We start from the raw sequence: 55,311 nt of genomic DNA, 5'->3' as shown, positions 1-55,311 counted from the left end.
GGAGCGCGGCCACCTCCGCCTCGGGCAGGTCCTCGAAGTAGCGCAGCACGAGCACGGCGCGCTGGCGGGCGGTGAGCCGGGCGAGCGCCCCGCGCATCACGATCCGCAGCTCCGCGGCGGCCGCGCCGTCCCCGGCGGCGGGGTTCTCCGGCGGTTCGGCGACGGCCAGTTCGCGCCGCGGCCACTTCAGCCGCCAGCGGCTCACCTGCTGCCGGTACAGGATCCTTCGTACGTACGCCTCCGGCTCGTCGATCCGCTGCCAGCGTCCCGCCGCCTTGACGAGGGCGTTCTGCAGGAGGTCCTCCGCCGCGTGCCGGTCGCCCCCGCTGAGCAGGACGGCGGTCTTCAGCAGCGCCGACGATCTGGTCTCCACGAAATCCCGGAAACTCTCCTGCTCCTCGGCATTCATCGTCACCTTCGCTCCCCGGTGGGCCTGTTGCCCTCCCTCATGTGTGATGACGGGGCCGGACGCCCCCCGCTATGCCTGCGTCCCGGAAATCACCGGAGGCGGCCACCCGCACGGGGTGGCCGCCTCCTTCGGCGATGGGCGCGCGTCAGTGCCCGGCGGGGAAGCCCGTCCCCTTGGTCCAGCGCAGGGTGTCGCCGCCGCGGCTGAACGTGACCTTCTTGCCGCCGGGCGCGACGACGATCTTCTCCCAGCCGTCGAAGCCCTTCGTCAGGTGCGTGTCCCACTTCGTCAGCGGGCCCACGGCCACCGCGGCCACCGACTCGGTCGGCGGCTCGCCGTCGGCGCAGTACACGCCGAAGTCGCCGAAGGCCGCGACGGTGCCGTCCTTGGCCTTGAGCGTGATGCCCTGGCAGGCGTCGGTCTTCGTCCGGTACACGACGGCCGGCTTGGACCAGCCCCTGGCGCGGGGGCTGTAGTCCTGGACGTAGAGCCCCTTGTCCCGCAGGTAGTGCATGGCCACGCGGCGCCCGTCGGCGAGCTTGACCTGCGCGTTGAACGGGCTCGGGCTGCCGCTCCAGGGGATGTCGCTCTTTTGCAGCGGGTAGCCGTGGTCCCCCTTGAGGGCGGCCCGGCTCACCTCCGGCGCGGACCCCTTGCCGGTGTCGCGCGGCTGCCCGGCGCTCTGGCCGCACCCGGCCACGAGCCCGAGCACCACCGCCGCCCCCAGGGCCAGGCCCCGGATACCCGCTCTGCGCATGTCGCTCCCCCTGTGTTCGTACGTGTTCGTCCGCGCCACTCAGTTGTGGCTGTGCAGGACCTCGTTCAGGCCGCCCCACACCGCGTTGTTCGGGCGGGCCTCCACTGTGCCCGTGACCGAGTTGCGGCGGAAGAGGATGTTGGAGGCGCCGGAGAGCTCGCGGGCCTTCACGATCTGCCCGTCGGGCATCGTGACGCGGGTGCCGGCCGTGACGTAGAGCCCGGCCTCGACGACGCACTCGTCGCCGAGCGCGATGCCGACGCCCGCCTCGGCGCCGACCAGGCAGCGCTCGCCGATGACGATGCGGACGTTGCCGCCGCCGGACAGGGTGCCCATGGTGGAGGCGCCGCCGCCGATGTCCGAGCCGTCGCCGACGACGACGCCCGCGGAGATGCGGCCCTCGACCATGGAGGTGCCGAGCGTGCCGGCGTTGAAGTTCACGAAGCCCTCGTGCATGACCGTGGTGCCCTCGGCCAGGTGCGCGCCGAGGCGGACGCGGTCGGCGTCGGCGATGCGGACGCCCTTCGGCGCGACGTAGTCCGTCATGCGCGGGAACTTGTCGATGGAGGTGACCTGGAGGTGCAGGCCCTCGGCGCGGGCGTTCAGGCGGACCGTCTCGACGGCGTCGACGGCGACGGGGCCGAGCGAGGTCCAGGCGACGTTGGCGAGGAAGCCGAACTGGCCGTCCAGGTTCAGGCCGTGCGGCTTGACCAGGCGGTGGCTGAGCAGGTGCAGGCGCAGGTACACGTCGTGCGCGTCCAGCGGCTTGTCGTCGAGGGAGGCGATGACCGTACGCACGGCCACGACCTCGACACCGCGCCGGGCGTCGGTCCCGATCGCCTTCGCGGCGCCCTCGCCGAGCAGCTCGACGGCGCGCTCGGCGGACAGCCGCTCGGAGCCGGCCGGACCGGCCTCGGCGACGAGTTCGGGCGCGGGGAACCAGGTGTCGAGAACGGTGCCGTCGGCGGTGATGGTGGCAAGGCCCGCGGCGACGGCGCCGGTGGTGCGAGAAGCAGTGGTGTCGGTCATGGGTGAAACCTAACCGGACAGCCGCCGCGCGGGCGAACCGGTCTCAGGGTCCGGTCGACGCGCCGCGCCGCCCCCGCCGTCCCTCAACTCCCCGAAGCCAGGATCCGGCCCAGCATCTCGCGCGCGTACGCCTCGTCGTACTCGCCGCCGGTGAGCAGCACCTGGAGGCAGATGCCGTCCATCAGGGCGATCAGGGCGCGGGCAGTGTCCGGGTCGGTGCCGCGCAGCAGCAGGCCGGTGACGCCCTCGCACCACTCGACGGCCACGGGCCGCAGCGCGGGCCTGCGCACGGCGGCGAGATAGAGCTCGTACTCCAGCTCGGCCCCCGCGCGCCCCGCCGCGAACCACTCGCCGAGCAGCCGCGCGAGCTCCGCGGCGAGGTCGGCCCCGGGGTCCTCGAACGCGCCGCTCGCCGCCATGGCCTTCGCGAAGCCCTCGTTGGCCTGCCGCAGCGCGGCGACGAGGAGCTCGTCGAGGGTCTTGAAGTGGTACGTCGTCGAGCCGAGCGGCACATCCGCCTCGGCCGCGGCGGAACGGTGGCTGAGCCCGGCGATGCCCTTCGCGCCGACCACCCGGATCGCCGCGTCGATGATCCGCTGCCGGCGCTCGGGGTCGTGGCGCCGGGCCCTCAATGCGCCCCGCCCAGATTGAGCACGACGACGCCCGCGATCACCAGCGCGATGCCCGCGACCTTGACCAGGTTGGTCGACTCGCCCAGGAACAGCATGCCGATCGCGGCGACGGCGGCGGTGCCGATGCCCGCCCAGATCGCGTAGGCCGTGCCCACGGAGAGCGTCTTCAGGGTCTGCGCGAGCAGCGTGAAGGCGAGCAGATACCCCGCCACCGTGATCAGCGAGGGCCACAGCCTGCTGAACCCCTCGCTGTACTTCATGGCGGTGGTGCCGGCCACCTCCGCCGCGATGGCGCCCGCCAGCAGTGCGTATCCCATGCGTACGAGTGTACATATCGCCGCCCGCACCCATGCCGGAACCGGGGAAACCGGATGGGTAGGGTCGACGCGATCATCGGCGATCGCTGTGGGGGGCCACAGGGGACGCGGGAAACACCAGTTGGGGAGCGCAGGAGCGATGCCGGACACACCGGGGCGGGAACCACACGGGCCACAGGCCGACCCTCCGGAGCAGGGACCGCGGACGGACCCGCCGGGGCAGGGTGCGGGGCAGAGCACGCCGCCGGGCCAAGGCCCTCAACCTCAGCCTCCGCCACAGCCACAGCCACAGCCGGGCCCACCCGGCGGCATCGGACCGCAGCCATGGCACCCCCAGGGCCCCTACGGCCCCTACGCCCCTCACACTCCCTACGGCCCCGGCCCCCACGGTCCCTACGGCCCGTACGGCTGGTCCCCTTGGGGACCGCCGCCCCCTCCCCCTCCCAAGCCGGGCGTCATACCCCTCGCCCCGCTGGGCGTCGACCAGATCTTCGGCGGCGCCTTCGCCACGATCCGGCGCTACGCCAGGCCGCTGTTCGGCGCCGGACTCGCCGCGTACGCCGTGCTGACCGCCGTCATGGCGGCCACCGTCGGCATCGCGTACGCCGCGACGAGTGACCATCTGCGGGCCCTGAACGCGGACGGGGCGGCGTTCTCCTGGGAGCACGCCAGGCCGCTCCTGATCGCCTTCGGCACCGTCTGGCTGGTGGGCCTGCTCGGCACGCTCGCCGTCAACTCGTTCGTCCAGGCGTCCTGCGCGGCCACCCTGCACGAGGCGGTGCTCGGCAGGCCCGCCTCCTGGCGCGCGGTCTGGCGCCGGGCCTGGTCCCGCACCCCGTCGGTGGCCGGCGTGACCCTGTTGCTCGGCCTGATCCTGCTCCTGCCCGTGGCGGCGTTCGCCCTGTTCTTCGTCTCCCTCGTCCTGCTGCTCCTGTGGCAGTCGGTGGTCCCGATCGGCCTGGTCTTCCTGCTCGCCCTCGTCCTGCTCCCGCTGGCGGCCTGGCTGTACGTCCTGTTCGCCTTCGCCCCGGCGGCCGCGGTCCTGGAGTCGGCGGGCCCGCTGACGGCGCTGCGCCGCTCCGCGCGGCTGGTGCGCGGGGCCTGGTGGCGCACGTTCGGCATCTCGCTGCTGGCCGCGGTGATGGTGGGGATCGTGGCGATGGTGTTCCAGGTGCCGCTGCAGCTCAGCTCCCCTCGGCCGACCCCGGTCGAGCCGGGCACCACGGCCTCCACCGTCTTCCTGGACCAACTCCGCTCCCAGTCCGGCCTGTACGCCGTGATCGGCCTGGTCGGCACCCTGGTCACCCAGCTGATCACCGCGGTCTTCCTCCCCCTGGTGACGGCCCTGCTCTACGTCGACCGCCGCATCCGCACCGAGGGCCTGGCCCACACCCTCACCGAGGCGTCCGCCCCGGCGCCCGAGCCCTCGGTCCCGTAGCACCGGGCCCACGACACGGAAAAGGCCCTCCGCACCCTTCGGTGCGGAGGGCCTTTCCCTCGGTCGGACCGCTCGCTCAGACGTTGAACCCGAGCGCCCGCAGCTGCTCGCGTCCGTCGTCCGTGATCTTGTCCGGGCCCCACGGCGGCATCCAGACCCAGTTGATCCGGAGTTCGTTGACGATGCCGTCCGTGGCGGACTTCGCCTGGTCCTCGATGACGTCGGTCAGCGGGCAGGCCGCGGACGTCAGCGTCATGTCGATCGTGGCGATGTTGGCGTCGTCGATGTGGATGCCGTAGATGAGGCCGAGGTTGACGACGTCGATGCCCAGCTCGGGGTCGACGACGTCGTACAGCGCCTCGCGGACCTCTTCCTCCGAAGCGGGCTTCGTGGTCAGGGTCTCGTTCTCGCTCATGCCGTCTTCCTTTCAGCGGCCCCGTCGTTCTCGCCCAGCGCCTGAGCCGTCGCGTCCTTCCACGCCATCCAGCTCAGCAGGGCACACTTCACCCGCGCCGGGTACTTGGAGACACCGGCGAACGCCACGGCGTCCTCCAGGACCTCCTCCATCGCGTCGTCGGGCTCCAGCTTGCCCTTGGACTGCATCAGCTCCAGGAACGTGGCCTGGATCTGCTGCGCCTGCTCCAGTTCCTTGCCGACCAGGAGGTCGTTCAGGACGGACGCGCTGGCCTGGCTGATCGAGCAGCCCTGGCCCTCGTACGACACGTCGGCGATCGTCGTCCCGTCGTACTTCACGCGCAGCGTGATCTCGTCGCCGCACGTCGGGTTGACGTGGTGCACCTCGGCGTCGCCATCGCGCAGACCACGCCCGTGGGGGTGCTTGTAGTGGTCCAGGATGACTTCCTGGTACATCGAATCCAGCTTCACGTTCCCAGCCAGCCCCTCAGCCGAAGAAGTTCCGTACGTGCTCCAGGCCGTCGACGAGAGCGTCGATCTCGCCGGGCGTGGAGTACAGATAGAACGACGCTCGCGTGGTCGCGGGAATTCCGTAGCGCAGGCAGACGGGACGCGCGCAGTGGTGGCCCACGCGCACCGCGATGCCCTGCTCGTCGAGGACCTGGCCCACGTCGTGCGGGTGGATGTCGCCGAGCGTGAAGGAGATCGCCGCGCCGCGGTCCTCGGCCGTCGACGGACCGATGATCTTCAGGTCCGGGACTTCCAGGAGCCGCTTGACCGCGTACTCGGTGATCGCGTGCTCATGCGCGGCGATCTTGTCCATGCCGATCGCCGACAGGTAGTCCACGGCCGCGCCCAGGCCCACGGCCTGGGAGACCGGGGGCGTGCCCGCCTCGAACTTGTGCGGGGCGGGAGCGTACGTCGACGAGTGCATCGACACCGTCTCGATCATCTCGCCGCCGCCGAGGAAGGGCGGGAGGTCCTCCAGCAGCTCCTGCCGTCCCCACAGCACGCCGATGCCCGTCGGGCCGAGCATCTTGTGGCCGGTGAAGGCCACGAAGTCGGCCTGCAGCGCCTGCACGTCCAGCGGCATGTGCGGGGCGGCCTGCGAGGCGTCGACGAGGACGAGCGCGCCGACCTCCTGGGCGCGGCGCACGATCGCCTCGACCGGGTTGACCGTGCCCAGGATGTTGGAGACCAGCACGAAGGAGACGATCTTCGTCTTCTCCGTGATGACCTCGTCGATGTTCGAGAGGTCGAGCCGGCCGTCGTCGGTCAGGCCGAACCACTTCAGCTTCGCGCCGGTGCGCTGCGAGAGCAGCTGCCACGGGACGATGTTGGAGTGGTGCTCCATCTCCGTGATGACGATCTCGGTCTCGTGGTCCACGCGGTAGGGCTCGTCGGCCCAGCCGAGCATGTTGGCCACGAGGTTGAGCGACTCGGAGGCGTTCTTGGTGAAGATCACCTCGTCGCGGCTGGGCGCGTTGATGAACTCCGCGACCTTGTCACGGGCGCCCTCGTACAGCGCCGTGGCCTCCTCGGCGAGGACGTGCACGCCGCGGTGAACGTTGGCGTTGTGCTGCTCGTAGTACTCGTTCAGTACGTCGAGGACTTGGCGCGGCGTCTGGGAGGTCGCCGCGTTGTCCAGGTACACGAGCTTCTTGCCGTCGTGGATCCGGCGGTCCAGGATCGGGAAGTCCTTGCGGATCGCCTCGGTGTCGAGGAGGCCCGGCAGCTGTGTCACGCGGATGCGCCACCCTTCGTGTAGGCCTCGTAGCCCTCGGCCTCGAGCTTGTCGGCGAGCTCGGCGCCGCCCGACTCGGCGATGCGGCCGTTGGCGAAGACGTGCACGAAGTCCGGCTTGATGTACCGCAGGATGCGCGTGTAGTGCGTGATCAGCAGGGTGCCGACCTCACCGGTCTCGCGGACGCGGTTGACGCCGTCCGAGACCTGGCGCAGGGCGTCGACGTCCAGGCCGGAGTCCGTCTCGTCGAGGATCGCGATCTTCGGCTTGAGGAGCTCCATCTGGAGGATCTCGTGGCGCTTCTTCTCACCGCCGGAGAAGCCCTCGTTCACGTTGCGCTCGGCGAAGGCCGGGTCCATCTGGAGCTGCTCCATCGCGGACTTGACCTCCTTCACCCAGGTGCGCAGCTTGGGGGCCTCGCCGCGGATCGCCGTCGCCGACGTGCGCAGGAAGTTGGAGACCGAGACGCCGGGGACCTCGACCGGGTACTGCATGGCGAGGAACATGCCGGCGCGGGCACGCTCGTCGACGGACATCTCCAGGACGTCCTCGCCGTCGAGGGTGACGGTGCCCTTGGTGATCGTGTACTTGGGGTGACCCGCGATGGAGTAGGCGAGCGTCGACTTGCCGGAGCCGTTCGGGCCCATGATGGCGTGGGTCTCGCCCTGCTTCACGGTCAGGTCGACGCCCTTGAGGATCTCCTTGGTGGAGTTGTCGGCCTCGACGGTGACGTGCAGGTCCTTGATTTCAAGCGTTGCCATGGGTGCCTCAGGACTCCTGGGAAAGGGAGGCGTGTACGTCAACGAGTACATCGCCCCCTTCGATCTTTACGGGGTATACGGGGACGGGGCGCGTCGCGGGAAGGCCGGACGGCTTGCCGGTGCGGAGGTCGAACGCGGAGCCGTGCAGCCAGCACTCGATCTGGCAGTCCTCCACCTCGCCCTCGGAGAGGGAGACGTTCGCGTGCGAGCAGATGTCGTGGATCGCGTACACCTCGCCCTCGGTGTTGACGACCGAGACCGGCGTGCCGTCGAGTTCCACCCGCTTGGGGGTGTCCTCCTCCAGCTCGCCGAGTCCACAGGCGCGTACGAAGGTCATGCGACCGTCGCCTCCAGCTCCTGCTCGATCTTGGCGATCAGGCGCTCCTCGACGTCCGGCAGACCGATCTGCTGGACCAGCTCGGCGAAGAAGCCGCGGACGACCAGGCGGCGGGCCTCGTCCTCCGGGATGCCGCGCGACTGCAGGTAGAAGAGCTGCTCGTCGTCGAAGCGGCCGGTCGCCGAGGCGTGGCCGGCGCCGACGATCTCGCCGGTCTCGATCTCCAGGTTCGGCACCGAGTCGACCCGGGCGCCGTCGGTCAGCACGAGGTTGCGGTTCATCTCGTACGTGTCCGTGCCCTCGGCGGCGGCCTCGATGAGGACGTCGCCGATCCACACCGCGTGGGCGTCGTCGCCCTGGAGCGCGCCCTTGTAGACGACGTTCGACGTGCAGTGCGGGGTGTTGTGGTCGACCAGGAGGCGGTGCTCCTGGTGCTGGCCCGCGTCGGTGACGTACAGGCCGAAGAGCTCGGCCTCGCCGCCGGTGCCCGCGTAGTCGACGCGCGGGTGCAGGCGGACCAGGTCGCCGCCGAAGGTGACGACCACGGACTTGAAGGAGGCGTCGCGGCCGACCAGCGCGTTGTGCTGGGCGACGTGCACCGCCGTGTCGTCCCAGTCCTGGACGGAGACGACGGTGAGCTTGGCGCCGTCGCCGACGATGAAGTCGACGTTGGCGGCGAGCACGGCGTCACCGGTGTGGTCGATGACGACCAGGGCCTCGGCGAACGCGCCCAGCTCGATGACCTGGTGCGCGAAGGCGGTGCCGCCCTCGCCGTGCACGGCGATGCGGATCGGCTCGGTGAGGACCGTCTCCTTGGGGACGGTGATGACCGAGGCCTTCTCGAAGGACGAGTACGCCTGGGCGGCGACGCGGTCGACGGGCTTGCCCGCCTTGCCGACGCGCGCGTCGTCCCGGCCGACGGTCTCCTGGGCGACGCCCTCGGGGGCGTTCACCTCGACGCGGATGCCGCCGTCGGCGACCGCCGTGCCGTCGTGGAGCCCGCGCAGGCGCTCCAGCGGCGTGAACCGCCACTCCTCCTCGCGGCCGTGCGGGACCGGGAAGTCCGCCACGTCGAAGGACGGGGGCGCGCTCATGCGGGTGGCGACGGTGGACTCGGCGGCCACCGCGATCGATCCGGCGGTGGTCGAGCCCACCGGGATGTTCTGAGCCTCAGCCATGGCTGTCGTCGTGCTCTCTCTCTGCGTTAAAGAAGTCTGCTCGCTGCGGGGAGGCGGCCGGGACTAGCCGACCGCGCCCTCCATCTGCAGCTCGATCAGCCGGTTCAGCTCCAGGGCGTACTCCATGGGGAGCTCCTTGGCGATCGGCTCGACGAAGCCGCGCACGATCATGGCCATGGCCTCGAACTCGGTCAGACCGCGGCTCATCAGGTAGAAGAGCTGGTCGTCGGAGACCTTGGAGACGGTCGCCTCGTGGCCCATGGAGACGTCGTCCTCGCGGACGTCGACATAGGGGTAGGTGTCCGAGCGCGAGATCGTGTCGACGAGCAGCGCGTCGCAGAGCACGTTCGACTTGGATCCGGCGGCGCCCTCACCGATCTCGACGAGGCCGCGGTACGACGTACGGCCGCCGGCGCGGGCCACCGACTTGGAGACGATGTTGGAGGACGTGTTCGGCGCCATGTGGACCATCTTGGAGCCGGCGTCCTGGTGCTGGCCCTCGCCCGCGAAGGCGATGGACAGGGTCTCGCCCTTGGCGTGCTCGCCCATCAGGTAGACGGCCGGGTACTTCATGGTGACCTTGGAACCGATGTTGCCGTCGATCCACTCCATGGTCGCGCCCTCGTACGCCACGGCGCGCTTGGTGACCAGGTTGTAGACGTTGTTCGACCAGTTCTGGATCGTCGTGTAGCGGCAGCGGCCGCCCTTCTTCACGATGATCTCGACGACCGCGGAGTGCAGCGAGTCCGACTTGTAGATCGGCGCGGTGCAGCCCTCGACGTAGTGGACGTAGGCGTCCTCGTCGACGATGATCAGCGTCCGCTCGAACTGGCCCATGTTCTCCGTGTTGATGCGGAAGTAGGCCTGGAGCGGGATCTCGACGTGCACGCCCTTGGGGACGTAGATGAACGAGCCGCCGGACCACACGGCGGAGTTCAGCGACGCGAACTTGTTGTCGCCGACGGGGATGACGGTCCCGAAGTACTCCTTGAAGAGCTCCGGGTGCTCCTTCAGCGCCGTGTCGGTGTCCAGGAAGATGACGCCCTGCTCCTCCAGGTCCTCGCGGATCTGGTGGTAGACGACCTCGGACTCGTACTGGGCCGCGACACCGGCGACGAGGCGCTGCTTCTCCGCCTCGGGGATGCCGAGCTTGTCGTACGTGTTCTTGATGTCCTCGGGCAGGTCCTCCCAGGACTCCGCCTGCTTCTCCGTGGAGCGCACGAAGTACTTGATGTTGTCGAAGTCGATGCCGGAGAGGTCCGAGCCCCAGTTCGGCATGGGCTTCTTGTCGAAGAGGCGCAGGCCCTTGAGGCGGAGCTTGGTCATCCACTCCGGCTCGTTCTTCTTCGCAGAGATGTCGCGGACGACGTCCTCGCTCAGACCGCGCTTGGCGGCGGCACCGGCCGCGTCGGAGTCGGCCCAGCCGTACTCGTAGTTGCCCAGGCCCTCGAGCTCAGGGTGGGCAGTCTCCGTGGGGAGAGTCATGCGGGGTTCCTCCCGGCCGTGCTTGCTGATGCTGATGTGGTGGTCCGTGTGGTGGTGCTGCCGCCGCTGCCGCTGCCGCCGCTGCGCGGGATGAACGTCGTGCAGACGCCGTCCCCGTGGGCGATGGTGGCAAGGCGCTGCACATGCGTGCCGAGCAGCGTGGAGAAGATTTCCGTCTCCGCCTCGCACAGCTGCGGGAACTGCTCGGCGACATGGGCGACCGGGCAGTGGTGCTGGCAGAGCTGCTCGCCGACCGGTGCGCTGCGCGCCGTAGCAGCGTACCCGTCGACGGTCAACGCCTTCGCCAGAGCCTCGGTGCGCTGCTCGGGGGGTACGGCGTCCATCGTCCTGCGGTACGTCTCCGCCTGGGCGGTGATCCTCGCGCGGGCGAAGGCGACGACCGCCTCCTCGCCGTGGTGCTCGGCGATCCAGCGCAGCGCGTCCGTGGCCAGCTTGTCGTACGACTGGTCGAAGGCGTCGCGTCCGCAGTCGGTCAGGGCGAAGACCTTGGCGGGCCTGCCGCGGGTCCGGGCGCCGTAGACCCGCTGTTCACGGGGCTCCACGACGTTCTCGTGCGCCAGGGCGTCGAGGTGCCTGCGGACGGCGGCCTGGGTCAGGCCGAGGCGCCCCGCGAGGTCGGCGACGGTGGACGGGCCGTGGTCCAGGATGGAGCGCGCGACCCGGTTGCGCGTGGACCGCTCACCGGTCGCGAGTTCCTCCTGGGGGGGCTCGCCGACGTTTTTCACAACGCCATTGTTGCGTAATTCCTCAGAGCCTGACAACCCGCGCCAGGATCGCCCCCTGGTGCGCTGCATCACTTAGGCATACCTAAGCTGACCTGCGAAAACGATCACTGATCGATCAAATCGGTGGCGTCGGGAAGGCCCGTCCGGAAGACTCCCTGACCATGCCGACACCCCCTCCGACCGGCCCTTTGTGCACCCGCGCCTCCCTCGCGGACGAGCTCCTGGAGCTCGGCGTGCGCCCCGGCGAGACGCTCCTCGCGCACACCTCCCTCAGCTCGCTCGGCTGGGTCAGCGGTGGCGTGGTCGCCCTCGTCCAGGCACTCCTCGACGCGCTCGGCCCCGACGGCACCCTGGTGGTCCCGACCCACACCGGGGACAACTCCGAGCCCTCGGCGTGGCGGAACCCGCCCGTGCCCGAGAGCTGGTGGCCCGTACTGCGCGCGACGATGCCGGCGTACGACCCGCTGACCTCGCCCTCCTTCGGCGTCGGCGTCGTCCCCGAGGCCGTGCGCACCTGGCCGGGCGCCCTGCGCAGCGCCCACCCGCACGCGTCCTTCGCGGCGCTCGGCCCCGCCGCCGCCACGATCACCGCCGGGCACGCCCGCGCCTCCAGCTTCGGCGAGCGCAGCCCACTGGCCCACCTGGAGAAGGCGGGCGCCCGCGTGCTGCTGCTCGGCGCGGGCTACGACTCCTGCACCGCCTTCCACCTGGCCCAGTACCGGATCCCGGGCCCCGAGGCCGAGAACTCCTTCGCGGTCATGACGCCCCGGGGACGCCAATGGGTGACCGTGCGGGAACCGGCGTTCCCCAGCGACCGCTTCGGGGAGCTCGGCGCGGCCTTCGAGCGGGACACGGAGGTCGTACGCGGGTTCGTGGGCGCCGCCGAGTCGCGGCTGTTCCCGCTGGCCGATGCCGTCGCGTACGCCGAACAGTGGCTGGCCCCGCCCGCCTAGAGGTCCTCCTCGCGCTCCGGCCGCCCCATGAACCAGTACGACCCGGCCACGAGCAGCCCGCCGCCGACGACATTGCCCGGCACCGTGAACAGCAGGTTCCTGCCGAGGTCGGCGAAGCCCGCGCCGCCGTCGAGGATCGCCAGCGCGAACAGCGCCATGTTCGCCACGCAGTGCTCGAAGCCGACCGCGACGAAGACGAGGACCGGGATCCACAGCACGAAGATCTTCGCGCCGTCCCCCTTGGCCCGGTAGAACATCCAGATCGCGAGGCAGACCAGGAAGTTGCAGAGCACCGCCCGCCAGAACAGCTGACCGCCGTCCAGCGCCTCCTTGCCGTGCACCATCTCCGCGAGCATCGCCCGCGCGGACGGCGTCGACGTCACGCCCGACGCGTGCACCATCGCACCGAAGAGAAAGGCGCCGACGAGGTTGCCCGCCAGGGAGAGCGCCCAGCTGCCGACCAGGTCCCGCGCGCCGGTCCGGCCCGTCAGCGCGCCGATCAGCATGACCATCACGTTGCTGGTGAACAGCTGCGCGCCCGCGAACATCACGATCGTCAGCGCGATCGGGAAGACCGCTCCTTCGAGGAGCTTCACCGCCGAGGAGCCCGCCGCCACGAACGGCGACACCGCCACCAGGAGCAGCACCTCGCCGATCCCGATGTAGGCGCCCGCGAGCACCGCCGAGACGAAGTAGCGGGGGGTGCGCCGCAGGTCGTGCGCCTTGTGCGCCGCCTGCTCCGATGTCTCCTCGACGTTCTCCGCGATGCTGGTCACGTATCGACGCTAGGCCCCGCCCCGTCCCCGTATGACCGGAAAAAGTCACCAAGAAGAGGACCGGCGCCCCGCCCGCCCGGGACCTCGGGCCCGTCCCTAGACTGGCTCACCATGCGAAACGAGTCCGTCGTCCAGATCGAGAGTCTGGTCAAGCGGTACGGAACCAAGACCGCGGTCGACGGTCTCGACCTGAGCGCCGGGGCCGGGATCACCGCCGTCCTCGGCCCCAACGGCGCCGGCAAGACCACCACGATCGAGACCTGCGAGGGCTACCGGAAGCCGGACTCCGGCACCGTCCGCGTCCTCGGCCTCGACCCGGTCCGCCAGGCCGACGCGCTGCGGCCCCGGATCGGCGTGATGCTCCAGTCCGGCGGCGTCTACTCCGGCGCCCGCGCCGACGAGATGCTGCGCCACGTCGCCAGGCTTCATGCCCGGCCGCTGGACGTCACCGACCTCATCGAACGCCTCGGCCTCGGCAGCTGCGGGCGCACCACCTACCGGCGGCTGTCCGGCGGCCAGCAGCAGCGCCTCGCCCTCGCGATGGCCGTGGTCGGCAGGCCCGAGCTCGTCTTCCTCGACGAGCCGACCGCGGGCCTGGACCCACAGGCACGCCGCGCCACCTGGGACCTGGTGCGCGACCTGCGCCGCGACGGCGTCTCCGTCATCCTCACCACGCACCACATGGACGAGGCCGAGGAGCTCTCCGACGACGTCGCGATCATCGACGCCGGCCGGGTCATCGCCCAGGGCAGCCCCGACGCGCTGTGCCGCGGCGGCGCCGAGAACACCCTGCGCTTCACCGGCCGCCCCGGACTCGACGTGGGCTCGCTCCTCAAGGCGCTCCCGCCGGACTCCGCCGCGGCCGAACTGACCCCCGGCGCCTACCGCGTCAGCGGCACGGTCGACCCCCAGCTGCTCGCCACCGTCACGTCCTGGTGCGCCCAGCACGGCGTGATGCCGGACAGGATCTCGGTCGAACGCCACACCCTGGAAGACGTCTTCTTGGAGCTCACGGGTAAGGAGCTGCGCGGATGAGCGCCGCCGGTACGTACACGCCGAAGCCGGGCGCCGCCCCGCTCCCCCGCATGATCGCGGCGCAGGCGGCCCTGGAGACGAAGATGCTGCTGCGCAACGGCGAGCAGTTGCTCCTGACCGTCGTCATCCCGACCCTGCTGCTCCTCCTGTTCAGCACGGTCGACATCGTCGACACGGGCGACGGCGAGGCCGTGGACTTCCTGGCGCCCGGCATCCTCGCGCTCGCGGTGATGTCGACGGCGTTCACCGGGCAGGCCATCGCGACGGGCTTCGAGCGGCGCTACGGCGTGCTCAAGCGGCTCGGCGCCTCGCCGCTGCCCCGCTGGGGCCTGATGACGGCGAAGACGCTCTCGGTCCTGGTCACCGAGGTCCTTCAGATCGCGCTGCTCACGGTCATCGCGTTCGCCCTCGGCTGGTCGCCGCACGGCAACCCCTTCGCCGTGGTGCTGCTCCTGGTGCTCGGCACGGCCGCGTTCTCCGGGCTCGGCCTGCTGATGGCGGGCACGCTCAAGGCCGAGGCGACGCTCGCCGCCGCGAACCTCGTCTTCCTGCTCCTGCTCATGGGCGGCGGCGTGATCGTCCCGCTCGACAAGTTCCCCGACGCCGCGCAGTCGGTGCTCGGCCTGCTGCCCATCTCGGCGCTCTCGGACGGGCTGCGGGACGTGCTGCAGCACGGCGCGGGCATGCCGTGGGGGAATCTCGGGATCCTCGCCGTGTGGGCGGTCCTCGGGCTCGGCGCGGCGGCGAAGTTCTTCCGCTGGGAGTAGCGGATCCTCACCCCGGGGAGTAACCGTGGTCACAAAAGCACCGCATACGTCCCCCTCGTGAAGCCGTGCACAAGCGGCCCCCTACGATGGGGCCCGTGCCCAACGTGACCCGAGCCGACGTCGCTCAAGCCGTGCGGAACCCGCTCGCCTACATCGCCGAGCGCTGGACCCCCACCCAGCGGACCGTCCAGCGGGCGGCCCTCCTCTCCGTCGTGATGACCGTCGTCATCGTGGTGACGGGCGGCGCCGTCCGGCTGACCGGCTCGGGCCTCGGCTGCCCGACCTGGCCCAAGTGCACGGACGAGTCCCTGACCGCGACCAGCGAGATGGGCCTGCACGGCGCCATCGAGTTCGGCAACCGCATGCTGACGTACGTGCTGTGCGCGGTCGTCGGCTGGGCGATCATCGCGGCCCGCTCGCAGAAGCCGATGCGGCGCAGCCTCACCCGGCTCGGCTGGACCCAGTTCTGGCTGGTCATGGGCAACGCCGTGCTCGGCGGCATCGTGGTCCTCGTCGGCCTGAACCCGTGGACGGTCGCGGCGCACTTCCTGCTCTCCTCCGCCCTGATCGCGGTCGCCGTCACGATGTGGCAGCGCACCCGCGAGGGCGACGCGGAGCCCCGCCCGCTGGTCGGCAAGGCCGTCGTCCAGCTGGTGTGGTTCCTGGTCGCGGCCTCCGTGCTGCTGATCGCGGTCGGCACGGTCGTGACGGGCTCCGGTCCGCACGCGGGCGACTCCAGCGACGTGCCGCGGATGGGCTTCGACTGGGAGATGGTCAGCAAGCTGCACGCGGTGCTCGCGTGGATCGTGGTGACGCTGACGTTCGCGCTGTGGTTCGTGCTCAAGGCGGTCGACGCGCCGCGCGGCCCGCTGGCCCGCACCCGCGACCTCTTCCTGATCCTGCTCGCGCAGGGCGCCATCGGCTACGTCCAGTACTTCACGGACCTGCCGGAGGTCCTGGTCGGCCTGCACATGTTCGGCTCGTGCCTGGTGTGGATCGCCGTGATGCGGGTCCTGCTCGCGCTGCGGGAGCGCCCGGTCACCACGGCCGACCTGCCCGCCCAGGCGGACGACTCACGCCTCTCGGCCGTCTGAGAGGCCGTACACCCGGCGGGCGTTGCCCGCGGCGATCAGCCCCGCCACGCGCTGCGCGTCGGTGAGGGACCAGGCGCCCTCGGCCACCCAGGTGCCCAGCACCCGCCCGAGCGCCTCGCGGAACAGGTGCGCCCCCACGACGTGCAGCTCCGGCAGCCCGTGGGCGCCGCTGGAGAACAGCAGCTTGCCGAAGGGCGCGAGTTCGAGGATCTCCGCGAGGACGGCCGCCGCGCGGGCCCCGGTGCGGACGAGCGCGGGTCCGAGATCGGCGTACACGTGCGGGAAGACGGCCGCGAGGTGCGCGGCGCTGCGGTGGTAGGGATAGCCGTGCAGCAGCACCAGATCGGTGCCGAGCCCCGCGGTGGCGCGCGCGAAGTCCCCGAAGTACGTCTGCGGGTCCCCGGCGCCCGCGTGCAGCTGGAGCGGCCGGCCCGAGGCCACGGCGACCCACAGCAGGTGGCGCAGCAGCACCGGATCGGTGAGCACACCGCCCACCTGCCGTCCCGTGAGCCAGCGCCCCACCGCGCCCCGCACCTCGCCGGGCCCCGGCGCCCGCGCGTCCAGGGCGAGCGGGTGGCGCACCCCCGCGACCGAGGTGAAGGCCACGGCGTGCGCGGCCGCGGCGTGCACGGACTCGGCGAGGTTGGCGAGGAAGGAGTCGGCGGTACCGGAGGTGTCGGCGACCTGCTCGGCCAGTAACTCCAGGCGGACGATCTCGCGGGCCTCGGCGTCGCCGGTGGTGGCCATCTCGGACGGCCCGGTCAGGTCGCCGGGCAGGCCGGTGTCGACGAGGTAGGTGGTGATGCCGCTGCCCCGGAGCAGGCGGCGCCCCGACTCGAAGACGCCCAGTTCGCGGCGGCGGGCGAGATAGCGGGCCGGCGGGCAGTGCGGCTCCAGGCCCAGCAGCGGCGGACACCAGCGGCGCACGGCGAAGCCGGTCTGGGTGTCGAAGAAGGTGGTGCCGGGGGCGGGCGGTCCCTCGCCCCGGCCGAGGTGGGCCTCGAAGGTGCCGAGGCCCAGCTCCGTGCGCAGGACGCCATGGCAGTACTGGTCCACCAGGGACGGCGTTTCGATCATCCGGGCTCCCGCTGAGTGGACCTTGCTCCTACAGTCCTAACGGGTGAACCCGGTGACAGGTGTTGCTTTCGGCCCGTCTCGGGGAAGAGGCGGTCCGGTGTCAGCCGTTGCCGGGGCCGCCGATCTGGATGCCCGCCATCCGGGTCCACTCGTAGGGGCCGGTCGTCACCTTGGCGGCGAACTCGCCGTCGAAGTCCTCGTGGACGGTGATGCCGGCCTTCTCCACGGCGCTCTGCGCGACGGCGTAGGTCGGGGCCACCAGGTCGCCCCAGCCGCCGTCCTCGCCGACGAGGACGATGCGGGTGCCCTCGTGCCCGATGTACGCGATCTGCCCCTCGGCGCCGCCGTGCGCCCGGGCGAAGGTGCCGATCTCCTTGGCGAGCCTGGCCGCCTTCCGCTCCGCGCGGGCGGCCTGCTTGCTGTCCTCAACCTGCTGCGTCTCTGCCATGGGCAGGATGCTACCGACGGGTAGATCAACTGGCGACGGGCGGGTCGCGTGGTCTTCGACACCACGCGGCCCGCCCGTCGGCGAACTCCTCGGATCAGCGCAGGAAGGGGTCCACCGCCACCGCGACGAAGAGCAGGGAGACGTAGGTGATGGACCAGTGGAAGAGCCGCATCTCCTTGAGCTTGGCACCGGTGACCTCCGCCTTGGCGCGGTTCTGGAGCCCGTGCGCCTCCCACAGCCACCAGCCGCCGGTGACCAGCGCGACCGCCGTGTAGAACCAGCCGGTGTAGCCGAGCGGCTGGAGCAGCAGGGAGACCCCGACCATGACCCAGCTGTAGAGGACGATCTGCCGCGCGACCACCTTGTTGGAGGCGACGACCGGCAGCATCGGCACGCCCACGCGCGCGTAGTCGTCCTTGACCTTCATGGACAGCGGCCAGTAGTGCGGCGGCGTCCAGAAGAACATGACCAGGAAGAGGATGATCGGCGCCCACGACATGGAGTTGGTGACCGAGGACCAGCCGATGAGGACCGGCAGACAGCCCGCGATGCCGCCCCAGACGATGTTCTGCGAGGTGCGGCGCTTCAGGATCATCGTGTAGACGACCACGTAGAAGAGCAGCGCGCCGAGCGAGAGCCAGGCGGAGAGCCAGTTCACGGCGAAGCCGAACAGCAGCGTGGAGACGACCCCGAGCGTGATGCCGAAGACGAGGCACTCGCGGGGGCTCACCATGCCGGTGACCAGCGGCCGCTGCGACGTACGGTCCATGAGGGCGTCGATGTCGCGGTCGATGTACATGTTCAGCGCGTTCGCGCCGCCCGCGGAGAGGTAGCCGCCCAGGCAGGTCACGAAGACCAGCCACAGGTCGGGCACGCCCTGCTCGGCGAGGAACATCACCGGGACGGTGGTGATGAGCAGCAGCTCGATGATCCGCGGCTTGGTCAGGGCCACGAACGCCTTGACGCGGGCCCCGAACGGCCGATGGCTCGGGCTAATGTCCGTCCCGGAAACCCCCGCTGGACGGGATTCAACGGCCGTCACGCACACCCCTGACAGAGACATCCCAGCGAGCCGACCAGCACCTTCTGACATGAAGATCCGGTAAAGGCTCGCGCGTACCACGCCACTGTAGACGTTGCCCATACCTCGCCCTTCGCGGGGGTGGGGTCGTGTTGGGCGACGGGCCGAGGCGTGCCGGTGGTGCGTCGGACCGTCACATGAGCGGACCCATGGGTCCATTGAGCGGACACATGAGCGATCCGGAGGGCCCTTTGAGCAGACACATGAGCACCTCCTTATTCACTTGGTGAATCCCGCCCCTTTCCTTTCAGGAGGCGGATCCCGGCATGTCCCGGCAGTCTGGAATGACTCGAAAAAATGCACGTTCTAGCAGCGGTAGGCTCGACATCGGCCGGCTGGGATCTCCCTCACCGGCATTCGACATGTGGAGAGGAGCCCTGACTCAGGGTGAGCACCAAGCCGACCACCACAGACCTCGAGTGGACCGAACTGGACCAGCGGGCCGTTGACACCGCTCGTGTCCTGGCCATGGACGCCGTACAGAAGGTCGGCAACGGCCATCCCGGTACGGCCATGAGCCTCGCGCCCGCCGCGTACACGCTCTTCCAGAAGGTGATGCGCCACGACCCGGCCGACGCCGAATGGACGGGGCGCGACCGGTTCGTCCTCTCCGCGGGCCACTCGTCCCTGACCCTCTACGTCCAGCTGTACCTGGCCGGCTTCGGCCTGGAGCTGGACGACCTGAAGGCCTTCCGGACCTGGGGCTCGAAGACCCCGGGCCACCCGGAGTACGGCCACACGGTCGGCGTGGAGACCACCACGGGCCCGCTGGGCCAGGGTGTCGCCAACGCCGTGGGCATGGCGATGGCCGCCCGCTACGAGCGCGGTCTGTTCGACCCGGAGGCGGCCGAGGGTGCCTCTCCGTTCGACCACTTCATCTACGCGATCGCCGGTGACGGCTGCCTCCAGGAGGGCATCTCCGGAGAGGCGTCCTCGCTGGCCGGGCACCAGAAGCTCGGCAACCTCGTGCTGCTGTGGGACGACAACCACATCTCCATCGAGGGCGACACGGAGACCGCGGTCTCCGAGGACACGATGAAGCGGTACGAGGCCTACGGCTGGCACGTGCAGCGCGTGGAGCCCAAGGAGAACGGCGACCTGGACCCGCAGGCGCTCTTCGCCGCGATCCAGCAGGCCAAGGCGGTCACGGACAAGCCGTCCTTCATCGCCATGCGCTCGATCATCGCCTGGCCCGCCCCGAACGCCCAGAACACCGAGGCCGCGCACGGCTCGGCGCTCGGCGACGAAGAGGTGGCCGCCACCAAGCGCGTCCTCGGCTTCGACCCGGAGCAGACCTTCGAGGTCTCCGACGAGGTCATCGGGCACGCCCGCAAGGCCCTCGACCGCGGCCGCGAGGCCAAGGCCGAGTGGGAGAAGGGCTTCGCCGCCTGGCGCACGGCCAACGCCGAGCGCGCCGCCGAGTTCGACCGCATCGCCGCGGGCGAGCTGCCCGAGGGCTGGGAGGAGAAGCTCCCGGAGTTCGAGACCGGCAAGGGCGTCGCCACGCGCGCCGCGTCCGGCAAGGTCCTCCAGGCGCTCGGCGCGGTCGTGCCCGAGCTGTGGGGCGGCTCCGCCGACCTCGCGGGCTCGAACAACACGACGATCGACAAGACGAGCTCCTTCCTGCCGGCGGACAACCCGCTGCCGGAGGCGGACCCGTACGGCCGCACGATCCACTACGGCATCCGCGAGCACTCCATGGCCGCGGAGATGAACGGCATCGCGCTGCACGGCAACACCCGCATCTTCGGCGGCACCTTCCTGGTGTTCTCCGACTACATGCGCAACGCCGTCCGCCTGTCGGCCCTGATGCACCTGCCGGTGACGTACGTGTGGACGCACGACTCCATCGGTCTGGGCGAGGACGGCCCGACCCACCAGCCCGTCGAGCACCTCGCCTCGCTGCGCGCCATCCCGGGCCTGAACGTGGTCCGCCCGGCCGACGCGAACGAGACGGCGATCGCCTGGCGCGAGATCCTCAAGCGCTACACCAAGGAGTTCGGCAAGGGCGCTCCGCACGGCCTCGCGCTGACCCGCCAGGGCGTGCCGACGTACGAGCGCAACGAGGACGCGGCCAAGGGCGGCTACGTCCTGTTCGAGGCCGAGGGCGGCTCGCCCGAGGTCGTGCTCATCGGCACCGGCTCCGAGGTGCAGCTCGCCGTCGAGGCGCGCGAGCAGCTCCAGGCCGCGGGCGTCCCGACGCGGGTCGTCTCGATGCCGTCGGTCGAGTGGTTCGAGGAGCAGGACCAGGGGTACCGCGACAGCGTTCTGCCGCCGTCCGTCAAGGCGCGTGTGGCGGTCGAGGCGGGCATCGGCCTGACCTGGCACAAGTACGTGGGTGACGCGGGGCGCATCGTTTCGCTGGAGCACTTCGGTGCCTCCGCGGACGGCAAGGTGCTCTTCCGCGAGTTCGGCTTCACCGCCGACGCCGTGGCCGCCGCGGCCCGGGAATCGCTCGACGCCGCACGGCGCTGACGCCGACATACGACGAAATCTCAGAAATCGGGAGATGTATTTTCCATGACAGACGCACTGAAGCGCCTCTCCGACGAAGGCGTCGCGATCTGGCTGGACGACCTGTCGCGCAAGCGGATCACGTCCGGCAACCTCGCCGAGCTGATCGACCAGCAGCACGTCGTGGGCGTCACGACCAACCCGTCGATCTTCCAGAAGGCGATCTCCTCGGGTGACGGTTACGAGCAGCAGCTCGCCGACCTCGCCGCCCGCGAGGTCACCGTCGAAGAGGCCATCCGCATGATCACGACGGCGGACGTCCGTGACGCCGCCGACATCCTGCGCCCGGTCTTCGACGCGACCGGCGGCCAGGACGGCCGGGTCTCGATCGAGGTCGACCCGCGCCTGGCCCACAACACGGCGGCGACGATCGCCGAGGCCAAGCAGCTGGCCTGGCTGGTGGACCGCCCCAACACGCTCATCAAGATCCCGGCGACGAAGGCGGGCCTGCCCGCGATCACCGAGGTCATCGGCAAGGGCATCAGCGTCAACGTCACGCTGATCTTCTCGCTGGAGCGCTACCGCGAGGTCATGGAGGCCTACCTCGCCGGCCTGGAGAAGGCCAAGGAGCGCGGCCTGGACCTCTCCAAGATCCACTCGGTGGCGTCCTTCTTCGTGTCCCGCGTGGACACCGAGATCGACAAGCGCCTGGACGGCGTCGGCACGGACGAGGCCAAGGCCCTCAAGGGCAAGGCCGCGCTCGCCAACGCCCGTCTCGCCTTCGAGGCGTACGAGGAGGTCTTCTCCTCCGACCGCTGGGCGGCCCTGGACAAGGCGCAGGCCAACAAGCAGCGTCCGCTGTGGGCCTCGACCGGCGTCAAGGACCCGGCGTACAAGGACACCCTGTACGTCGACGACCTGGTCGCGCCCAACACGGTGAACACCATGCCGGAGGCGACCCTGGAGGCCACCGCCGACCACGGGCAGATCACCGGCAACACCATCGCGGGCACCTACGACGCCTCGCGCGCCGAGATCGCCGCCGTGGAGAAGCTCGGCATCTCCTACGACGACGTCGTGCAGCTCCTGGAGGACGAGGGCGTCGAGAAGTTCGAGGCGTCCTGGAACGACCTGCTCAAGTCCACCGAGGCCGAGCTCGACCGCCTCGCCCCTTCGAAGGGCTGACCACCTTGTCAAGCAGCAATCCGCTGCGTGACGCCGCAGACCGACGGCTCCCGCGTATCGCGGGGCCGTCGGGCCTGGTCATTTTTGGCGTCACGGGCGATTTGTCCCGTAAAAAGTTGATGCCGGCCGTGTACGACCTCGCCAACCGAGGTCTGTTGCCGCCGGGCTTTTCCCTCATTGGTTTCGCCCGCCGCGAATGGCAGGACGAGGACTTCGCGCAGGAGGTGCACGACGCCGTCAAGCAGCACGCGCGCACGCCCTTCCGCGAGGAGGTCTGGCAGCAGCTCATCCAGGGCATGCGCTTCGTCCAGGGCAACTTCGACGACGACGCCGCCTTCGAGCAGCTCAAGGCCACCATCCAGGACCTCGACAAGGCGCAGGGAACGGGCGGCAACTTCGCCTTCTACCTCTCGGTGCCCCCGAAGTTCTTCCCGCAGGTCGTCCAGCAGCTCAAGAAGCATGGCCTCGCGGACGCGCCCGAGGGCTCGTGGCGGCGCGCCGTCATCGAGAAGCCGTTCGGGCACGACCTGGCCTCCGCCCAGGACCTGAACGCGATCGTGCACGAGGTGTTCGACCCGGACCAGGTGTTCCGGATCGACCACTACCTCGGCAAGGAGACCGTCCAGAACATCCTGGCGCTCCGCTTCGCCAACCAGATGTTCGAGCCGATCTGGAACCGGTCGTACGTGGACCACGTGCAGATCACCATGGCCGAGGACATCGGCATCGGCGGCCGGGCCGGCTACTACGACGGCATCGGCGCCGCCCGTGACGTCATCCAGAACCACCTGCTCCAGCTGATGGCGCTCACCGCCATGGAGGAGCCCGCCTCCTTCGACGCGGACGCGCTGGTCGCCGAGAAGGCGAAGGTGCTCGGCGCGGTGAAGCTGCCGAAGGACCTCGGCAAGGACACCGTGCGCGGGCAGTACTCCGCGGGCTGGCAGGGCGGCGAGAAGGCCGTCGGCTACCTCCAGGAAGACGGCATCGACCCCAAGTCGAAGACCGACACCTACGCGGCGATCAAGCTGCAGGTGGACAACCGCCGTTGGGCGGGCGTGCCGTTCTACCTGCGCACCGGCAAGCGGCTCGGCCGCCGGGTCACGGAGATCGCGGTGGTCTTCCAGCGCGCTCCCCACTCCCCCTTCGACCACACCGCCACCGAGGAGCTCGGGCAGAACGCGATCGTCATCCGCGTCCAGCCCGACGAGGGCATCACGGTCCGGTTCGGCTCGAAGGTGCCCGGCACCTCCATGGAGATCCGGGACGTCTCGATGGACTTCGCGTACGGCGAGTCCTTCACCGAGTCCAGCCCCGAGGCGTACGAGCGCCTGATCCTGGACGTCCTGCTCGGCGACGCCAACCTCTTCCCGCGCACGGAGGAGGTCGAGCTGTCCTGGAACATCCTCGACCCGATCGAGCAGTACTGGGACAAGCACGGCAAGCCCGCCCAGTACCCGGCCGGCACCTGGGGCCCGACCGAGGCGGACGAGATGCTCGCACGAGACGGACGGAGCTGGCGTCGGCCATGAAGATCGACCTCACGGACACCACGTCCAGCAAGATCAACAAGGCGTTGGTGCAGGGGCGCCGGGCGATCGGCACCCCGGCCGTCGGCATGGTGCTGACCCTCGTCATCGTCACCGACGAGGAGAACGCGTACGACTCCCTGAAGGCGGCCAACGACGCGTCGCGCGAGCACCCCTCGCGCACGCTCGTCGTCATCAAGCGCGCCGCGCGCTCGCCGCGCGACCGCACCACCTCGCGCCTGGACGCCGAGGTGCGGGTGGGCGCGGACGCGGGCACCGGCGAGACGGTGGTCCTGCGTCTGTACGGCGAGGTCATCAACCACGCCCAGTCGGTCGTCCTGCCGCTGCTGCTGCCCGACGCCCCCGTGGTCGTCTGGTGGCCGGTGAACGCCCCGCTGGACCCCGCCAAGGACCCGCTGGGCGCCCTGGCCCAGCGCCGCGTCACGGACACGTACGCGGCCGAGCAGCCGATCCACGAGCTGACCACGCGCGCCGAGGCCTACCACCCCGGCGACACGGACCTGTCCTGGACCCGCATCACGCCGTGGCGCTCGATGCTCGCGGCGGCGCTCGACCAGGTCACCTGCAAGGTCACCTCGGTGCAGGTGGAGGGCGAGGAGTTCAACCCGAGCTGCGAGCTGCTCGCCATGTGGCTGGCGGACCGGCTCGACGTGCCGGTGAAGCGGTCGCTGTCGGCGGGCCCCGGCCTGACCGGCGTACGCATGGAGACCGACTGCGGTCCCATCGTGCTCGACCGCGCCGACGGCTCGCTCGCGACGCTCTCCATCCAGGGGCAGCCCGACCGCGCGGTCGCGCTCAAGCGCCGCGAGACGGCCGAGCTGATCGCCGAGGAGCTGCGGCGCCTGGACCCGGACGACACCTACGCGTCCGCGCTGAAGTACGGCGTGGACCGCCTGGGCGAGCCGGCGGAGTCTCCTTCCGAGGCCAAGCCGTCCGAGGCCGAGCCGTCCGAGGCTCCGAAGAAGGCGGCGCCCGCCAAGGCCGCTCCCGCCAAGGCGGCCACCGCGAAGAAGACGGCGGCGAAGAAGGCGGCGGCCAAGTGAGCACCGCACCGCAGCTGGTCGTCCACCGCGACAAGGAGCTGATGGCGCAGGCCGCCGCGGCCCGCCTCATCACGAAGATCGTCGACGCGCAGGCCGCGAAGGGCTTCGCGTCGGTGGTCCTCACCGGCGGCCGCAACGGCAACGGCCTGCTGGCCGCGCTGAACACGTCCCCCGCACGGGACGCGGTCGACTGGTCGCGCCTTGACCTGTGGTGGGGCGACGAGCGGTTCCTGCCGGAGGGCGACCCGGAGCGCAACCACACCCAGGCCCGCGAGGCGCTGCTCGACGCGGTGCCGCTGGACCCGGCCCGGGTGCACCCGATGCCCGCGTCGGACGGCCCCTTCGAGGTGGAGGCGGCCGCCGAGGCCTACGCCGCCGAACTCGCCGCGGCGGCGGGCCCGGAGCACTATCAATCAGCGGCTGCCGCCGCGGGCGTCCCGGTGCCGGCCTTCGACGTCCTGATGCTCGGCGTGGGTCCCGACACCCACGTGGCCTCGCTCTTCCCCGAGCTGCCGGCGGTGCGCGAGACGGAACGCACGGTGGTCGGCGTGCACGGCGCCCCGAAGCCCCCGCCCACCCGCGTCACCCTCACCCTCCCCGCCATCCGCTCCGCCCGCGAGGTGTGGCTGCTGGCGGCGGGCGAGGACAAGGCGAGGGCCGCGGCCATCGCCCTCTCGGGCGCGGGCGAGATCCAGGCCCCGGCAGCGGGCGCCCACGGCCGCAGCCGCACCCTGTGGCTCCTGGACACGGCAGCGGCCTCCCAACTCCCGCCGGAGCTGTATCCGCCGGCGGTGGCGTAACGGTTCTCCACTGGACGCGACTGAGGGCCCCGCACCGGTCGGTGCGGGGCCCTCACGTGTCTCCGGAGGTCAGAATCCGCTGCAGGTGGCCGTGGCGAAGGCTCCCCTGGCCGTCGCGGTCCGCGTCGTTCCGTCGGCGGTGACCTTGCAGTGGACCTCGCCACCGGAGGCGCCCGCGGTCACGGCCGGCGTCCCGCCCCGCACGAACCCCCGCGTCTTCTCCTTCTTGGACCACGGCACGTCCACATCTACCGGCTGATTCTCTGCCGGGCGACCGTCGCGGTTCCTGCGCTTCGTCCTCTGCGGCGGGGCGGGCGGCGCGGCCCAGCCCTTCGCGCGTGGGCCCATCGGGGCGAGGCGGAGCCCTCACGCCTGTACGAGGACCCTTCGGTAGTTGCTGCCGTCCTGTTCTCTCACCAGGAGGCCGTCCGTCACGCAGTAGCGGCGGAGGGCCGCCGTGTCGTCGTGGACCGTGCGGAACGCCTCGTTGACCTCGCGTTCGCTGTAGGTGCGGTCGGCGTCGAAGAGGGTGTCCGTGAGGTGGACGAGGAGTTCGTGGCGGACGACCGGGCGGACGGGGATGGCCGTGAGGCGGCCATGGGAGAAGAAGCCGGTGAGGCGGCGCGGCACGGTGGGGCGGTCGTCGACCGGGGCGGGCGCGCGGCGGAAGACGGCCGGGTCGGCCCGCAGCGACCCGTCGGGCAGCCGCTCCACGGCGCCGACGGCGAGCAGTCGGCCCAGATGTTTGCGGGCGACGGGCGAGTCCGCCTCGCGGGAGGGCAGGTCGTCGAGGACTATGCGCGCGAACAGCCGCAGTCTCTCGGGATCGGCGAGCGCGGCGAGCAGCTGGTCCATGACGGGGTCCCTCCCGGGGGTGACAGAGCCGAAGCAGTGTCACCCGCCGGGCGGGGCGCCCGCATCCGATTATCGGCCGGTGCGGATCGGCCGCGGCGGCCTCAACGGCCGCGCAGGGAGCGGTACTTGGCGACCAGAGCGGTCGTCGACCCGTCCAGGTCCGGCACCTCGGCGCCCTCCGTCAGCGCGGGCTCGACGCGCTTGGCGAGCACCTTGCCGAGCTCGACGCCCCACTGGTCGAAGGAGTCGATGTTCCACACCGCGCCCTGCACGAACACCTTGTGCTCGTAGAGGGCGATGAGCTGACCGAGGACCGAGGGGGTGAGGGACTTCGCGAGGACCGTCGTCGTGGGGTGGTTGCCCTGGAACGTCTTGTGCGGGACGAGCTCCTCCGCCACGCCCTCCGCACGGACCTCGTCCGGTGTCTTGCCGAACGCCAACGCCTGCGTCTGGGCGAAGAAGTTGGCCATCAGGAGATCGTGCTGGGCGACCAGACCCGGCCGCAGATCCGCGACCGGCTCGGCGAAGCCGATGAAGTCCGCCGGGATCAACTTCGTTCCCTGGTGGATGAGTTGGTAGTACGCGTGCTGGCCGTTGGTGCCCGGCGTGCCCCAGACGACGGGCCCGGTCTGCCACGCGACCTGCTCGCCGTCCCGGCCGACGCACTTGCCGTTGGACTCCATGTCCAGCTGCTGGAGGTACGCGGTGAACTTGGAGAGGTAGTGCGAGTACGGCAGCACCGCGTGCGACTGCGCGTCGTGGAAGTTGCCGTACCAGATCCCCAACAGGCCCATCAGCAAGGGCACGTTGGACTCGGCGGGCGCGGTACGGAAGTGCTCGTCGACGAGGTGGAAGCCGTCCAGCATCTCGCGGAACGCGGCCGGACCGATGGCGATCATCAGGGAGAGCCCGATGGCCGAGTCGTACGAGTAGCGGCCGCCGACCCAGTCCCAGAACTCGAACATGTTGGCCGTGTCGATGCCGAAGTCGGCGACCTTCTCGGCGTTCGTCGACAGCGCCACGAAGTGCTGGGCGACGGCTTCCTGACCGGCCTTCAGCTCGCCGAGCAGCCACTCCCGCGCCGACGTGGCGTTGGTGATCGTCTCGATGGTGGTGAACGTCTTCGACGCGATGACGAACAGCGTCTCGGCCGCGTCCAGGTCCCGCACGGCCTCGTGCAGGTCGGCACCGTCCACGTTCGACACGAAGCGCACGGTGAGGTCGCGGTCGGTGAAGGAGCGCAGCACCTCGTACGCCATGGCGGGCCCGAGGTCGGAACCGCCGATGCCGATGTTGACCACGTTCTTGATGCGCCTGCCGGTGTGACCGGTCCACTCCCCCGAGCGCACCTTGTCCGAAAAGACGCTCATCCTGTCGAGGACCGCGTGCACCGCCGGCACCACGTTCTCCCCGTCGACCTCGATCACGGCGTCGCGCGGGGCGCGCAGCGCGGTGTGCAGGACGGCGCGGTCCTCCGTCGTGTTGATCTTCTCGCCGCGGAACATGGCGTCCCGCAGCCCGAAGACGTCGGTCGCGGCGGCCAGCTCGCGCAGCAGCGTCAGCGTGTCGTCGGTGACCAGGTGCTTGGAGTAGTCGACGTACAGATCGCCGACCTGGAGGGTGTACGCCGTGCCGCGCGCCGGATCCGCGGCGAACAGCTCACGCAGCTGCACCTCGCCCAGCTGTTCACGGTGCTTGCCGAGCGCCGTCCACTCGGGCATCTGATTGAGCCTGGCGCGGCTTTCTGCATTCATCTACGACTTCAGCCTTCTCTCCGTACCCAGGTACGTCCTTTGCCCCGCTGCACGATCCAACCTAATGGATCAGGGGTCGGTATGAGATATCTGAAGCCGTCTGTCCGCACACGTACCGAGATGAGAAACCGGCCGGTCACCAATTCGGTGCCCGGCCGGTGTTCAAGTCCTAGATTTCGCCCCGCAGTTTCGCGAGCGCCTCCGCGAGAATCGCCTCGCCGTCCGCGTCGCTGCGCCGCTCACGCACATACGCCAGATGCGTCTTGTACGGCTCGGTGCGCGGCGGGTCCGGTGGATTGTCCCGGTCCTGACCGGCCGGAAAGCCGCAGCGGGGACAGTCCCACGTATCGGGGACCTGCGCGTCGCTGGCGAAGCTGGGCTGCGTCTCGTGCCCGTTCGAGCACCAGAAGGAGATGCGCAGTCGCGGCGCGGACTCGCCGCGCTCGGCCTCGCCCATCGGCCCCGCCCCGACCCGACTTCCTCGGATCGCGTTGCCACTTGCCACGGTCGTAACTCCCTGCGTGATGGTGCTGCTGCGGGCGCCTCAGTTTACGTAAGGCCCAACGCGCGTCCAGTGTTGGGAGTTACACCCCGACCCCCGGACGCAAGCCCCATGATAAGCCGCGCACGCGGGCGCGCACCGGACAAGCAGCCAGTGCCTGGCGCTAGTTGTTCGCCTTCATCAGCAGCCCCAGCGCGACAATGCACGCGAACCACAGCAGACCGACCACGACCGTGATGCGGTCGAGGTTGCGCTCCGCGACGGAGGAGCCACCGACGGACGACTGCATGCCGCCACCGAACATGTCGGAGAGACCGCCGCCCTTGCCCTTGTGCATCAGCACCAGCAGCATCATCAGCAGGCTGAAGACGATCAGGGCGATCGAGAACCCCATAACCACGGCTGGACCAACTTCCTCGGATCTGAATCGACGACGGGGGCCGGGGGCGACATCCGCGAGCTTCGACAGCCAGCATGCACCGCCTCCGACCCCCGCAAGGGTACGACGTATCGCCGCTACCGCATACTCACTGGTCGCGGAAGCGGACGATCTTGACGAACTCGTCCGCGTCCAGCGCCGCGCCGCCCACCAGGGCACCGTCGACGTCGGGCTGCGCCATGATGTCGGCGACGTTCTTCGCCTTCACGGAGCCGCCGTACTGGATGCGCACCTTGTCGGCGAGCTCCTGCGAGTACAGCTCGGCGAGGCGGCCGCGGATCGCCCCGCAGACCTCCTGCGCGTCCTCGGGGGTCGCGACCTCGCCGGTGCCGATCGCCCAGACGGGCTCGTACGCGATGACGATCGTCTCGGCCTGCTCGGCCGGGACGTCCTTGAGGCCGCCGTCGATCTGGTTCAGCGTGTACTGGACCTGCTGGCCCGCCTTGCGGATCTCCAGGCCCTCGCCGACGCAGAGGATCGGGGTCAGACCGTGCTTGAAGGCGGCCTTCACCTTGGCGTTGCAGATCTCGTCGGACTCGTTGTGGTACTGGCGGCGCTCGGAGTGGCCCACGGCGACGTAGGAGCACTTCAGCTTGGACAGCATCGGGCCCGAGATCTCACCGGTGTAGGCACCGGAGTCGTGCGCCGAGATGTCCTGGGCGCCGTACTTGATCTTGAGCTTGTCGCCGTCGACCAGGGTCTGCACGGAGCGCAGGTCGGTGAAGGGCGGCAGGACGGCGACCTCGCAGGCGTCGTAGTCCTTGTCGGCCAGGGCGAAGGCGAGCTTCTGGACGTGCGCGATGGCCTCGAGGTGGTTGAGGTTCATCTTCCAGTTGCCCGCCATCAGCGGCGTACGGGTGCTCATTAAGGGTCAGTCCTCCAGTGCGGCGAGGCCGGGGAGCGTCTTGCCCTCGAGGTATTCGAGGGAGGCGCCGCCGCCGGTCGAGATGTGGCCGAAAGCATTCTCGTCGAAGCCCAGCAGGCGCACGGCGGCGGCCGAGTCGCCACCGCCGACGACCGTGAAGGCCGGGCTGTCGAGGAGCGCCTGGGCGACGGCCTTGGTGCCCTCGGCGTAGTCGGGGTGCTCGAAGACGCCCATCGGGCCGTTCCAGAAGACGGTGGCCGCGTCGGCGAGCTTCGAGGCGTACAGCTTGCGGGTCTCGGGGCCGATGTCCAGGCCCTCCTGGTCGGCCGGGATGGCGTCCGCGGCGACGGTGGCGGGGTTGGCCGGGGCCTTCGTCTTCAGGTCCGGGAACTCGGTCGAGACCAGGACGTCGACGGGCAGGACGAACTCCACGCCCTTCTCCTCGGCGCGCTTGAGGTAGCCGAGCACCGCCGGGATCTGGTCCTCCTGCAGCAGGGAGATGCCGACCTCGTGGCCCTGGGCCTTGAGGAAGGTGTAGGCCATGCCGCCGCCGATGAGGATGCGGTCGGCCCGCTCCAGGAGGTGGTCGATCACTCCGAGCTTGTCGGAGACCTTGGCGCCACCGAGGACCACCGCGTACGGCCGCTTGACGTCGGCGGTGAGCTTCTTCAGGACGCCGACCTCGGTGGCGATGAGGTAGCCCGCGTAGTGCGGCAGGCGCGCCGGCAGGTCGAAGACCGAGGCGTGCTTGCGGTGCACGGCGCCGAAGCCGTCGCCCACGTAGACGTCGGCGAGGGCGGCGAGCCGGTCGGCGAACTCGCCGCGCTCGGTGTCGTCCTTGGCCGTCTCACCGGCGTTGAAGCGGAGGTTCTCGATGACCGCGACCTGGCCGGGCTGGAGGCCGTCCACCGCGTCGTGCGCGGCGGGGCCCACGGTGTCCTGCGCGAACGCGACCGGCGCGCCCAGGAGTTCACCGAGCCGCTCGGCGGCGGGCAGCAGCGAGAAGGCCGGGTCCGGGGCGCCCTTGGGGCGGCCCAGGTGCGAGGCCACGATCACCTTCGCGCCCGCCTCGGCCAGGGCCTTGACGGTCGGCAGGACGGCACGGATGCGGCCGTCGTCGGTGATCGCGCCGTCGGCGAGCGGCACGTTGAGATCGGCGCGGACGAAGACCCGCTTGCCGTCGACGCCTTCGGCGAGAAGCTCGTCGATCGTCTTCATGAACTGAACTCCTTGGGTGGACTGACGCACAACAGGGCCCGGAGCGCGCGACGTTGCGCGGTCCGGACCCTGTGCTCACATCTGGGTGTCTGCTCTGGTGACTAGAGCTGACCGCCGACGAAGACGGTGAGGTCGACGAGACGGTTGGAGTAGCCCCACTCGTTGTCGTACCAGCCGAGGATCTTCACCGTCTTGCCCTCCTGGACCATGGTCAGGGAGGAGTCGAAGGTGCAGGACGCCGGGTCGCTGACGATGTCCGAGGACACGATCTCGTCCTCGGTGTAGTACAGGATGCCCTTGAGCTCGCCGTCCGCGGCCTTCTTGAACGCGGCGTTGACCTCGTCCTTGGTGACCTCGCGCTCCAGCTCGACGACCAGGTCGGTGGCGGAGCCGGTCGGGACCGGGACGCGCATCGCGATGCCGTCGAGCTTGCCCTTGAGCTGCGGGAGGACCAGGGCGGTGGCCTTGGCGGCACCCGTCGTGGTCGGGATGATGTTCTCCGCGGCGGCGCGGGCGCGGCGCAGGTCCTTGTGCGGGAAGTCCAGGATGCGCTGGTCGTTGGTGTACGCGTGGACCGTCGTCATCAGGCCCTTGACCAGGCCGAAGTTCTCGTCGAGAACCTTCGCCATCGGCGCCACGCAGTTGGTGGTGCAGGAGGCGTTGGAGATGACGTGGTGGTTGGCCGCGTCGTACTTGTCCTGGTTGACGCCCATCACGATGGTGATGTCCTCGTCCTTGGCCGGAGCCGAGATGAGGACCTTCTTGGCACCGCCGGCGATGTGCTTCTCGGCGTCGGCCTTCTTGGTGAAGATGCCGGTGGACTCGATCACGATGTCGACGCCCAGCTGGCCCCACGGGATGTCGGCGGGGTTGCGCTCGGACAGCACCTTGATGGTGTGGCCGTCGACGGTGATGGTGTCCTCGGTGTGCGACACCTCGGCCTTGAGGCGGCCCAGGATGGTGTCGTACTTGAGCAGGTGAGCCGTGGTGGCGGTGTCACCCAGGTCGTTGACAGCCACGATCTCGATGTCCGCACCCTGGTCAAGGAGGGCGCGGAAGTAGTTGCGACCGATGCGGCCAAAGCCGTTGATGCCTACGCGGATCGTCACGAACCGATCTCCTCGTTGGTACGCCGGTTTTAGACGCCGGCGAGTTGTATGGGATGTCCCCGACCGCCTCCGACCCTACCTCTCTGAGGGCCCTGAGGTGACATCGAGAGCGCCCGTATGCGGCACTGTGGCCCGTACCCCTCAGTAGGAATACGGGCCACCGGGACCTTGGTCCCGATTACGCAGCGTCAGCCGCGCAGATGTGCCAGGGAGGCGCCCATAAGAGCGGCCCTCTCGGCGTTTCCGGGCACATGCTCGAACCCGAAGCCGAGCAGCACGCTGTCACGCGCTGTGACGGCCGCGTAGGAACGGTAGAGCTCCCCGGTGCGCGCCCAGTCACCTGTGATATTGGGGCTGCCGGCCGGGGGCGGAGCGACGCTCCAGGAGCCGAGCGAGGTCTCGAATCCCTCGGTCTCCTTGACATCGCCGCCGACGACCAGTTGCGCGTTGTCGGCGAAGAGGCCGCGCCCCCCGGTGGAGGGGTCGGTGATGGCGCTCAGGGAGACCTCGACCTTCTTGCCCGCGTACGGGCTCAGGTCGAAGGCGACCGGCTTCCAGCCGCCGGAGGACCCGGTGAAGCTGTTCCACGCGCCGGTGGTGCCACTGGCCGTGCAGCCGTTCGCGCCGAGCGTCAGGTAGTGCTTGAGGAAGGGGTGGCCGTTGAGGAAGAACCCGGCCCCGCACTCGGCGGGCACGGCGCTCGACGAGTTGCCGTTCTTGTCGGGCAGCGTGGTCCAGTCGTCGGCGCCCGCGGTGTGGGCCTCCAGGATCCCGTGGTCGTAGCCGTTCTCCAGGCTCCAGTTGAGCTGGAACCGCAGCTCCGGCTGGTCGGCGGCGGTGACATTGGTGAGGTCGATGGTGCGGGTGAGCCGCTTCCAGTCCTGGTCGGCGTGGGTGGCCGACGCCATGCCCTGGCCTTCGAAGGGCGCGTACGGGTTGCTGAGACCCGGGTAGGAGCCCGCGGCCTCGCTCTTGAACTGCGGGAACTGCTGGGGCGGCAGGTTGTCCGAGGTGACGGTGAACCGGCCCGCCTTGTCCAGCGGGTTGGTGTCGGCGGCGGCGAGCGGGGTCTTCACCCCGGCGAGGGCACCGCTGCCCTCGAAGCTCTTGACGCCGGGCGCGGAGAGCCGCTCGTAGGCGCCGAGGTAGTACTGCGCGAAGTCGTCGGTGAGCGCCTCGCCGAGGTCGACGTTGCCGCCGGTGCGCTCGCCGGACTCGACGAGCTTGCCGCCCTCGTTGAGGTAGTCGCGCAGGGCGAGCTGGGTGGCCGCCCCGGGGACGGGGTCACCGGTGTAGTGGACGACCGCCGAGAAGTGCGACAGGACGCCGAGCGGGTGCGGGACGCCCTGCTTGGCGACGTCCCAGACGGCGGCCGAGCGGCCGTTGGCCTTCAGGGCGTCGACGTACTTCTGGGCCTGCGTGGCCGGTGCGCCCTCCTCGGCGACGACGAGCGTGCTCGCCTTGGGGCGTTCGGCGACGGTGTACGTGAAGTGCTCGCTCTCGGTGCGGCCCTTCTTCGTGCGGCCGGTGAACCACACCTCGACCTTGTCGCCCACGCGCGCGCCCTCGACCTTCGCGCGGTACTGGTCGAAGTGGAGGTTGTCCTCGCCGCCGTAGGTCTCGCCGCCCTTCCAGGCCCTGACGTCCTCGTCGTGCGTACGGCCACCGTTGATCCGGTAGTTGAGCTCCTTGTCGCGCACCGACTTGCGGGCGGTGACGGCGACCTCCTGGTCGGCGCCGCGCGCGTAGGAGGTGGTGAAGGAGCCGGGCGTGAAGTCCGGGGCCTCGATGCCGGTGACGGAGACCGGCTGGTCGGGGTGGAGCGCGGTCTCGGCGACGGCGAGCGCGAAGGGGACGTTCTTCGCGAACTCCTGCTGGATCAGCTTCTCGTCGTCCGGGAAGGTGAAGATGGACGCGCAGTCCTCGGGCTTCCAGGCGTCATTGGGGTCCACGTTCGACGCGGTCTGGCAGGTGGACATCTCCGGGGTGAACATGGAGAAGCCGTTGACGTTCCCCGCGTGGCCGTCGGCCTCGCCGTTGGTGGTGTAGAGCTCGGAGGAGACCTGCGGGTGGTAGCCGGGGATCGCGGGCTTCTCGGGCGTGCCGGCCAGCGCCTTGTAGAGGACGTCGTCCGGGGTGGGCGTGGCGACCTGCCAGCCCACTCCGTAGAGGATCAGTTCGGCGGCCGAGTGGTAGTTGATCCCGTACGTGAAGCCGATGCGCTTCTGGAAGCGGTCGAGCGCCTTGGTCTCGGGCTCGGACATCGGTCCGGTGCCGCGGTAGGTCTCGTTCGAGGCGTCCGGCGACGAACCCTCGTTGTCGTAGCCCCACTTGTAGGCGAAGTTGCGGTTGAGGTCGACGCCGTCGCCCGGCGCGATCTTCCCGTCGCCGTCGACGTCGCGGAGGTTCTTGCGCCACTGGCGGTTGGCCTCGGCGGCGTGCGTGAAGTCGTAGCCGTCGGGGTTGGCGGAGAGCACGAACCACAGCTCGGTGGAGTTCACGAGCTTGGTGATGCGCTGGTCCTTGCCGTAGTTGTCCAGGTAGTGGTGCATCAGGCGGCGGGTCATCTCGGGAGTGATCCACTCGCGCGCGTGCTGGTTGGACATGTACAGGGTGGACGGCTTCGAGCCGTCCTTGGACTTCTTGGCGCCCTTGGTGAGCTTCAGGGCGAGAATGTCCTTGCCCTGGAGGGTCTTGCCGATGGAGACGACCTTGGTGAGGTCGGGGTGGGCCTGACCGGTCTTGACGATCTCCTCCTGGAGCCCGCCCTTTCCGCTGTACGGCCGGAAGACCCCGTCCCCCGCGGCCTTGAGCCGCTTCTCCGCGGCCTTGGAGACCTTGTGCTCGCTGAGCTCGACGCCCTGCCGTTCGATCGCCTTGGCCTGCCCCTCGGTCAGATACAGCTCGACGCGGCCGGTGCCGCGTTCGGGCGTCTGCCCGGCCAGTTCGTGGGCGTCCTGACCCGCCTTGACGAGGATCGGTATCTGCTTCTTGGTGACCTCGGCCTGATAGACCTTCACGGCCGCGGGGTCGTCGTCGGCCGGGGCCTTCGCGGCCCCGCTGGCCTGGGCGTTCGGCGCGGCGGCGAGGCCGCCGATGAGCAGTGCGCCCGCGGCGAGGACCGACCTCGCGCTCGCTCTTCGTCTCATGAGCCCCCCTTGCAGTTGTCCGGCACGTTTGTGCGCGAACGCCAGGCTCGTGACACTTCATGATCATGTCAATATGTCGTGAAGAGTGACATTAAGGAGGACGCAAAGAAGCCGCCGGTGCCTCGGGGGCACCGGCGGCTCGGGAAGCCCGCGGGTCGGTCAGACCGCCATGTTGTCGGCGAGGCTGTCGGCGAGATCGTCGCCCAGATTGGACTCCGTACCCGGAATGCCGAGGTCCTGGGCGCGCTTGTCGGCCATCGCCAGGAGACGGCGGATGCGACCGGCGACGGCGTCCTTGGTCAGCGGCGGGTCGGCGAGCGCGCCCAGCTCCTCCAGGGAGGCCTGCTTGTGCTCCATGCGCAGCCGGCCGGCGGCCGCGAGGTGCTCGGGCACCTCCTCGCCGAGGATCTCCAGGGCGCGCTGCACCCGGGCGCCCGCGGCGACGGCCGCGCGGGCCGAGCGGCGCAGGTTCGCGTCGTCGAAGTTGGCCAGGCGGTTGGCGGTGGCGCGCACCTCGCGCCGCATCCGCCGCTCCTCCCAGGCGAGCACCGACTCGTGCGCGCCGAGCCGGGTGAGCAGGGCGCCGATCGCGTCCCCGTCCCGCACGACCACGCGGTCCACGCCGCGTACCTCGCGCGCCTTGCCCGCGATCTGCAGCCTGCGGGCCGCGCCGACCAGCGCGAGCGCCGCCTCCGGGCCCGGGCAGGTCACCTCCAGGGAGGAGGAGCGGCCGGGCTCGGTGAGCGAGCCGTGCGCGAGGAACGCCCCGCGCCAGGCCGCCTCCGCGTCACAGGTGGCCCCCGAGACCACCTGCGGCGGCAGACCCCGGATGGGACGCCCGCGGCCGTCCACGAGACCCGTCTGACGGGCCAGCTGATCGCCGCCCGCAACCACCCGTACGACGTAGCGCGAGCCGCGCCGCAGGCCGCCGGGGGCCATCACGATCAGCTCCGAGCTGTGCCCGAAGATCTCCAGGATGTCGCGCTTGAGCCGCCGGGCGGCCATCGCGGTGTCCAGCTCCGCCTCGATCACGATGCGGCCGCTCACCAGGTGAAGGCCGCCCGCGAACCGCAGGATCGCCGAGACCTCTGCCTTCCTGCAGCAGGTCCGGGTGACGGGGAGCCGGGAGATCTCGTCCTTCACCGCTGCCGTCATCGCCATGGGCCGATCCTTCCATGCATCCGAAAAATACGGTCGTACGCGGCTGCCAGGAGCTCCGGATCGTGCCTCGGAGTTCCGTCGGGCCGGGCCACCGGCGCCAGCTCGACCGTGGCGCCGAGCCGCTTGGCGGCATCGGTCAGTGACTCACGGTCGGGCACGGCGGCCTCGTCGGCCAGCACCACGTCCAGGGCGAGTTTAGGGGCGTGTCGGGCCAAAACCTCCAAATGACGCTGCGGAGAGAAGCCTTCGGTTTCTCCCGGTTGCGGCGCGAGGTTGAGCGAGAGGACCTTGCGGGCCTTCGTCACGGTCAGCGCGTCGAGCAGTTCGGGGACCAGCAGGTGCGGGATCACCGAGGAGAACCAGGAGCCCGGACCGAGCACCACCCAGTCCGCGTCCAGGACCGCGGCCACCGTCTCGGGGACGGCCGGCGGGTCGTGCGGCACGACGTGCACGGACTGGACCTCGCCCGGGGTCAGGGCCACCGTGGCCTGCCCGCGGACCGTGTCCACGTCGTCCGGGCGCGCCGGGTCGTGGCCCTTGACCAGGGCCTGGAGCTCCAGCGGCACGGCCGACATGGGCAGCACGCGGCCCTGCGCGCCGAGCAGCCGGCCGACCAGGTCCAGGGCCTGGACGTGGTCGCCGAGCTGCTCCCACAGGGCGACGATCAGCAGATTGCCGACCGCGTGCTCGTGCAGGTCGCCCTTGGACTGGAAGCGGTGCTGGATGACGCGGGCCCAGGTCTGGCCCCAGTCGTCGTCGCCGCAGAGCGCGGCGAGCGCCTTGCGCAGGTCGCCGGGCGGCAGCACGCCCAGCTCGTCGCGGAGCCGCCCGCTGGAGCCGCCGTCGTCGGCGACCGTGACGACGGCGGTGAGGTCTCCGGCTCCGGTGATGCGGCGCAGCGCGGCGAGCGAGGCGGACAGGCCCATGCCCCCGCCGAGCGCGACCACCTTCGGCTGGGTGCCCCGCTTGCGGCCCAGCCGGGTCAGGCGGACGGTCCGGCGGTTGGGCTTCATTATTCGCGCCCCATGTCCCGGTGGACGATGACGGTCTCCACGCCCTCGGACGCCAGGCGCGCCGCGAGCTTCTCCGACATGGCCACGGAGCGGTGCTTGCCGCCCGTACAGCCGACCGCGATCGTCACATAGCGCTTGCCCTCGCGGCGGTAGCCCGCGGCGATGAGCTGGAGCAGTTCGGCGTACCGGTCGAGGAACTCCTTGGCGCCCGGCTGGTTGAAGACGTACGCCGCGACCTCCTCGTTCTGGCCGGTGTACTGGCGCAGCTCGGGGACCCAGTGGGGGTTCGGCAGGAAGCGCATGTCCACGACCAGGTCGGCGTCGACCGGCAGGCCGTACTTGAAGCCGAAGGACATGACCGTGGCCCGCAGCTCGGGCTCCTCCTCGCCCGCGAACTGGGCGTCCATCTTGGCGCGCAGCTCGTGCACGTTCAGGCTGGAGGTGTCGATGACCAGGTCGGCGTCGCCGCGCAGCTCGCGCAGCAGGTCGCGCTCGGCCTCGATGCCGTCGACGATGCGGCCGTCGCCCTGCAGCGGGTGCGGGCGGCGGACCGACTCGAAGCGGCGGACCAGGGCCTCGTCCGAGGACTCCAGGAAGACGATGCGCCGCGTGACGTTCTTCGACTCCAGCTCGGCGAGCGAGTCGCGGAGGTTGTCGAAGAAGCGCCTGCCGCGTACGTCGACGACGACCGCGATGCGGGCGACGTTGCCCTGCGAGCGGGCGCCGAGCTCCACCATCGTGGGGATCAGCGCGGGCGGCAGGTTGTCGACGACGAACCAGCCGAGGTCCTCCAGGCACTTGGCCGCGGTGCTGCGCCCGGCGCCCGACATCCCGGAGATGATCACCAGCTCGGGGATCGCGGCGTCGGGGACTCCTGGCGTCTCGATGGACGTGCCGGCACTCACTTGCTCTCCACCTTCGTCGTGCTCGCTCATGTCTCCTGCCCCCGTCGTTCCTCCGAGGTGCCCGCGGTCACGGGCTCCTCCTCTTCCATGATCTCTCCGGTCGCCGTGTTCACGGCGGGTGCGGCCGGTGCCGCCCGGGCGAAGGCCGCCACGACGGCCTCGGCCGTCTTGCGGCCCACACCCGGAACCTCGCAGATCTGGTCGATTGTCGCGGATCGGAGCTTCTTCACCGAACCGAAGTGCTTGATCAGCGTCTGTTTGCGCGCGTCGCCCAGGCCCGGCACCTCGTCCAGGGGCCCCGCGCGGAAGCGCTTGGCCCGCTTGGCGCGCTGGTAGGTGATGGCGAAGCGGTGCGCCTCGTCACGGACGCGCTGGAGGAGGTAGAGCCCCTCACTGGTGCGTGGCAGGATCACCGGGTCGTCCTCGCCGGGGACCCAGACCTCCTCCAGGCGCTTGGCCAGGCCGCACACCGCGATGTCGTCGATGCCGAGCTCGTCCAGGGCCCGCTGGGCGGCCGCGACCTGCGGCTGGCCGCCGTCGACCACGACGAGCTGGGGCGGGTAGGCGAAGCGCTTGGGGCGGCCGTCCTCCTCGGTCGGGCCGGTGTCGGCGATCTCACCGGTCTCCTCGTCGATCCAGTCCCCCGTCTTCTCCTTCTCGGCGAGGTAGCGCTTGAAGCGGCGCGTGATCACCTCGTGCATGGAGCGGACGTCGTCCTGGCCCTCGAAGCCCTTGATCTGGAAGCGGCGGTACTCGCTCTTCCTGGCGAGGCCGTCCTCGAAGACCACCATCGACGCGACGACGTCGTCGCCCTGGAGGTGCGAGATGTCGTAGCACTCGATGCGCAGCGGGGCGCTGTCGAGGTCCAGGGCCGCGGCGATCTCCTCCAGGGCGCGCGAGCGCGTGGTGAGGTCGGAGGCGCGCTTGGTCTTGTGCAGGACGAGGGACTGCTGGGCGTTGCGCGCGACGGTCTCCATGAGGGCCTTCTTGTCGCCGCGCTGCGGGATGCGCAGCGAGACGTTCGCACCGCGGCGCTCGGTCAGCCACTCCTGGACCGGCTCTATGGGGTCGGGCAGTGCGGGGACGAGCACCTCCTTGGGCACGGCGTCGCCCTTCTCCTCTCCGTACAGCTGCTGGAGCGCGTGCTCGACGAGGTCGCCGCTGGTGACCGCCTCGACCTTGTCGGTGACCCAGCCGCGCTGGCCGCGCACGCGCCCGCCCCGGACGTGGAAGATCTGGACGGCGGCCTCCAGCTCGTCCTCGGCCAGCGCGATCAGGTCGGCGTCGGTGGCGTCGGCGAGGACGACGGCGCTCTTCTCCATCGCCTTCTTCAGGGCGTCGATGTCGTCGCGCAGGCGCGCCGCCCGCTCGTACTCCATCTCCTCGGCGGCGTCCGTCATCTGCCGCTCCAGGCGGCGGATGTACGTCCCCGTGCGGCCGGCCATGAAGTCGCAGAAGTCCTCGGCCAGTTCGCGGTGCTCCTCGGGGGTGACGCGTCCCACGCAGGGCGCCGAGCACTTGCCGATGTAGCCGAGCAGGCAGGGGCGCTCGGTGCGGGCGGCGTTCTTGAACACGCCCGCGGAGCAGGTGCGCACGGGGAAGGCGCGCAGGAGGAGGTCGACGGTGTCGCGGATGGCCCACGCGTGGCCGTAGGGCCCGAAGTAGCGCACGCCCTTCTTCTTCTGGCCGCGCATCACCTGCACGCGCGGGAACTCCTCGTTCATCGTCACCGCGAGGTACGGATAGCTCTTGTCGTCGCGGTACTTGACGTTGAACCGGGGGTCGAACTCCTTGATCCAGGAGTACTCCAGCTGGAGCGCCTCGACCTCGGTGGTGACCACCGTCCACTCCACGGAGGCGGCCGTCGTCACCATGGAGCGCGTGCGCGGGTGGAGACCCGCCAGGTCCTGGAAGTAGTTGGCCAGGCGCTGGCGCAGGCTCTTGGCCTTCCCGACGTAGATCACCCGGCGGTGCTCGTCGCGGAATTTGTAGACCCCCGGGGCGTCGGGGATCTGTCCCGGCTTGGGGCGGTAGCTGGAAGGGTCGGCCATGTCGGACAGCCTACTGGCGGGGGCTGACAGCGCGGCTCAGCGTGCGGGCGCACCGGACTCGACGGCGATGACGTCGCCCGGTTCCAGCCGGTCGTGGAGCCACTTCGCGTCGTCGGTGCGCAGGCCGAGCCAGCCGCGCGTGATGTCCCGGGTGCCGGGCGCCTTCTCGTCGTAGGTCAGGGCGACGGCGTAGGTGGTCCGGCCGTCGGAGGTGCGCAGCTCGACGACCCAGGGCAGTTTCAGGTCGTACTCGCCGCCGAGGCCGAAGTCCCCGGCGGGCATGCGCTGTTCGCGGTGGGTGGCGACGACCGTCAGCGGGCCGGTGGGGGTGGGGTGCCGGGAGCTGCCCGCCGAGACGGGCAGCTCGCGGCCCGCCACGGTCATCAGGCGCCGGGACAGGTCGACGGTGGCGGCGGGCTTCGGGGTGCCGTCCGTGGCGACGGGGGCCGGGTGTTCGCGCGGGCGGTCGTCGGGGCCGGACAGCAGGCCCGCGGTGACGGTGACGGCGACGGCCGCGGTGGCCAGGGCCGCTCCCGCGTACGCGGTACGGCGCCGGCGGCGGCGCACGACGGCGCGGCGCCGGATCTCCGCCCCGGCGACGGGCGCGGGTGTCTCGTGGCCGGCCGCCAGGTCCCGGAGCGCGGAGGTCAGGTCATCGGACACGGCCACCCTCCTTCGCGCTGGGCTCGTCGTCGCCGTCACGGTCGCCGTCGGCTCCGCCGTCGTCGTCCCGCTCGGCGGACAGCCGCGCGGCGAGCGCCGCCCGGCCGCGCGAGAGGCGGGCCTTGACCGTGCCCACGGGCGAGCCGGTCTCGGAGGCTACCTGCTCCACGCTCAGGTCGCACAGATGGTGCAGGACGACGGCCGTGCGCTGGGCCTCCGGCAGGGTGCGCAGCGCCTGGACCAGGGCCGTGTGCTCGGGTCCCGGGCCGGGGACGCGGTCGGCGGGCGGGTTCCTGCGCACGAGGTCGAGCCAGCGCCTGGCCCGCCGCCAGCGGCTCACGGCCAGGCGCATGGCCACGGTGCGGATCCAGGCCTCGGGCGCCTCGTCGGCGAGGAAGTCCTGACGGCGGTCCCAGGCCCGTACGAACGCCTCCTGGACTACGTCCTGCGCCTCGCCGTGGTCGCCGGTCAGGGCGTACAACTGGCCGACCAGGCGCGGGAAGGCGGCGGCGTAGAACGCGTCGAACTCGTCCTCCGTCATGCCCCCGCGCCCCCGTCCGGCCACGCCGGATCACGTCATCTGAAATTCCTGCGACTGGTGTGCAACCTGCCGCCCTCCCGGTGCGTACAGGTCCCGTACATCGAAACACAGCCCAGGGGGAACCGATGACCACAGGAAGCACGATGAGGCGCAACGCGCGCGTGTGGGGGGCGGCGGCGCTCTGCTCGCTGGTGCTCGCGGGGTGCTCCGCGCAGGACGGCGCGCGGGACGCGGGGCCGGCGGACGACCCGAAGCAGGGCTCGACGGCGGCGGACCGCGCGTCGGCCGGGAAGCCGAAGCGGAAGCCGAAGCCCGTCGCGGACCCGGCCGCGCTCAAGGGCGCGCGGCTGAACGTGGCGGAGGGGCAGACCGTCGGCGTCGGCATGCCGATATCGCTCACGTTCGACCGTCCGGTGCCGGTGGCGGAGCGGGCCGCGGTGGAGCGGCGGCTCGCGGTGGAGGCGAACCCCGGGGTGACCGGTTCGTGGAGCTGGGTCAAGGACCGCAATCTGCACGAGGGGCAGCGCGTCGACTACCGCCCGCGCGACCAGTGGAAGCCCGGCACGAGGGTCACCGTCGAGGTGGGCGCGCAGACCACCAGGTCGTTCACGGTGGGCCGTTCGTTCGTCGCCACCGTGGACGTGCGCAGCCACACCATGACCGTGGTGAAGGACGGGAGGACGAGCCGGGTGAAGGTGACCGCCGGCGCGCCGGGCATGGACACCTGGAACGGCACCATGGTCGTCCTGGACAAGCAGTCCCGGGTGCTCATGGACTCCCGGACGGTCGGCTACGGGGAGTCGTACAAGGACTACTACAACTACGCGGTCCACCTGACGGCTTCGGGGACGTACCTCCACGAGAACCCGAACGCGAACGCGGCGGCCGGGGAGCGGAACGTCACGCACGGCTGCATAGGCCTGTCCACGGACGGGACGGCACGGCGCTTCTACGAGGACGTGATCCCCGGGGACGTCGTGCGGGTCGTCGGCTCCAAGGACACCGTGGCGGCGGGCAACGGCTACGGCGCCTGGAACGTCGGCTGGAAGCAGTGGCGGGAGGGCAGCGCGCTGAGCTGACGCGCGGGCGCGCCCCGGGGTGCGGGAGCGGCGGCCGGCGTCCCGGCCGCCGCTCCCCCGGACGTCAGCCCCGGCGTCGCGCGGCACGGCGCCGCACGAGTGCCGTCCCCGAGATGCCGAGGGTGAGCAGCGCGCCCGCCCCGGCTATCGACGACGCCACGGTGACGGGGCCCTGTGCGGGCTCCTGCGCAGACGCCCGCGCCGGTTCCTTCGCGGGCTTCGCGGTGTCGTAGCCGCCCGCCTTGCCCGACTTCTCGTACGCCGAGCCGGGCAGCTTGTCGCCGTACGCCTTCTGGACGCGCTTGCGGTAGGCGGCGACCGAGGTCCCCTCGGCGCCCACGGCACGCACCGCGTCCTTGTCGAGCGGCAGCACGCGCGCGTGCTTCTCGTCCTGGACGTACCAGGCGTTGATCTGCGGCTCGTGGAAGACGGTGCCTCCGGGGACCTTCTCCGCGCCCACGCGCGCGTAGTGGGTCTCGTCGTCCCCGGTGGCGATGTTCACGACCTGCCAGGAGCGGCCCTGTTCGACCGTCCAGAGCGAGGCCTCCTGGCCGTCGGAGGAGACCGCCTTGCTGGCGAGGAACTGGAGCCGGGCGATCGGCGCGCCCTTCTGCCCGGCGACGAACTCCGGGGAGAGGTAGTACACGGGCACGGCCCTGCCCTCGATCCGCGGGTCGGCCGCGGCCTTGGTGACGGCTCCCTCGCGGGCGAAGAAGCGGGAGAGCGTGTCGAGGGTCTTCGGCGCCTGTGCCGCCTCGTGGGCGGCGGCGCGGGAGGCCGGGGAGGGCGCCGCGGGGCCGGAGTCGGCGGAGGCCGCCGGGGCGGCGAGGCCGAGCAGCAGGGTGGCCGCCGATCCGGCGAGCGCGGCCTTGACCAGGTGGCGGGGCTGGTGACGGGTCATCGCTCTCACGCCCCGATCCGGTAGAGCGAGTGGGTCCAGGAGAAGGTGTTGTTGTCGACGTACCAGGCGTGCGAGGCCCAGTTGTAGCGGTCGCTGGAGGGCCACGGGTCGCCCCAGTAGACCCAGCTGTTGGCGTCGTCGTAGCCGTAGATGACGTGCATGTGACCGCCGCCGTTGGACCACTGGATGCGGGTCTCGACCGGGCGGCCCGCGTTGATCTCCGCCTGCACGGTCGGATAGCGCAGCCAGCCGGTCACGTACGAACCGGGGTTGATGCCCGCCCAGCTCAGACCGTTCTGCACATTGCCGAGCGTGGCCTGGTTGTTGGGGCACTCCGTGTTCTGGCTGCGGCCGAAGGCGGCGTTGCAGAACTGGTTCTGGCTGTAGTTGCGGCCCATGAACGTGGCGATGGTGTTGCCGGCCGCGGCCCAGCACCAGTTGGTCTTCTGCTGCGCCTGCATGGTGATGTTCAGGCGCTTGGCGGCCAGGACGGACGGGTCGGCGGCGCCGGTGCCGCGCGCCGCGTGGGCCGCGGGCGCGGCCGACGTGACGGGGGCGGGGGCGGGGTCGGCCGGGGCCGCCGTGGCGGTGGCCGTCGGCGCGGCGAAGAGGGCCGCAACGGCGACGGCGAGCGCGGAGAGGTGTCTCCGTCTGCCTGTGCCGCTCCTCTTGTGTGGTGGGCGCATCGCGTTCCTCCCAAGCGGGGATGTGGGGTGTGGAGGATCGCGTCCGGACGCTGCGATTGAGCATCAAGTGTTGTCGGGTGCAGGTCAACAAGCTTGAATACGGCATTACTTGGGCCGTGAACGGCGGCGTTCGGATGTGAACACGGGCCGCGCGCCGACCTGGCACACCGCTCCCACCGGCACGAACGCCGGGGCCACAGAAGTGAACGTTCACAGAAGGAGTCCGCATTGCGGTACGGCACACGACTCGCGGACGAGCACGGCACACGGCCCGCGGACGGGCACGGCACACGGCCCACCGACGGCCACGGCACGGTGGCCGACGAGAGCGGACCCGAGGCGGATCTGGCGGCCGCGCTGCGCACCGGACCGTTCCACATCGCGCTGCGCACCGCGATCGCCGCACGACGGCTGCCCCTGCACCGCATCCGCCACCACCTGGCCCACCACGGCGTCAACGTCGGCGTGACGAGCCTGAGCTACTGGCAGCAGGGCGCCCGCCGCCCCCAGCGCGCCGAGTCCCTGCGCGCCGTGCGCGCCCTGGAGGAGATACTCCGCCTCCCCGAGGAGTCACTGATCCGCCTCCTCGTCCAGCCGTCCGAGCGCGGCGACCGGGACCGGCCCGCCGCCCGCTCGTACCGCTCGCTGGTGGAGGCCGCCGACGTGCTGCGCGGGCTCCTCACCGAACTCGGCTCGCCGGTCGACGGCGGGCTGCACACCATCGGCCACCACGAACGGGTGCGGATCGGGGCGCTGCGCGAGCTGGTGGGCCGCGAGTCCCAGCACATCGTGCGCGCCCACCGCGACGGCGTGGACCGCTATGTGGCCATCCACTACGGCGATCCGGGCTGCGCCCCCGACCGCGTCCGCGTGCGCGCCGTGGAGAACTGCCGCACGGGCCGCGTGCGGTGGCACCAGGGGACGGGGGTGATGGTCGCCGAGCTGCTCTTCGACACCCGGCTGCGCGCGGGCGACACGCATCTGTTCGGCTACGGCTTCGAGGACGGTACGGCGGGCGCGGCCACCGAGTACGTGCGCGGCTTCACCTACGCGGGCGGCCAGTACGCCCTGCAGATCCGCTTCGACGACCGGGCCCTGCCCGTGCGCTGCCACCGCTTCGTCCAGCACTCGGCGGCGGCGCCGCGCGGCGGCCGGCAGGAACTGACGCTGAGCGGCAGCCATCGCTCGGTGCACGTGGTCGAACCGCAGGTGCGGGCCGGGATCCTGGGCATCGCCTGGGACTGGGAGTGAGCCGGGCCCGTGGGCCGGAGGCGGGCTAGGCCTTCTTCACCGGGCCCGCGACGATCTTGCCGTTCTCCACCTTCACCGGCAGCTCCGCCAGCGGATCGACGGCCGGTTCGTGCAGCACCTTGCCGTTCGTGGCGTCGAACTGGCTGCCGTGGCACTGGCAGATGAGCTTGTGCCCCTCCAGCGTGTTGATCGGGCAGCGCGCGTGGGTGCAGATCGTGCTGTACGCCCTGTACTCGTCCTCGGAGATCCGGCTGACGACCACGTTCTTGTCCGTGTACAGCTTCGAGGCACCGACCTTCACCTCGTCGGACGCGCCGAGGTCCACCGGCGCCGTCGGCGCCGACCGGTTCGAACCGCCGTCGCCCGACGAACAGGCGGTGAGCCCGAGCCCGACGGCCGGGGCGAGAGCGGCGGCCCGCAGCACGGTGCGACGGGCAGGAGGCGTGCCGGACATGGTGTCTCCACAGGTCAGGGGCGTCGGTGACGGATCAGACCATACCGGTGCGGGGCGCCGCGACCGGGTCGGGCACGGGCGTGCCCGAGTGCCGCCCGATTCCGTCCCGGGCGCCCCGCACGGCCTAGCCTGAGCGGGACGCCGCGCGCCATGTGCCGCGGTGCCGAGCCGAGCCCAGGCAGCGCCCGAGAGGAACCGCCCGTGATAGTCGTCGCAGGAGAGGCCCTGATCGACCTCGTTCCGCAGGGTGCGCCGGACGCGCCCGGGGCCGGCGGCGGCACGGGACTGCCCGCGCTCGCGCCGCGCCTGGGCGGCGGCCCGTACAACACCGCCGTGGCGCTCGGCCGGCTCGGCTCCCCCGTCGCCTTCTGCTCGCGCGTGTCGCGGGACGCGTTCGGCGAGGCGCTGCTCGGCGGGCTGCGGGCGGCCGGGGTCGACACCGCGTACGTGGAGCGCGGCCCGGAGCCGACGACGCTCGCCGTCGCCTCGATCGGCGCGGATGGATCGGCCGGGTACTCCTTCTACGTGGAGGGCACCGCCGACCGGCTCTTCGAGGCGCCGGACCACCTGCCCGACGGCGTACGGGCGATGTCGTTCGGCACCTGCTCGCTCGTCCTCGAACCGGGCGCGAGCGCCTACGAGGACCTGATGCGCCGCGCGGCGGCACAGGGGATCTGCACCGCGCTCGACCCCAACGTGCGCGCGGGCCTGATCCCCGACGCGGACGCCTACCGCGCCCGCTTCAAGAGCTGGCTGCCCTCGGTCTCGCTGCTCAAGCTGTCCCGGGAGGACGCCGACTGGCTCGGCGGCACCCCGCACGAGTGGCTGGCCGCGGGGCCCGCGGCCGTGGTGGTCACGCGCGGCGGGGACGGCCTGTCGCTGTACACGCGCGGCGGCGCCCAGGTGCACGTGCCCGGCGAGCACGTCGACGTGGTGGACACGATCGGCGCGGGCGACACGGTCAACGCGGCGCTGCTGCACGGCCTCGCGGCGCGCGAGGCGCTGTCGGCGGGCGCGCTGGCCGACCTGGCCGACGCGACCGCGACGGAGGTGCTGCGGTTCGCGGCGCGCGCGGCGGCGCTCACCTGCTCACGGGCGGGCGCGGAGCCGCCGTACGCGGCGGAGCTCGACCGGTTCGCCTGATCGTCCGGGCACCCTGCGGCGGGCGCGGTCAGGCGTTGACCGCGTGCAGGCCGCCGGGTCTGCGGCCGTTGAGACGGTCCAGGGCCACCGACGTGGCGGCGTCGGCCGGGACGTAGACGATCAGGCGCTGTGGATCGGTGTCGGGCAGCGCCAGCGTCTCGTACGAGAGCCGCAGGCCGCCCGCCTCGGGGTGGGTGAGCCGCTCGACGCCGGTGCGGCGGGGCAGCGTGGGCGCGCCGTCGACGCGGTCCGTGAACGGGGCGCCGGCGAACACCGTCAACTCGTCGGTGAAGCCCCGCACATGGGGGTCGTCGAGCATGGACTCGGTCCTGAGGTGGCCGACCAGGTTGTCGGCGAGCCTGTCCCACTCCGGGTAGGCGGCGCGGGCCCGCTCGTCGGTGAACACGTACCGGGCCAGGTTGGGGCGCTCGCCGTCCAGGACGCCGAGGGGCTCCGCGATCCGCCGGTAGCCCGTCGTGCAGGCGAGGATGTCGGCGAGGCGGTTGAGCAGGACCGCGGGCAGGGGCTCCAGGTTCTCCAGGATCGCGCGCACGGTGGGCCGCACCGAGTCCGCGGGCGGCACGGCCGTGGGGCAGCAGGGGTTCCCCGCGCCACCGTCCGTCTCCTTCTCCAGGCGGCGCAGATGGATGCGCTCCTCCAGGGTCAGGCGCAGCGCGTCGGCGAGCGCGCCGAGCACCTGGGCGGACGGATGACGGTCCCTGCCCTGTTCGAGGCGGGCGAGGTACTCGACGCTGATCCCGGCGAGGGTCGCGACCTCGGAGCGGCGCAGTCCCGGCGTGCGCCGGCGGGGGCCGCTCGGCAGCCCGACCTCGGTGGGTGTCACGGCTTCCCTGCGCGTACGCAGGAAGGCGCCCAGCTCGTTCTCGCTCACGGATGCGAACGTAGCAGCGATCGCCGCGCGGATCGTGGCCCTGTCACTACCAGTCTCCGCCCGGCCTTCCTCCGCCCCTGGCCGCGCCGCAAGGTGGGCACATGACTCTTGAAGCGACCGACAAGACCGTGCCCTCCTCCTCGGCGGCCCCCGCAGCTCCGTCTTCCGATTCCGCCGCTCCCGGGCTGCCGCTCGCCGCGGGCGTCTGGGAGATCGAGCCGTTCCACTCCGCGGTGAACTTCTCCATCCGCCACCTCGGCATCTCCAAGGTGCGGGGCCGCTTCGCGGACGTGCGGGCCGAGTTGGTGGTGGGAGCGAGCGCCGAGACTTCGTCGGTGACCGCGACCATCGCGCTGGCCTCGATCGACACGGGCAACAAGGACAGGGACGCGCATGTCGTCGCCTCCGACCTGCTCGACGTCGCCAAGCGGCCCACGATGACCTTCCGTTCGACGCGGATCGAGGGCGCGGGCGAGGAGTGGGCCATGGCGGGCGAGCTGACCATCGGCGAGGTGACCCGGCCGGTGACGCTGGACGTGGAGTTCGGCGGTGTGGAGGGCTTCCCCGGCCAGGAGCGCAGGCACGCCGGGTTCGAGGCGTCGGGCGAGATCCGCCGCAGCGAGTTCGGGCTCGACTTCGCCCCGGGCCTGCTCGGCGAAGTGGTGAAGATCCAGCTGGACATGCAGTTCCTGGAGCCGGTCGCGGCGCAGGGCTGAGCCGCGCGGGACGCCGGGTCCTCAGCCGTCCGTGAAGGCCCCGTGCCGGCCCGCTCCCGCGGCGAAGCGGGCCGCGCCCTCGGACGCCTCGGCCAGCGAGTGCAGGCCGTGGCCCCACTCGACTGCCATCGCGTCCGGTTCGGACAGGCCGCCCTGTTCGAGCACGGAGAGCCGGTCGCGGCGCAGGCACGTCTGCGGGAACGCGGCGATCTCGGCGGCGAGCCGCTCGGCCGCCGCGCGCGAGGTGCCGGTGGGCACGGTGCGGTTGACCAGGCCCATGCCGAGGGCCTCCGCCGCGTCCACGGGGCGGCCCGTCAGGATCAGGTCGAGGGCACGGCCCTCGCCGATCAGCCGGGGCAGCCGCACGGTCCCGCCGTCGATGAGCGGGACGCCCCAACGGCGGCAGAACACCCCTAGGACGGCGTCCTCCTCGGCGATCCTGAGATCGCACCAGAGGGCCAGTTCGAGTCCGCCGGCGACGGCGTGGCCGGAGATCGCCGCGATCACGGGCTTGGACAGCCGCATCCGGGTGGGGCCCATGGGGCCGTCACCGTCCTTGGTGACCTCGTTGCCGTCGGGGGTGCCGATGGCCTTGAGGTCCGCGCCCGCGCAGAAGGTGCCGCCCTCGCCCCACAGGACGGCGACGGCCGCGTCCGGGTCGGCGTCGAAGTCGCGGAAGGCGTCCGCGAGGGCACGGGCGGTGGGCCCGTCGACGGCGTTCCGTGCGGCGGGGCGGGACAGGACGACGGTGGTGACGGCACCTGCGCGTTCGCTGCGTACGGGCATGGGGCCCACCCGACCACGGGAACGGACGCCGGACAAGGGGCGGTTCGGGCACGCGGACGGTACGTCGCTCGTGTACGCCGGGTGGTACGTCGTGTGTGTACGCCGCGTGTGTACGCCGCGTGTGTACGCCGGACCGTACGTCGGCTCGTGCCCGCCGGACCGTACGTCTCCTGTGGACGACGGAGCGCCCCGCCCCGGTGAGGGACGGGGCGCTTCGGTCGCCGCGGAGGGGATGCGTCAGGCCTTGCGGGCCCGCGTCGTCCTCGTGCCGGTCGCCTTCTTGGGGGCGGCCTTCTTGGCGGTGGCCGCCTTCTTCGTGGTCGCCGCCTTCTTGGCGGTGGCCTTCCCGGTGGCCGTGTCCGCCTTGGCCGTGGCCGTCTTCTTCGTGGCCGTGGCGCTCGCCGACACCGCCTTCTTGGCCGCGGTCTTCTGCGCCGGGGCCTTCTTGACCGGCTTGCGGCTCTGCGAGGGCAGCGCGTCGCTGATCCGGTCCGCCGCGATGATGTCGCGCAGGAACTTGCCGGTGTGGCTGGCCGGTACGCCGGCGACCTCCTCGGGGGTGCCCTCGGCGATGACGAGACCGCCGCCGCTGCCTCCCTCGGGGCCCATGTCGACGACCCAGTCCGCGGTCTTGATGACGTCGAGGTTGTGCTCGATGACGATGACCGTGTTGCCCTTGTCGACCAGGCCGGAGAGGACCGTGATCAGCTTGCTGATGTCCTCGAAGTGCAGACCGGTGGTCGGCTCGTCCAGGACGTAGACGGTCCGGCCCGTCGAGCGCTTCTGGAGCTCGCTGGCGAGCTTCACGCGCTGGGCCTCGCCTCCGGAGAGGGTGGGCGCGGACTGCCCGAGGCGCACGTACCCGAGGCCGACGTCGTTGAGCGTCTTGAGGTGACGGGCGATGGCGGGCACGGCCTCGAAGAAGCCGAGCGCCTCCTCGATCGGCATGTCCAGGACCTCGGCGATGGACTTGCCCTTGTAGTGCACGTCCAGCGTCTCGCGGTTGTAGCGCGCGCCGTGGCAGACCTCGCACGGGACGTAGACGTCCGGGAGGAAGTTCATCTCGATCTTGATGGTGCCGTCGCCGGAGCAGTTCTCGCAGCGGCCGCCCTTGACGTTGAAGGAGAAGCGCCCGGGGAGATAGCCCCGCACCTTCGCCTCCGTCGTCTCCGCGAAGAGCTTGCGGACGTGGTCGAAGACTCCGGTGTACGTCGCCGGGTTCGAGCGCGGCGTGCGGCCGATGGGCGACTGGTCGACGTGCACGACCTTGTCGACCAGCTCGTCGCCGTCCACGCGCGTGTGGCGGCCCGGCACGCTCCTCGCGCCGTTCAGCTCCCGGGCCAGGTGCGTGTACAGGATGTCGTTGACCAGCGTCGACTTGCCGGAGCCCGAGACGCCCGTGACGGCCGTGAGGACGCCGAGCGGGAAGGAGACGTCGATGTCCTGGAGGTTGTTCTCCCGGGCGCCGTGCACCGTGAGCTGCCGGGACGGGTCGGCGGGGCGCCGCACGTCCGGGACGGGGATGCTCTTGCGGCCCGACAGGTAGGCCCCCGTCATGGACTCCTTGTTGCCGAGCAGCTCCTTCAGGGAGCCGCTGTGCACGACCTTGCCGCCGTGCTCGCCCGCGCCGGGGCCGATGTCGACGACCCAGTCGGCGACCTTGATCGTGTCCTCGTCGTGCTCGACGACGATCAGGGTGTTGCCCATGTCGCGCAGGCGCACGAGGGTCTCGATGAGGCGGTGGTTGTCGCGCTGGTGGAGGCCGATGGAGGGCTCGTCCAGGACGTAGAGCACGCCGACCAGGCCGGAGCCGATCTGGGTGGCCAGGCGGATGCGCTGGGCCTCGCCTCCGGAGAGGGTGCCCGCGGCGCGGTTGAGCGACAGGTAGTCCAGGCCGACGTCGACGAGGAAGCGCAGCCGTTCGTTGACCTCCTTGAGGACGCGCTCGGCGATCTTCTTGTCGCGGGCGCCCAGCCGCAGCTCCGCGAGGAAGTCCGCGCAGTCGCTGATGGACATCGCGGAGACCTCGGCGATGGACTTCCCCATGACCGTGACGGCCAGGACGATCGGCTTGAGGCGCGTGCCCTCACAGGTGGGGCAGGGCACCTCGCGCATGTAGCCCTCGAAGCGCTCGCGGCTCGCGTCGCTCTCGGCCTCGCTGTGGCGGCGCTTGACGAAGGGGACGGCGCCCTCGAAAGCGGTGGTGTAGACCCGCTCGCGGCCGTACCTGTTGCGGTAGCGGACCTCGATCTGGGTCTTGTGGCCGTACAGGAGGGCCTTCTTGGCGCGCTGCGGGAGTCCGGCCCAGGGCATGTCGGTGGAGAAGCCGAGGGCGTCGGCGAGGGCTCCCACGAGCCGGCCGAAGTAGTCCTTCGTATGCCCGTGCGACCAGGGGTGGATGGCGCCCTCGTCGAGCGACTTGTCCTCGTCCGGGACGATCAGCTCGGGGTCGACCTCCATGCGCGTGCCGATGCCGGTGCAGTCCGGGCAGGCGCCGAAGGGCGAGTTGAAGGAGAAGGAGCGGGGCTCCAGCTCCTCGAAGGACAGGTCGTCGTACGGGCAGTAGAGGTGCTCCGAGTACATCCGCTCGCGCTCGGGGTCGTCCTCGGGGAGGTCGACGAAGTCGAGCACGACCATGCCTCCGGAGAGGCCGAGGGCCGTCTCCACGGAGTCGGTCAGGCGGCGCTTGGCGGAGTCCTTCACCGTGAGGCGGTCGACGACCACCTCGATGGTGTGCTTCTCCTGCTTCTTGAGCGTGGGCGGCTCGGAGAGCTGGACGGTCGCGCCGTCGACCCGCGCGCGGGAGTACCCCTTCGTCTGGAGGTCCGCGAAGAGATCGACGAACTCGCCCTTGCGCTCGCGCACCAGCGGGGACAGGACCTGGAAACGGCTGCCCTCGGGCAGTTCGAGGACCTTGTCGACGATGGCCTGCGGCGACTGACGGGAGATGGGCCGGTGGCACTCGGGACAGTGCGGCTTGCCGATGCGCGCGAAGAGCAGGCGCAGGTAGTCGTAGACCTCGGTGATGGTGCCGACCGTCGAGCGCGGGTTGCGCGAGGTCGACTTCTGGTCGATGGAGACCGCCGGGGAGAGGCCCTCGATGAAGTCGACGTCGGGCTTGTCCATCTGGCCCAGGAACTGCCGGGCGTACGAGGACAGCGACTCGACGTACCGCCGCTGGCCCTCGGCGAAGATCGTGTCGAACGCGAGCGAGGACTTGCCCGACCCGGAGAGTCCGGTGAACACGATGAGGGAGTCACGCGGGAGGTCGAGCGAGACGTTCTTGAGATTGTGCTCGCGCGCGCCACGGACGATGAGACGGTCGGCCACGCCGGTCCGCACCTTTCTTGAGAGTGGTGACAGGGGCGGAACCCCCGTCGTTCACAGACTAGGGCGAGCCACTGACAACGCCGGGCTGCTTCCTTGGTTCACAACAAACCCGGACCATCAAGAATGCCCGACGCCGCCGTCGACCATATAGCACGTGCATTCGATTTACGGGCCCGCCCCGACACCTTCACCCGAACGTGTGCCGCGACTATCGTCGGGCGCATGATTGATCATGTGCGCGACCTGGCGTCTGTACGTGACGCGACCGACCGACTGCTCACCGCGGTCGCGAAACTGAACAACGATTCGATCGCCGAACCGTCACGGCTTCCCGGCTGGACCCGCGGCCACGTCCTCGCCCACGTGGCGCGGAACGCGGACGCCCTGGTGAACGTGCTGGCCGGCCGGCCCATGTACGCGAGCGCCGCGACGCGCGACGCGGACATCGAGCGGGACGCCCCGCGGGCCCTGGCGGCGCAGCTGGAGGACGTGCGGGAGAGCGCGGGGCGCTTCGCGGCGCAGGCCGACGTCCCGGCCGACTGGTCCCGCACGATCACGATGCGCAACGGCATCACCGACTCCGCGTCGCGGGTGCCGTTCCGGCGGTGGGTCGAGGTCGACCTGCACCACGTCGACCTCGACATCGGGTACGAGCTGGAGGATCTCCCCGAGGACTTCGCGCAGCGCGAGATCGCGTTCCTGGCGGCCCGCTTCACGGGGAACGCCGAGGTGCCGCCCACCCGGATCACGGACGGCACGCACGCGTGGAGCACCGGCCGCACGGGCGACGCCGAGGTCACCGTCTCCGGGCCCGCGCCCGATCTGGTCGGCTGGCTCGCCGGACGTCGCGACGGCTCCGCGCTGACGGCCGAAGGGGGCCTCCTGCCCGCCCTGCCCCCGCTATAGGCTGACGCCCATGACGTACAGCGGAGCGGTGAAGGTCGGCGGGCCCGCGGATGTGCACGAGCTGCCGGACCTGATGATTTCGAAGGTCGCGGTCGGGCCGATGGACAACAACGCCTACCTGCTGCGGTGCCGGGCCACCGGCGAGCAGTTGCTGATCGACGCGGCGAACGACGCCGAGACGCTGCTGACGCTGATCGGTGACGACGGCATCGCGTCCGTCGTCACCACGCATCGGCACGGCGACCACTGGCAGGCGCTCGCCGCCGTCGTCGGGGCGACCCGCGCGCGGACGTACGCGGGCCGGGAGGACGCCGAGGGCATCCCCGTGCCCACCGACGTCCTGGTGGACGACGGCGACACCGTACGGGTCGGCCGGGTCGAGCTCACCGCGCGCCACCTGGTGGGCCACACGCCCGGCTCGATCGCGCTGGTCTACGACGACCCGCACGGCCACCCGCACGTGTTCACGGGCGACTGCCTCTTCCCGGGCGGCGTCGGCAACACGTGGAAGGACCCGAAGGCCTTCGCGAGCCTCATCGACGACGTCGAGACGAAGATCTTCGGGACCCTGCCGGACGAGACGTGGGTCTATCCCGGCCACGGCAACGACACGACGCTCGGCACCGAGCGCCCGCACCTGGGCGAGTGGCGCGCGCGGGGCTGGTGAACCGAAGGGGTACGCGGGACCGGTGAGCCGGCGCGGGGCGCGTCAGGCGCCCGCGGCGACCAGCGCCGCCACCCGCTCCACCGCGAACGCGTACCCCTGCACACCGCACCCCGCGATCACGCCGTCGGCGCGCTGCGAGACGTAGCTGTGGTGCCGGAACGCCTCGCGCCGGTGGACGTTGGAGATGTGCACCTCCAACACCGGCATCCCGTCACAGGCGTTGAGCGCGTCCAGGATCGCGACGGACGTGTGGGAGTAGGCGGCGGGGTTGATGACGATGCCCGCGTGGTGCTCCCGCGCCTCGTGGATCCAGTCGACCAACTCACCCTCGTGGTTGCTCTGTCGCAGGTCCACGGTCCCGCCGTGCGCGGCCGCGGCCTTGGCGCACAGGGCCTCGACGTCGGCGAGGGTGTCGGTGCCGTAGATCTCGGGCTGACGGAGGCCGAGCAGGTTCAGGTTCGGACCGTTCAGGATCATGATCGGGGCGGTGGCGAGGCTGCGCGTCATACAGGAGGTCTATCACGCCGCCCGCGCGCGGGAGGCCGCGTAGATCGCGCACGGGGGACGCGTACGTCCCGCGCGGAAGGCCGCGCAGGTCGCGCGCGAGAGGCCGCATAAGTCAGGTGCACTCTCCGTAGGGCCCGCCTACGCTCCCGGCATGATCGTCGAACCCGTGTACCCGCCGAAGCCGTCCCCCGGCGACCGCGTCGCCGTGCTCTCGCCCTCCAGCGGCCTGCCGGAACTCTTCCCGCTCCCCTACGAGCTGGG

The 55,311-nt window shown here is 70.9% G+C and carries 56 protein-coding genes (2 of these 56 only partly in view); 17 read left to right on the top strand and 39 right to left on the bottom strand.

Annotated elements, in window-relative coordinates:
- From AB0L89_RS25620 to AB0L89_RS25600, 5 genes are all read right to left on the bottom strand, one after another.
- A protein-coding gene (locus AB0L89_RS25620; protein WP_365145228.1) for a SigE family RNA polymerase sigma factor crosses the window boundary here: on the bottom strand, positions 1–409 show its 5' portion. The gene continues 146 nt to the left of window position 1, outside the view; the window shows 409 of its 555 coding nt (coding positions 1–409); the start codon lies at positions 407–409; the stop codon falls past the left edge of the window.
- 145 nt (positions 410–554) lie between these two features.
- Positions 555–1,166, bottom strand: coding sequence for a hypothetical protein (locus AB0L89_RS25615; protein ID WP_365145115.1), 612 nt, complete (start codon positions 1,164–1,166; stop codon positions 555–557).
- Between the two features lie 39 nt (positions 1,167–1,205).
- Positions 1,206–2,195 (bottom strand): 2,3,4,5-tetrahydropyridine-2,6-dicarboxylate N-succinyltransferase, encoded by a 990-nt coding sequence (gene dapD / locus AB0L89_RS25610; RefSeq protein WP_365145112.1) that lies wholly within the window; start codon positions 2,193–2,195, stop codon positions 1,206–1,208.
- A gap of 83 nt (positions 2,196–2,278) precedes the next feature.
- Positions 2,279–2,827, bottom strand: a complete 549-nt coding sequence (locus AB0L89_RS25605) for a TetR family transcriptional regulator (RefSeq protein ID WP_365145109.1) — start codon at positions 2,825–2,827, stop codon at positions 2,279–2,281.
- Positions 2,824–3,144 carry a multidrug efflux SMR transporter gene (locus AB0L89_RS25600; protein WP_365145106.1) on the bottom strand — a complete coding sequence of 107 codons (321 nt, stop codon included), beginning with the start codon at positions 3,142–3,144 and terminating at the stop codon, positions 2,824–2,826. The genes AB0L89_RS25605 and AB0L89_RS25600 overlap by 4 nt, the downstream gene beginning before the upstream one ends.
- A gap of 139 nt (positions 3,145–3,283) precedes the next feature.
- Between AB0L89_RS25600 and AB0L89_RS25595 the strand changes: the two genes are divergently transcribed.
- Positions 3,284–4,582, top strand: a complete 1,299-nt coding sequence (locus AB0L89_RS25595) for a hypothetical protein (RefSeq protein ID WP_365145103.1) — start codon at positions 3,284–3,286, stop codon at positions 4,580–4,582.
- Between the two features lie 76 nt (positions 4,583–4,658).
- On the opposite strand, the gene AB0L89_RS25590 is transcribed toward AB0L89_RS25595, so the two are convergent.
- The 8 genes from AB0L89_RS25590 to AB0L89_RS25555 form a co-directional block, all read right to left on the bottom strand.
- On the bottom strand, positions 4,659–4,997 hold the full coding sequence (locus tag AB0L89_RS25590) for a metal-sulfur cluster assembly factor (protein WP_355790821.1): 339 nt from the start codon (positions 4,995–4,997) through the stop codon (positions 4,659–4,661).
- On the bottom strand, positions 4,994–5,467 hold the full coding sequence (gene sufU, locus AB0L89_RS25585) for a Fe-S cluster assembly sulfur transfer protein SufU (RefSeq protein WP_365145100.1): 474 nt from the start codon (positions 5,465–5,467) through the stop codon (positions 4,994–4,996). Before sufU ends, AB0L89_RS25590 begins: the two co-directional genes overlap by 4 nt.
- A 16-nt stretch (positions 5,468–5,483) precedes the next feature.
- Complete coding sequence (locus tag AB0L89_RS25580; RefSeq protein ID WP_365145097.1) at positions 5,484–6,740, bottom strand: cysteine desulfurase; 1,257 nt, start codon at positions 6,738–6,740, stop codon at positions 5,484–5,486.
- Positions 6,737–7,501 carry a Fe-S cluster assembly ATPase SufC gene (gene sufC / locus AB0L89_RS25575; RefSeq protein WP_365145094.1) on the bottom strand — a complete coding sequence of 255 codons (765 nt, stop codon included), beginning with the start codon at positions 7,499–7,501 and terminating at the stop codon, positions 6,737–6,739. The genes AB0L89_RS25580 and sufC overlap by 4 nt, the downstream gene beginning before the upstream one ends.
- Before the next feature lie 7 nt (positions 7,502–7,508).
- On the bottom strand, positions 7,509–7,838 hold the full coding sequence (locus AB0L89_RS25570) for a bifunctional 3-phenylpropionate/cinnamic acid dioxygenase ferredoxin subunit (RefSeq protein WP_365145091.1): 330 nt from the start codon (positions 7,836–7,838) through the stop codon (positions 7,509–7,511).
- Positions 7,835–9,016, bottom strand: a complete 1,182-nt coding sequence (gene sufD, locus AB0L89_RS25565) for a Fe-S cluster assembly protein SufD (protein WP_365145088.1) — start codon at positions 9,014–9,016, stop codon at positions 7,835–7,837. Before sufD ends, AB0L89_RS25570 begins: the two co-directional genes overlap by 4 nt.
- A gap of 63 nt (positions 9,017–9,079) precedes the next feature.
- Positions 9,080–10,501 carry a Fe-S cluster assembly protein SufB gene (gene sufB, locus AB0L89_RS25560; RefSeq protein WP_365145085.1) on the bottom strand — a complete coding sequence of 474 codons (1,422 nt, stop codon included), beginning with the start codon at positions 10,499–10,501 and terminating at the stop codon, positions 9,080–9,082.
- Positions 10,498–11,247 (bottom strand): metalloregulator ArsR/SmtB family transcription factor, encoded by a 750-nt coding sequence (locus AB0L89_RS25555; protein WP_365145082.1) that lies wholly within the window; start codon positions 11,245–11,247, stop codon positions 10,498–10,500. The genes sufB and AB0L89_RS25555 overlap by 4 nt, the downstream gene beginning before the upstream one ends.
- 161 nt (positions 11,248–11,408) lie before the next feature.
- Here AB0L89_RS25555 and AB0L89_RS25550 point away from each other — a divergent pair, with 161 nt between their 5' ends.
- On the top strand, positions 11,409–12,200 hold the full coding sequence (locus AB0L89_RS25550; protein ID WP_365145079.1) for an AAC(3) family N-acetyltransferase: 792 nt from the start codon (positions 11,409–11,411) through the stop codon (positions 12,198–12,200).
- On the opposite strand, the gene AB0L89_RS25545 is transcribed toward AB0L89_RS25550, so the two are convergent.
- Entirely contained in the window at positions 12,197–12,976 is a 780-nt protein-coding gene (locus AB0L89_RS25545; RefSeq protein ID WP_365145076.1) for a formate/nitrite transporter family protein, read from the bottom strand. The two genes, AB0L89_RS25550 and AB0L89_RS25545, sit on opposite strands and share 4 nt — an antisense overlap.
- 111 nt (positions 12,977–13,087) lie before the next feature.
- On the opposite strand from AB0L89_RS25545, the gene AB0L89_RS25540 reads away from it, so the two are divergent.
- The 3 genes from AB0L89_RS25540 to AB0L89_RS25530 all read left to right on the top strand — a co-directional run bounded on the left by AB0L89_RS25540 (position 13,088) and on the right by AB0L89_RS25530 (position 15,872).
- Positions 13,088–14,011 (top strand): ABC transporter ATP-binding protein, encoded by a 924-nt coding sequence (locus AB0L89_RS25540; protein WP_365145073.1) that lies wholly within the window; start codon positions 13,088–13,090, stop codon positions 14,009–14,011.
- Positions 14,008–14,778 (top strand): ABC transporter permease, encoded by a 771-nt coding sequence (locus AB0L89_RS25535; protein ID WP_365145070.1) that lies wholly within the window; start codon positions 14,008–14,010, stop codon positions 14,776–14,778. Before AB0L89_RS25540 ends, AB0L89_RS25535 begins: the two co-directional genes overlap by 4 nt.
- A gap of 86 nt (positions 14,779–14,864) precedes the next feature.
- Entirely contained in the window at positions 14,865–15,872 is a 1,008-nt protein-coding gene (locus tag AB0L89_RS25530) for a COX15/CtaA family protein (RefSeq protein ID WP_365145067.1), read from the top strand.
- Here AB0L89_RS25530 and AB0L89_RS25525 read toward each other — a convergent pair.
- The 3 genes from AB0L89_RS25525 to AB0L89_RS25515 form a co-directional block, all read right to left on the bottom strand.
- A complete protein-coding gene (locus AB0L89_RS25525; RefSeq protein ID WP_365145064.1) occupies positions 15,852–16,949 on the bottom strand; it encodes an amidohydrolase family protein in 1,098 nt (365 codons plus the stop codon). The two genes, AB0L89_RS25530 and AB0L89_RS25525, sit on opposite strands and share 21 nt — an antisense overlap.
- 100 nt (positions 16,950–17,049) lie before the next feature.
- Entirely contained in the window at positions 17,050–17,397 is a 348-nt protein-coding gene (locus AB0L89_RS25520; RefSeq protein ID WP_365145061.1) for a hypothetical protein, read from the bottom strand.
- Positions 17,398–17,491: 94 nt separating this feature from the next.
- Positions 17,492–18,445: a heme o synthase gene (locus AB0L89_RS25515; RefSeq protein WP_365145225.1), complete on the bottom strand. Its 954-nt coding sequence runs from the start codon at positions 18,443–18,445 to the stop codon at positions 17,492–17,494.
- 420 nt (positions 18,446–18,865) lie between these two features.
- On the opposite strand from AB0L89_RS25515, the gene tkt reads away from it, so the two are divergent.
- The 5 genes from tkt to pgl are packed head-to-tail and all read left to right on the top strand — an operon-like array spanning position 18,866 to position 25,507.
- Positions 18,866–20,953, top strand: a complete 2,088-nt coding sequence (gene tkt / locus AB0L89_RS25510) for a transketolase (RefSeq protein WP_365145058.1) — start codon at positions 18,866–18,868, stop codon at positions 20,951–20,953.
- 45 nt (positions 20,954–20,998) lie between these two features.
- Entirely contained in the window at positions 20,999–22,117 is a 1,119-nt protein-coding gene (tal, locus tag AB0L89_RS25505) for a transaldolase (RefSeq protein WP_365145055.1), read from the top strand.
- Positions 22,114–23,646 carry a glucose-6-phosphate dehydrogenase gene (zwf, locus tag AB0L89_RS25500; protein ID WP_365145222.1) on the top strand — a complete coding sequence of 511 codons (1,533 nt, stop codon included), beginning with the start codon at positions 22,114–22,116 and terminating at the stop codon, positions 23,644–23,646. Before tal ends, zwf begins: the two co-directional genes overlap by 4 nt.
- The gene (opcA, locus tag AB0L89_RS25495; RefSeq protein ID WP_365145052.1) at positions 23,643–24,707 is read left to right on the top strand and encodes a glucose-6-phosphate dehydrogenase assembly protein OpcA; all 1,065 of its coding nucleotides are present in this window, start codon (positions 23,643–23,645) and stop codon (positions 24,705–24,707) included. Before zwf ends, opcA begins: the two co-directional genes overlap by 4 nt.
- Positions 24,704–25,507 carry a 6-phosphogluconolactonase gene (gene pgl / locus AB0L89_RS25490; protein WP_365145049.1) on the top strand — a complete coding sequence of 268 codons (804 nt, stop codon included), beginning with the start codon at positions 24,704–24,706 and terminating at the stop codon, positions 25,505–25,507. Before opcA ends, pgl begins: the two co-directional genes overlap by 4 nt.
- A 69-nt stretch (positions 25,508–25,576) precedes the next feature.
- Here the strand turns inward: pgl and AB0L89_RS25485 are convergent, their stop codons facing one another.
- The 15 genes from AB0L89_RS25485 to AB0L89_RS25415 form a co-directional block, all read right to left on the bottom strand.
- A complete protein-coding gene (locus AB0L89_RS25485; protein WP_365145046.1) occupies positions 25,577–25,747 on the bottom strand; it encodes a hypothetical protein in 171 nt (56 codons plus the stop codon).
- A gap of 126 nt (positions 25,748–25,873) precedes the next feature.
- Positions 25,874–26,137, bottom strand: a complete 264-nt coding sequence (locus AB0L89_RS25480; protein ID WP_365145219.1) for a DUF2087 domain-containing protein — start codon at positions 26,135–26,137, stop codon at positions 25,874–25,876.
- Between the two features lie 326 nt (positions 26,138–26,463).
- On the bottom strand, positions 26,464–28,116 hold the full coding sequence (pgi, locus tag AB0L89_RS25475) for a glucose-6-phosphate isomerase (protein WP_365145043.1): 1,653 nt from the start codon (positions 28,114–28,116) through the stop codon (positions 26,464–26,466).
- 169 nt (positions 28,117–28,285) lie between these two features.
- Positions 28,286–28,621, bottom strand: coding sequence for an RNA polymerase-binding protein RbpA (locus tag AB0L89_RS25470; RefSeq protein WP_003957010.1), 336 nt, complete (start codon positions 28,619–28,621; stop codon positions 28,286–28,288).
- A 160-nt stretch (positions 28,622–28,781) separates the two neighbouring features.
- Positions 28,782–29,012 carry a preprotein translocase subunit SecG gene (gene secG / locus AB0L89_RS25465; RefSeq protein ID WP_055702100.1) on the bottom strand — a complete coding sequence of 77 codons (231 nt, stop codon included), beginning with the start codon at positions 29,010–29,012 and terminating at the stop codon, positions 28,782–28,784.
- Positions 29,013–29,145: 133 nt separating this feature from the next.
- Entirely contained in the window at positions 29,146–29,922 is a 777-nt protein-coding gene (tpiA, locus tag AB0L89_RS25460) for a triose-phosphate isomerase (protein ID WP_365145040.1), read from the bottom strand.
- A 6-nt stretch (positions 29,923–29,928) separates the two neighbouring features.
- Positions 29,929–31,140 carry a phosphoglycerate kinase gene (locus AB0L89_RS25455; protein WP_365145037.1) on the bottom strand — a complete coding sequence of 404 codons (1,212 nt, stop codon included), beginning with the start codon at positions 31,138–31,140 and terminating at the stop codon, positions 29,929–29,931.
- Between the two features lie 101 nt (positions 31,141–31,241).
- Entirely contained in the window at positions 31,242–32,249 is a 1,008-nt protein-coding gene (gap, locus tag AB0L89_RS25450; protein WP_365145034.1) for a type I glyceraldehyde-3-phosphate dehydrogenase, read from the bottom strand.
- Positions 32,250–32,437: 188 nt separating this feature from the next.
- The gene (locus tag AB0L89_RS25445) at positions 32,438–35,398 is read right to left on the bottom strand and encodes a M14 family zinc carboxypeptidase (protein WP_365145031.1); all 2,961 of its coding nucleotides are present in this window, start codon (positions 35,396–35,398) and stop codon (positions 32,438–32,440) included.
- A 159-nt stretch (positions 35,399–35,557) separates the two neighbouring features.
- Positions 35,558–36,559, bottom strand: a complete 1,002-nt coding sequence (gene whiA / locus AB0L89_RS25440; protein ID WP_365145028.1) for a DNA-binding protein WhiA — start codon at positions 36,557–36,559, stop codon at positions 35,558–35,560.
- Positions 36,550–37,572: a uridine diphosphate-N-acetylglucosamine-binding protein YvcK gene (gene yvcK / locus AB0L89_RS25435; RefSeq protein ID WP_365145025.1), complete on the bottom strand. Its 1,023-nt coding sequence runs from the start codon at positions 37,570–37,572 to the stop codon at positions 36,550–36,552. Before yvcK ends, whiA begins: the two co-directional genes overlap by 10 nt.
- On the bottom strand, positions 37,572–38,507 hold the full coding sequence (gene rapZ, locus AB0L89_RS25430) for an RNase adapter RapZ (protein ID WP_365145022.1): 936 nt from the start codon (positions 38,505–38,507) through the stop codon (positions 37,572–37,574). The genes yvcK and rapZ overlap by 1 nt, the downstream gene beginning before the upstream one ends.
- On the bottom strand, positions 38,504–40,528 hold the full coding sequence (gene uvrC / locus AB0L89_RS25425; RefSeq protein WP_365145019.1) for an excinuclease ABC subunit UvrC: 2,025 nt from the start codon (positions 40,526–40,528) through the stop codon (positions 38,504–38,506). The genes rapZ and uvrC overlap by 4 nt, the downstream gene beginning before the upstream one ends.
- A gap of 36 nt (positions 40,529–40,564) precedes the next feature.
- Positions 40,565–41,191 carry a L,D-transpeptidase gene (locus tag AB0L89_RS25420; protein ID WP_365145016.1) on the bottom strand — a complete coding sequence of 209 codons (627 nt, stop codon included), beginning with the start codon at positions 41,189–41,191 and terminating at the stop codon, positions 40,565–40,567.
- The gene (locus AB0L89_RS25415; RefSeq protein ID WP_365145013.1) at positions 41,181–41,732 is read right to left on the bottom strand and encodes a SigE family RNA polymerase sigma factor; all 552 of its coding nucleotides are present in this window, start codon (positions 41,730–41,732) and stop codon (positions 41,181–41,183) included. The genes AB0L89_RS25420 and AB0L89_RS25415 overlap by 11 nt, the downstream gene beginning before the upstream one ends.
- 143 nt (positions 41,733–41,875) lie before the next feature.
- On the opposite strand from AB0L89_RS25415, the gene AB0L89_RS25410 reads away from it, so the two are divergent.
- On the top strand, positions 41,876–42,811 hold the full coding sequence (locus AB0L89_RS25410) for a L,D-transpeptidase (protein ID WP_365145010.1): 936 nt from the start codon (positions 41,876–41,878) through the stop codon (positions 42,809–42,811).
- A gap of 64 nt (positions 42,812–42,875) precedes the next feature.
- Here AB0L89_RS25410 and AB0L89_RS25405 read toward each other — a convergent pair whose 3' ends face one another.
- Positions 42,876–43,712, bottom strand: coding sequence for a hypothetical protein (locus AB0L89_RS25405; RefSeq protein ID WP_365145007.1), 837 nt, complete (start codon positions 43,710–43,712; stop codon positions 42,876–42,878).
- A gap of 5 nt (positions 43,713–43,717) precedes the next feature.
- Entirely contained in the window at positions 43,718–44,398 is a 681-nt protein-coding gene (locus AB0L89_RS25400; RefSeq protein WP_365145004.1) for a papain-like cysteine protease family protein, read from the bottom strand.
- A 315-nt stretch (positions 44,399–44,713) separates the two neighbouring features.
- Between AB0L89_RS25400 and AB0L89_RS25395 the strand changes: the two genes are divergently transcribed.
- Complete coding sequence (locus AB0L89_RS25395; protein ID WP_365145215.1) at positions 44,714–45,649, top strand: hypothetical protein; 936 nt, start codon at positions 44,714–44,716, stop codon at positions 45,647–45,649.
- A gap of 25 nt (positions 45,650–45,674) precedes the next feature.
- On the opposite strand, the gene AB0L89_RS25390 is transcribed toward AB0L89_RS25395, so the two are convergent.
- Entirely contained in the window at positions 45,675–46,103 is a 429-nt protein-coding gene (locus AB0L89_RS25390; protein WP_365145001.1) for a Rieske (2Fe-2S) protein, read from the bottom strand.
- 201 nt (positions 46,104–46,304) lie between these two features.
- Here AB0L89_RS25390 and AB0L89_RS25385 point away from each other — a divergent pair, with 201 nt between their 5' ends.
- Complete coding sequence (locus tag AB0L89_RS25385; protein ID WP_365144998.1) at positions 46,305–47,246, top strand: carbohydrate kinase; 942 nt, start codon at positions 46,305–46,307, stop codon at positions 47,244–47,246.
- 28 nt (positions 47,247–47,274) lie between these two features.
- Here the strand turns inward: AB0L89_RS25385 and AB0L89_RS25380 are convergent, their stop codons facing one another.
- On the bottom strand, positions 47,275–48,138 hold the full coding sequence (locus tag AB0L89_RS25380) for a helix-turn-helix transcriptional regulator (RefSeq protein ID WP_365144995.1): 864 nt from the start codon (positions 48,136–48,138) through the stop codon (positions 47,275–47,277).
- A 101-nt stretch (positions 48,139–48,239) separates the two neighbouring features.
- On the opposite strand from AB0L89_RS25380, the gene AB0L89_RS25375 reads away from it, so the two are divergent.
- Positions 48,240–48,854, top strand: coding sequence for a YceI family protein (locus AB0L89_RS25375; protein WP_365144992.1), 615 nt, complete (start codon positions 48,240–48,242; stop codon positions 48,852–48,854).
- Between the two features lie 21 nt (positions 48,855–48,875).
- Here the strand turns inward: AB0L89_RS25375 and AB0L89_RS25370 are convergent, their stop codons facing one another.
- Positions 48,876–49,640 (bottom strand): crotonase/enoyl-CoA hydratase family protein, encoded by a 765-nt coding sequence (locus tag AB0L89_RS25370; RefSeq protein ID WP_365144989.1) that lies wholly within the window; start codon positions 49,638–49,640, stop codon positions 48,876–48,878.
- A gap of 237 nt (positions 49,641–49,877) precedes the next feature.
- A complete protein-coding gene (gene uvrA / locus AB0L89_RS25365) occupies positions 49,878–52,970 on the bottom strand; it encodes an excinuclease ABC subunit UvrA (RefSeq protein WP_365144986.1) in 3,093 nt (1,030 codons plus the stop codon).
- 222 nt (positions 52,971–53,192) lie between these two features.
- On the opposite strand from uvrA, the gene AB0L89_RS25360 reads away from it, so the two are divergent.
- Together AB0L89_RS25360 and AB0L89_RS25355 are read left to right on the top strand one after the other, a co-directional pair.
- Complete coding sequence (locus AB0L89_RS25360; RefSeq protein WP_365144983.1) at positions 53,193–53,876, top strand: maleylpyruvate isomerase family mycothiol-dependent enzyme; 684 nt, start codon at positions 53,193–53,195, stop codon at positions 53,874–53,876.
- Between the two features lie 10 nt (positions 53,877–53,886).
- The gene (locus AB0L89_RS25355; protein WP_055700777.1) at positions 53,887–54,543 is read left to right on the top strand and encodes an MBL fold metallo-hydrolase; all 657 of its coding nucleotides are present in this window, start codon (positions 53,887–53,889) and stop codon (positions 54,541–54,543) included.
- Between the two features lie 42 nt (positions 54,544–54,585).
- On the opposite strand, the gene aroQ is transcribed toward AB0L89_RS25355, so the two are convergent.
- On the bottom strand, positions 54,586–55,050 hold the full coding sequence (aroQ, locus tag AB0L89_RS25350; protein WP_365144980.1) for a type II 3-dehydroquinate dehydratase: 465 nt from the start codon (positions 55,048–55,050) through the stop codon (positions 54,586–54,588).
- A gap of 151 nt (positions 55,051–55,201) precedes the next feature.
- On the opposite strand from aroQ, the gene AB0L89_RS25345 reads away from it, so the two are divergent.
- A protein-coding gene (locus tag AB0L89_RS25345) for a S66 peptidase family protein (protein ID WP_365144977.1) crosses the window boundary here: on the top strand, positions 55,202–55,311 show its 5' end (the start). 940 nt of this gene lie beyond the right edge of the window; 110 of the gene's 1,050 nt are visible here — the first part of the coding sequence; the start codon lies at positions 55,202–55,204; its stop codon lies off the right edge, out of view.

The organism is Streptomyces sp. NPDC052114 (assembly GCF_040680155.1).
Lineage (GTDB): Bacteria > Actinomycetota > Actinomycetes > Streptomycetales > Streptomycetaceae > Streptomyces.
The sequence above is the reverse complement of the archived record's forward strand: the minus strand, read 5'-3'. Positions and strand labels throughout refer to the sequence as shown.

What these genes read in the sequence shown, in the direction of transcription:
- AB0L89_RS25590 (WP_355790821.1), bottom strand. Translation starts at nt 4,997, where the DNA reads ATGAGCGAGAACGAGACCCTGACCACGAAGCCCGCTTCGGAGGAAGAG.
- AB0L89_RS25570 (WP_365145091.1), bottom strand. Translation starts at nt 7,838, where the DNA reads ATGACCTTCGTACGCGCCTGTGGACTCGGCGAGCTGGAGGAGGACACC.
- opcA (WP_365145052.1), top strand. Translation starts at nt 23,643, where the DNA reads ATGAAGATCGACCTCACGGACACCACGTCCAGCAAGATCAACAAGGCG.
- AB0L89_RS25370 (WP_365144989.1), bottom strand. Translation starts at nt 49,640, where the DNA reads ATGCCCGTACGCAGCGAACGCGCAGGTGCCGTCACCACCGTCGTCCTG.
- AB0L89_RS25535 (WP_365145070.1), top strand. Translation starts at nt 14,008, where the DNA reads ATGAGCGCCGCCGGTACGTACACGCCGAAGCCGGGCGCCGCCCCGCTC.
- yvcK (WP_365145025.1), bottom strand. Translation starts at nt 37,572, where the DNA reads ATGAAGCCCAACCGCCGGACCGTCCGCCTGACCCGGCTGGGCCGCAAG.
- tal (WP_365145055.1), top strand. Translation starts at nt 20,999, where the DNA reads ATGACAGACGCACTGAAGCGCCTCTCCGACGAAGGCGTCGCGATCTGG.
- AB0L89_RS25540 (WP_365145073.1), top strand. Translation starts at nt 13,088, where the DNA reads ATGCGAAACGAGTCCGTCGTCCAGATCGAGAGTCTGGTCAAGCGGTAC.
- AB0L89_RS25390 (WP_365145001.1), bottom strand. Translation starts at nt 46,103, where the DNA reads ATGTCCGGCACGCCTCCTGCCCGTCGCACCGTGCTGCGGGCCGCCGCT.
- AB0L89_RS25375 (WP_365144992.1), top strand. Translation starts at nt 48,240, where the DNA reads ATGACTCTTGAAGCGACCGACAAGACCGTGCCCTCCTCCTCGGCGGCC.
- AB0L89_RS25600 (WP_365145106.1), bottom strand. Translation starts at nt 3,144, where the DNA reads ATGGGATACGCACTGCTGGCGGGCGCCATCGCGGCGGAGGTGGCCGGC.
- AB0L89_RS25595 (WP_365145103.1), top strand. Translation starts at nt 3,284, where the DNA reads ATGCCGGACACACCGGGGCGGGAACCACACGGGCCACAGGCCGACCCT.
- tpiA (WP_365145040.1), bottom strand. Translation starts at nt 29,922, where the DNA reads ATGAGCACCCGTACGCCGCTGATGGCGGGCAACTGGAAGATGAACCTC.
- aroQ (WP_365144980.1), bottom strand. Translation starts at nt 55,050, where the DNA reads ATGACGCGCAGCCTCGCCACCGCCCCGATCATGATCCTGAACGGTCCG.
- AB0L89_RS25520 (WP_365145061.1), bottom strand. Translation starts at nt 17,397, where the DNA reads ATGGCAGAGACGCAGCAGGTTGAGGACAGCAAGCAGGCCGCCCGCGCG.
- dapD (WP_365145112.1), bottom strand. Translation starts at nt 2,195, where the DNA reads ATGACCGACACCACTGCTTCTCGCACCACCGGCGCCGTCGCCGCGGGC.
- secG (WP_055702100.1), bottom strand. Translation starts at nt 29,012, where the DNA reads ATGGGGTTCTCGATCGCCCTGATCGTCTTCAGCCTGCTGATGATGCTG.
- AB0L89_RS25415 (WP_365145013.1), bottom strand. Translation starts at nt 41,732, where the DNA reads ATGACGGAGGACGAGTTCGACGCGTTCTACGCCGCCGCCTTCCCGCGC.
- AB0L89_RS25445 (WP_365145031.1), bottom strand. Translation starts at nt 35,398, where the DNA reads ATGAGACGAAGAGCGAGCGCGAGGTCGGTCCTCGCCGCGGGCGCACTG.
- AB0L89_RS25615 (WP_365145115.1), bottom strand. Translation starts at nt 1,166, where the DNA reads ATGCGCAGAGCGGGTATCCGGGGCCTGGCCCTGGGGGCGGCGGTGGTG.
- AB0L89_RS25355 (WP_055700777.1), top strand. Translation starts at nt 53,887, where the DNA reads ATGACGTACAGCGGAGCGGTGAAGGTCGGCGGGCCCGCGGATGTGCAC.
- AB0L89_RS25550 (WP_365145079.1), top strand. Translation starts at nt 11,409, where the DNA reads ATGCCGACACCCCCTCCGACCGGCCCTTTGTGCACCCGCGCCTCCCTC.
- whiA (WP_365145028.1), bottom strand. Translation starts at nt 36,559, where the DNA reads ATGGCGATGACGGCAGCGGTGAAGGACGAGATCTCCCGGCTCCCCGTC.
- AB0L89_RS25530 (WP_365145067.1), top strand. Translation starts at nt 14,865, where the DNA reads ATGGGGCCCGTGCCCAACGTGACCCGAGCCGACGTCGCTCAAGCCGTG.
- AB0L89_RS25455 (WP_365145037.1), bottom strand. Translation starts at nt 31,140, where the DNA reads ATGAAGACGATCGACGAGCTTCTCGCCGAAGGCGTCGACGGCAAGCGG.
- uvrC (WP_365145019.1), bottom strand. Translation starts at nt 40,528, where the DNA reads ATGGCCGACCCTTCCAGCTACCGCCCCAAGCCGGGACAGATCCCCGAC.
- pgi (WP_365145043.1), bottom strand. Translation starts at nt 28,116, where the DNA reads ATGAATGCAGAAAGCCGCGCCAGGCTCAATCAGATGCCCGAGTGGACG.
- sufB (WP_365145085.1), bottom strand. Translation starts at nt 10,501, where the DNA reads ATGACTCTCCCCACGGAGACTGCCCACCCTGAGCTCGAGGGCCTGGGC.
- sufC (WP_365145094.1), bottom strand. Translation starts at nt 7,501, where the DNA reads ATGGCAACGCTTGAAATCAAGGACCTGCACGTCACCGTCGAGGCCGAC.
- AB0L89_RS25405 (WP_365145007.1), bottom strand. Translation starts at nt 43,712, where the DNA reads ATGACCCGTCACCAGCCCCGCCACCTGGTCAAGGCCGCGCTCGCCGGA.
- rapZ (WP_365145022.1), bottom strand. Translation starts at nt 38,507, where the DNA reads ATGAGCGAGCACGACGAAGGTGGAGAGCAAGTGAGTGCCGGCACGTCC.
- AB0L89_RS25525 (WP_365145064.1), bottom strand. Translation starts at nt 16,949, where the DNA reads ATGATCGAAACGCCGTCCCTGGTGGACCAGTACTGCCATGGCGTCCTG.
- AB0L89_RS25400 (WP_365145004.1), bottom strand. Translation starts at nt 44,398, where the DNA reads ATGCGCCCACCACACAAGAGGAGCGGCACAGGCAGACGGAGACACCTC.
- AB0L89_RS25410 (WP_365145010.1), top strand. Translation starts at nt 41,876, where the DNA reads ATGAGGCGCAACGCGCGCGTGTGGGGGGCGGCGGCGCTCTGCTCGCTG.
- sufD (WP_365145088.1), bottom strand. Translation starts at nt 9,016, where the DNA reads ATGGCTGAGGCTCAGAACATCCCGGTGGGCTCGACCACCGCCGGATCG.
- AB0L89_RS25360 (WP_365144983.1), top strand. Translation starts at nt 53,193, where the DNA reads ATGATTGATCATGTGCGCGACCTGGCGTCTGTACGTGACGCGACCGAC.